We start from the raw sequence: 55,470 nt of genomic DNA, 5'->3' as shown, positions 1-55,470 counted from the left end.
GCGCGACAGCACGTCCTCGGCGACGTACGTGCCGCCCTTGTAGCCGCGCCGCGTCTCGACCAGGCCCTCCTCACGCAGGACGGCCATGGAGTGGCGCACCGTCATCGGCGCGACGCCGAACATCTCCGCCAGGGCCTTCTCGGAGGGAAAGCGGTCCCCCGCGACCAGCATCCGCGCACCGATCAGCTCGCTCAGGCGCCGCGCGATCGCCTCCGCGGCGCCGCCCGAGCGGACCGGACGGACGTGCCGGCTCCAGACGTCCTCAGTCATCAGATATCGATTCCCTCGCGGTGACCCTTGTTTTTCATGAACTCTAACCTCTAGGTTTCAGTGCGCCGCGTACTTCCCTGTACCTCCCGGCACGTCTCGAACCTGCGGAGAGCTTATGAGCAGCACCCCTGCGCCCGTCATCGGCATACCGGTCCGGCTGAGCGCGTCGAACGCCCCGGGCACCGACCCGCGGGTCGCCGGGGCGAACCGGATCTTCGACGACATCGTGACGCTCGTACGGGAATCGGGGGCGACGCCCCTGCTTCTCACCCCCGGCGCGGACCTGGACGCCCGGCTCGCCCGCTGCCACGGCTTCGTGGCGCCCGGCGGCGGCGACGTCGACCCGGCGCTGTACGGCGGGCCCGCCGATCACCCGGCCCTGTACGACGTCAACCACGAGCAGGACGGCCTCGACCTGGCCGTCATCCGGCACGCGCTCGCCGCCGAGCTGCCGCTGCTCGGCATCTGCCGCGGGCTCCAACTGCTGAACGTCGCCCGTGGCGGCACCCTCCACCTCGACCTGGCCCCGAGTGCCGTGGTGCACGACCCGCCCGCCGAGACGGGCGAGGAGTGGGCGCTGCACGACGTGCGCCTGGAGCCGGACAGCCGCTGCGCGCGGGCCTTCGGCGCCGACCGGCTGCCCATCGCCTCCGGCCACCACCAGGCCGTCGACCGGGTCGGGCAAGGGCTGCGGGTCACGGCGCGGGCCGCCGACGGCTGCGTGGAAGGGCTGGAGCCGGTGGCGGACGGCGGGGCCTGGGTGGTCGCCGTGCAATGGCATCCGGAGGCCGAGGTGCCCGAACCGGCGTTGCGCGCGCCGCTGTTCCGGGCCCTGTGCTGCGCCGCGACCCCCGCGGAACTGGCGTGCTGACCGACGGGCGCCCCGGGCTCGACAGCTCGGCACCGCCCCGCTCCCCCGGCCTCGCCCAAGGGCTGCACGGCCGGCACATGACGATGATCAGCATCGGCGGCGCGGTCGGGGCCGGCCTCTTCGTGGGGTCGGGCTCCGGGATCCGGCAGGCCGGGCCCGGCATCCTCCTCTCGTACGCGCTGACGTCCGTGATCGTCGTGCTCGTCATGCGGATGCTCGCGGAGATGTCGGTCGCCCGTCCCGACACGGGGGCGTTCGCGGTGTACGCGCGGCTCGCGTTCGGACGCTGGGCCGGGTTCGCCAGCGGCTGGATGTACTGGGTGGGGTGGCCGCTCGGACTCGCCATCGACGCGATCGCCTCCGGCACGATCCTGCACGGCTGGATTCCGTCGGTTCCCGTGTGGGTGGCGGCGCTGGTGCTCGTGGCCGTGGTGACCGCCGTCAATCTGACGTCCGTGCGGGCGTACGGGGAGATGGAGTTCTGGGTGGTCTGGCTGAAGGTCGCGGTGATCGTGGCCTTCATCGGGATCGGGCTCGTCGCGGTGGGCGGGCTGCTGCCGGGCACGGACGCGCCCGGTACGTCGAATCTGCTCGGGCACGGCGGGTTCCTGCCGCACGGGATGTCCGGGGTGCTGCTCGCGACGACCGGGGCGATGTTCTCGTTCTCCGGGTCCGAGATCGTGACGATCGCGGCCGGCGAGACGAAGGATCCGGCGCGGGCGATCCGCGGCTGCACCCGTTCCATCCTGTGGCGGGTCAGCGTGTTCTACCTCGGGTCGCTGGCCGTCGTGGTGCTGTTGCTGCCGTGGAACGCGGGGGCCGTGGGCGAGAGCCCGTTCGCGGCGACGCTCACGCATCTCGGGCTCGACAACGCCTCCGCCGTGCTGCAGATCGTGCTCTTCGCCGCGATGGTGTCCACCATGAACTCGCAGGTGTACGCGAGTTCGCGGATGCTGTTCGCGCTGGCGCGGGACGGGGACGCGCCGGCCCTGTTCGGGCGGGTGTCACGGACGTCCGCGCCGCGCGGCGCGATCCTGTTCACGGTGGCGCTCGCCGTGTGCTGCGTCATGCTCCAACTCGTCCATCCCACCTCGGCGTTCGACCGCCTGGTGAACATGGCGGGGGACACGATGTTCGTGACCTGGCTGAGTGTGGCCGGGGCGCAGATCGTGCTCGGGCGGCGGGACCGGCGGGCCGGGCGTCCGCCGGTACCGGGGACCGGGATGTGGCTGTTCCCGTGGCTGAGCTGGGCCGTGCTCGTGGTGGTCGGCGCGATGTTCGTGTCGTTGGTGGTGATGCCGGACTCGCGGGTGGACGCCGTGGGGTCGCTGGTGCTCACCGCCGCGTTGTGCGGGGTCTCGTTCCTCTTCCCCGGGCCCGCCCCTTCCCGGAAGTAGCGCCCCGCACCTCAGTCTCCGGAGGGGCTTAATCTGGGCCCCATGTCACGCACCGTCCCCACCTGCCCCTGCGGCCTCCCTCAGTCCTACGAGAGCTGCTGCGGCCGGTACCACTCCGGCACGGCGAACGCCCCCACCGCCGAAGCCCTCATGCGTTCCCGCTACGCCGCCTTCGTCCGCCGGGACGGGCCGTACCTGCTGCGCACCTGGCACCCAAAGACCCGGCCGTCCGGCATCGACTTCGGCGACGCGCCGCGGTGGACCGGTCTGGAGATCGTGGAGACGGGTGACGGCTCCGCGTTCCATCAGCGCGGCACCGTCACCTTCCGCGCCCGCTTCCAGGGCGGCGTGCTGCACGAGCGCAGCCGGTTCGAGCGGGTCGACGGTGCGTGGGTGTACGTCGACGGGGACTTCATCGAGTAACCGCCGCCCCCGGTCGGGGACTTCAGGGGGCCAGGATGTCCAGCTCCTGCAGCGCGCCCTCCGCGATCTCCCGCGTGAGCTCCTCCGCGCGCCGCGCGTCGCCCTCCCGGACCGCCTCCGCGACCCGTACGTGCAGGGTGACGGCCGCCGGGTCCGGGTCCTCGAACATGACCTGGTGGTGGGTGCGGCCCGAGAGGACCTCGGCGACCAGGTCGCCGAGGTGGGCGAACATCTCGTTGCCCGAGGCGCTGAGCACCGTCCGGTGGAACTCGATGTCGTGGATCAGGTACTTCTCCAGCTGCTGGCCGCGCGAGGTGGCCACCATGCCGAGCGCGCACTCGGTGAGCGTCGCGCACTGCTCGGCCGTCGCGTACCGCGCCGCCAGGCCCGCGGCGACGGGCTCCACCGCCGAGCGCAGCACGGTGAGTGAGCGCAGCTGGCGCGGCCGGTCGCGCCCTGCCAGGCGCCAGCGGATGACGCGCGGGTCGTAGACGTTCCACTCCGGCGCGGGTCGCACCGTCACGCCGACCCTGCGCCGTGACGCCACCAGGTTCATCGACTCCAGGACCCGCACCGCCTCGCGCATCACCGAGCGCGACACCTCGAACCGCTGCGCCAGCTCGTCCGTGCGCAACACGCTGCCCGCCGGATACTCCCCGGCGGTGATCTCGGGACCGAGGGTGTCGAGTACGCGGGCGTGCAGGCCTTTGTCGGAAGCAAGGCCCGAAGCACCGTCCGCGGCACGGTCCTGAGTAGTCATGGGAAAAGACTAACCGGGACCCCAAAGGTCTGACTTATAAATCACACCCTCTTGAATTTGTCAGACGTATTGGGTTCAGTGACGTGACACAGCGATGTCGATGAAGACAGCGAGGCAGCACAGCGATGAGCACCCCCCATGTCGTCGTGGTCATGGGCGTGGCAGGCACCGGCAAGACGACGATCGGTCCCCTGCTCGCCGAACGGCTCGGCGTCCCCTACGCCGAGGGCGACGACTTCCACCCCGAGGCCAACATCGCCAAGATGTCGGCCGGCACGCCCCTGACGGACGAGGACCGCTGGCCGTGGCTGGACGCCATCGGCGAGTGGGCGCACGGCCGGGCGGGCCTGGGCGGAGTGGTCTCCAGCTCCGCGCTCAAGCGCAGCTACCGCGACCGGCTGCGGGCCGCCGCCCCGGGCGTCGTCTTCGTCCACCTCACCGGTGACCGGCAGCTCATCGAGGACCGGATGTCGCACCGGCAGGGCCACTTCATGCCGACCGCGCTGCTCGACTCGCAGTTCGCCACGCTCCAGCCGCTCGCGGCGGACGAGGCGGGTGTCGACGTCGACGTGGCGGGCTCCCCCGAAGAGATCGCGGACCGGGCCGTGGCCGCCCTGGCCGCCACCTACGAGTAATCCCTCCCCCACACAGGCACACCCCCCACTCACGTACAAGGGATCAAGACCGTGACCAGTCTCAGCGTCGAGATGCTGGCAGCGGACGCCGTCGAGCCGATCACCTCCGCGGGCCATGCCCAGCTCGGGATCGCCGTCCTCGCGGGCATCGCCGTCATCGTCCTGCTCATCACCAAGTTCAAGCTGCACGCCTTCCTGGCGCTCACCATCGGCTCGCTCGCGCTCGGCGCGTTCGCCGGGGCCCCGCTCGACAAGGTGATCACCAGCTTCAGCAGTGGGCTCGGCTCCACCGTCGCCGGTGTCGGTGTGCTCATCGCGCTCGGCGCGATCCTGGGCAAGCTGCTCGCCGACTCCGGCGGCGCCGACCAGATCGTCGACACGATCCTCGCGAAGGCCGGCAAGTCCGGCGGCAAGGCCATGCCGTGGGCGATGGTCCTGATCGCGGCCGTGATCGGTCTGCCGCTGTTCTTCGAGGTCGGCATCGTGCTGCTGATCCCGGTCGTGCTGATGGTCGCCAAGCGCGGCAACTACTCGCTGATGCGCATCGGCATCCCGGCGCTCGCCGGTCTGTCGGTCATGCACGGGCTGATCCCGCCGCACCCCGGCCCGCTCGTGGCGATCGACGCGGTCGGCGCCAACCTCGGCATCACGCTCGCGCTCGGCATCCTCGTCGCCGTCCCGACGGTGATCATCGCCGGTCCGGTGTTCTCGAAGTACGCCGCCAAGTGGGTCGACGTCCCGGCCCCGGACAAGATGATCCCGGCCCGCGCCACCGACGACCTGGAGAAGCGCCCGAGCTTCGGCGCCGCCGTCGCGACCATCCTGCTGCCGGTCGTCATGATGCTCGCCAAGGCCCTCGTCGACATCATCGTGGACAACCCCGAGCACACCGTCCAGCGCACCTTCGACGTGATCGGCAACCCGCTGACCGCGCTCCTCGTGGCCGTCATCGTCGGCATGTTCACCCTCGGCCGCCCGGCCGGCTTCACCAAGGGCAGGCTCCAGGAGACCACCGAGAAGTCCCTCGCCCCGATCGCGGGCGTGCTGCTGATCGTCGGCGCGGGCGGCGGCTTCAAGCAGACCCTCATCGACTCCGGCGTCGGCCAGATGGTCCTGGACATCTCCAAGGACTGGAACATCTCCGCGCTGCTGCTCGCCTGGCTGATCGCCGTCGTGATCCGCCTCGCCACCGGCTCGGCGACCGTCGCGACCGTCTCGGCCGCCGGTCTGGTGGCCCCGCTCGCCGCCGGGATGACCGACACCCACGTGGCGCTGCTCGTCCTCGCGATCGGCGCGGGCTCGCTCTTCTTCAGCCATGTCAACGACGCCGGGTTCTGGCTCGTCAAGGAGTACTTCGGGCTCAGCGTCGGGCAGACCGTGAAGACCTGGTCGATCATGGAGACGATCATCTCCGTGGTCGCGGGAGGTCTGGTGCTGCTGCTGTCGCTGGTCATCTAGCGCCGTCGCCGAACACACCTGTCAGGCCCGGGAGTCGACCGACTCCCGGGCCTGACCCTTGACTTGGAGCGCACTTCAAGAGGTTGAGTACGGCCATGCGCTACACACAGCTCGGACGCACCGGTCTCAAGGTCGGCAGGCTCGTGCTCGGCACGATGAACTTCGGCGGGCAGACCGACGAAAGCGACTCCCACGCCCTCATGGACGCGGCCCTCGACGCCGGCGTCAACTTCTTCGACACCGCGAACATCTACGGTACGGCCGAGGAGCGCGGCGCCACCGAGCGCATCCTCGGATCCTGGTTCGAGCGCGGCGGCGACCGCCGCGACAAGGTCATCCTGGCCACCAAGCTGTACGGGAACATGGAGAACGGCACGGCCCCGGGCTCGACCGGCTGGCCCAACCACACGCGGCTCAGCGCCGTCAACATCCGCCGCTCCGTGGACGCCTCCCTGAAGCGGCTGCGCACGGACCACATCGACGTCTACCAGTTCCACCACGTCGACCGGGACACCCCGTTCGACGAGATCTGGCAGGCGATGGACGTCCTGATCCAGCAGGGCAAGATCCTCTACGCCGGTTCGTCGAACTTCCCCGGCTACAAGATCGCCCAGGCCAACGAGCAGGCCAGGGCGCACGGCCGGGTCGGGCTCGTCAGCGAGCAGTGCCTGTACAACCTGTTCGAGCGGCGCGCCGAGATGGAGGTCATCCCGGCGGCGCAGGAGTACGGCGTCGGCGTCATCCCCTGGTCGCCGCTGCACCAGGGCCTGCTCGGCGGCGCCCTGCGCAAGCAGCGCGAGGGCATCGGTTCACGCACCCTCATGGGCCGCGCCGCCGACGGCACGGCGAAGCCGGAGGTACGGGCGCAGATCGAGGCCTACGAGAACGTGGTCGCCGAGCACGGTCTGGAGCCCGGCGAGGTGGCCCTGGCCTGGCTGCTGACCCGGCCCGGCGTCACCGGCCCCATCGTCGGCCCGCGCACCCGGGAACAGCTCGACTCGGCGCTGCGCGCGGTCGAACTCACGCTGCCCGAGAAGCTGTTGACCTCCCTCGACGAGATCTTCCCGGGGCCCGGCCCGTCCCCGGAGGCGTTCGCCTGGTGATGCGCGGGTGGGCGGGCGCGGGTCAGGGCAGCCACTCCCCGTGTTCCCGCTGCGCCCAGTCGCGGCGTACGAATCCGGTACGCATCCCCTTGCGGGCCTCCGGGTCGCCGACGGCCATCCCGACGTGCCCGGCGATGACGATGCCGAGCGCGAGGGCCAGCCAGTCGTGCACGAAGGTGCTGCCGGTGCGCCAGGCCAGGGGCGTGAGGTGGGTGAACCACATGAGCAGGCCGGTGCCGAGCATCACCAGGACGGCACCGGCCAGCCAGGCCGCCCACACCTTCTGTCCGGCGTTGAACTTCCCCGCCCTGCGGCCCTGTTGACGCCGGATCGCCGCGCGCAGCCATTCCTTGTCGTGCGCGCCGAACCGGTTGAGGCGGCCCAGGTCCGCGCGGAAGGCGCGGGAGACGAGGCCCAGCAGGAAGGGGACGGGCAGCAGCAGCCCCGACCACTCGTGGACGGTGACGACGAGGAAGCGGCGGCCGACCAGCTCCGCGAGCTGGGGAACGTACAGGCAGGCCGCGCTGGCCACGCACACGCCCATGAGGGTGGCGGTCACCCGGTGGACCCAGCGTTCGGCCGGCGTGAACCGGCGTACACGGTCGGCGAGTTGAGCTTCACGTGGTGGGTGCATCGTCCCGCCCGTTCGACCGGCCGACCCAGGCGTCGACGTCATAGCCGCGTTCCTCCCAGTAGCCGGGCCGCACGTCGTCGGTGACGGTGATGCCGGAGAGCCACTTCGCCGATTTGTAGAAGTACATGGGCGCCACGTAGAGGCGGACGGGCCCGCCGTGGCTGTGGCCGAGGTCCTTGTCCTGCATGCGCAGGGCCACCAGCACGTCGGCGCGACGGGCCTGCTGGAGGGTGAGGCTCTCCGTGTACGCGCCGTCGAAGCAGGTGAGGCGTACGGCTCTGGCGGTCGGGCGCACTCCCGCGGCGTCCAGGATCCGCGAGAGCCGTACGCCTTCGAAGGGCGTGCCCGGCACCCGCCAGCCCGTGACGCACTGGACGTCGCGGACGAGGCGGGTCTGGGGCAGCGCCCTCAGTTCGGGGAGCGTGTAGCTGGTGGGGTGGTCGACGAGGCCGTCGACCGTGAGGCGGTAACTCCGCTCGTCCTTGTGCGGGACGGAGGCGGTGACCGAGTAGTACCGGAAGCCGCCGCCGGCCGGGAGGAGGCCGGTGACGCCGGTGGGGTCCTTGGAGGTGAAGCTCTCCACGGCGCGCTGGAGTTGTGGCGCGGCCACGACGCCGAGCGCGCCCGCGCCCACCATGCCGAGGATGAGGCGCCGGCCTACCGGGGCGCCTCGTTCGTCGCTGCTGCCCGGGGTCCTGCCCGGGTCGTCGTACGGGTCCACGTCGTGATTCGAGCACGTCGGGCCCGGCCGGGGCCAGGGCTCGGGCCGGGCCGTCAGGGTTCCGTCACTTCTGCCGCGCCCCTTACGGGGCGCTTCGCTTCTCCAGCTGGAAGGCCTCGTTGCCCAGGCCGATGCGGGCGTACGCCTGCGGGTTGCGGCGGCGCAGGACCAGGCTGTACGCGACGCCGGCCAGCGCGGCCAGGGCGATCAGGCCGGGGAGCACCCAGTTCAGGGCGGAGTCGGGGCCCGAGCCGACCAGGAGGTCGAAGTCCTTGATCGTGTAGCCCGCGATGACCAGGAGCGCCGCGCCGGAGATCGCGGAGGCGGTCAGGCGCCAGGCCTGGGCGCCCGCCGCGCCGCGCCGGGCGAAGAAGACGATGACGGCGACGGAGGCCGTGGCCATCAGGAGGATGACGCCGAGCGCGCCGATGTTGCCGCCCCACGTGAAGAGGTGCAGGACGGGGGCGGTCGGGTCGCCCGCGGGGCCGGAGTCGGTCACCGCGAAGGCGATGACGACGACCGCCGCGATCACCGTCTGGAGCACGGAGCCCGCGCCGGGCGCGCCGCTCGCGCTGCTGGTGCGGCCGAAGGCGGCCGGCAGGAGGCCCTCGCGGCCCATGGCGAACGCGTACCGCGCGACGACGTTGTGGAAGCTGAGCATCGCCGCGAACATGCCGGTGATGAACAGGACGTGCACGATGTCCGTGAAGGTGGTGCCGAGCCGGTCCTCCGTCAGGGAGAAGAGCAGGGCCGCCGACTGCTTCTGGGACTCGCCGACGATCCCGGAGGGGCCGGTGGCGACGGTCAGCGCCCAGGAACTGATCGCGAAGAACACGGCGACGCCGCCCACCGCGAGGTACATGACGCGCGGCACGAGGATGTGCGGGCGGCTGGTCTCCTCCGCGTAGACCGGCGCCTGCTCGAAGCCCGCGAACGCGGAGATGCAGAAGCAGAGCGCGGTGCCGATGCCGACGCCGGAGAGCGTGTCCGGGTTGAAGGCGTGCAGCGAGACGCCCTCCTTGCCCGGGTCGCCGAGCGCCGCGATGTCGAAGACGACGACGAGGGCGATCTCGATGAGCAGGAGCACACCCAGCACCCGCGCGTTGATGTCGATCTTCAGCAGACCGCACACCGCCACCACGGCGACGGCCACCAGCGCCGGTATCCACCAGGCGACGGTGAGGTCGAGGTGCTCCTGTGCGAGCGCGGACACCTCGAAGCCGAACATGCCGAAGATGCCGACCTGGAACGAGCTGTAGGCGACGAGCGCGACCAGCGCGGCCGCGGATCCGGCGCTCGGGCCGAGACCCCGGGTGATGTACGCGTAGAACGCCCCGGCGTTGTGCACGTGCCGGCTCATCTCCGCGTACCCGACACTGAACAGCGCGAGGACGACGCCGAGGACGAGGAAGAGCAGCGGCTGGCCCACGGCGCCGACGACGGCGAACGTGGTGGGCATGACGCCGGCCACCACCATCAGCGGCGCCGTCGCGGCGAGCACGGACAGGAGCAGCCCGGCGGTGCCGAGGCGGCCGGCCCGCAGCGCGCTCTCCTCGCCCTTGAACGTACTGATGCCCGGCGCGCCCGCTCTTTCGGGCGCTCTCGAACTGTCCGTCGTCATCGCGGGGTCGTTCCTTCCGATGGGATGGTGGCCATGAGTCACACCGCGCCGAGCGCGGCGTCGCGCGCGGTGCGGAACGCTTCGTAGGGGTCCCGGTCGCCGTACGACCAGGGTGCTGCGGTGATGTGCGCGCCGATGCGGTGGAACAGGGCGGCCGCCTCGGCAGGCCGGCCCTCGCAGTACTTGGCGTGGGCGAGGAAGTTGAGGTCGACGCGGCCGCGCGGATGCACGACACCGGCCCGGTCGTACGGGTCGCCCCACTCCAGCCACCAGTCGAACGCCGACTTCATGACGAGGCGGGCGCGCCGACCGCTCCAGTGCCCGGACCGCTTGGGGTCGCCGGGCACCATGCCGGCCTTCGCGAGCGCCCGGAACCGTTCGGCGTGGGCGACGACCGGGAGCACCGCCAACGGCGAGCCCGGCGGGGCCTGTTCGGCCGCCCAGGCGGCGAAGTCGTACACCTCGTGGAGCGGGTCCTGCCCCGCCACGGGGCGTCGCTCGGCGAGCCGGGCCACCATCAGGTGGTGCGCGTGGTGGTGCACGGGGTGCCGCAGCCGCACTTCGTCGAAGAGCCGTACGACATCCTCCTCGCGGCCCAACTCCCTTTCCAGAGCGAGGAGTCCGAGCCACGGAGTGGGATCGTCCGGTACCAGTTCCGCGGCGTCCACGCAGGCGGCGCGGGCCTTGTCGGGGCGGGCCTTCCCGATGACGGCGCGGTGCACGGCGGCGCAGGCGAGCAGCACGGGCGCGTCCGTGGACTCGGGTTCGACGAGCCGCCAGTCGCCGGCCCAGGCGCTCGCCGTGGGCTCCTGCGCGAGGACCGTCACGCGGTGTCCGCGGCGGTCCCAGTCGTCCCCGGTGGCGGCGAGCAGTTCCCTGGCCTCGGTCCAGCGGCCCTGCGCGAGCGCGGCGCGGGCGGCCACGAGGTCGGCGTCGTCGAGTGCGGGGTCACCGAAACCCGCGGGGTACGCGGGCTTCTTGCGGGCGCGCCCGAGCGGAGGCGGGGGTGGGGACACCGCGACGGTTCCTCTACGGCTCTGCGGATCTCGGCAGATCTCGTCGGCTCCGCGCGACGCTGCGCGGCCAGGTCAATGATCACGGACAGCAAAGCGGTACGGAGGGCTCCGCGTCAAGAGTGATCCAGTGACGGACTTCACCAACTCGCCGCACAATCAACCGAGTTACCTCGCGCGATCTTTTAACGTCCTTCGTCAGCACGGGAGTTGCGGTGGTGACACGAGTACGCGCCGACGGGGGCCGGGCGGGGAACCCGCGGGGCATCGACCGCGGAAGGGCGGGCACTCGTGGCGCGAAGGGCGCCGGGGAGCGCTATCGTCAGCGCATACCCACCCCTGCCCGTCCAGTTGCCGTAGAGGTGCGCAGCGTGTCGGTTCTCGTACTCGTCCTCGCCGTGAGCGCGGCGTTCTGCCTGGGTGTCGGCTTCGTGCTGCAGCAGAACGCGGCGGCGCGGGCTCCGCTCGGCGACTTCCTCTCCCCGCGCCTGCTGCTCGACCTGGTGCGGGTGCCGCGCTGGCTCGGCGGGATAGGGCTGATGGTGTGCGGGATGGTGCTCGGCGCGATCGCGCTGGGCCGGGGCGAGGTCACCCTGGTCGAACCGCTCCTCGCCACCAATCTCCTCTTCGCGCTGATGCTCTCGCGCCGCCAGACCAGACAGCCGCTCGGCCGGCAGGGCTGGGCCGGGCTCCTGCTGCTCGCGGGCGGGGTCACCGCGTTCATCGTGGCCGGGCAGCCGCGCGGCGGCACCGCGGTCACGGATCCGCTGCGGCACTGGCTGATCATCGGCGTGATGGTCGGCACGGCCCTGTTCCTCGCCGGTCTCGCCAGGCGGGCCCGGCTGAGCGCGGGCCCGGCGCTGCTCGCGGTGGCGGCCGGGCTGCTGTACGGGGTGCAGGACGCGCTGACCCGGGTGAGCGGGCAGCGGTTCGCGGCCGGCGGCTGGGCCGAGCTCTTCAGCGGCTGGCAGCCGTACGCGGTGGTCGCCCTCGGTGTGACGGGGCTCGTCCTCGTCCAGAGCGCGTTCGAGACGGCGCCGCTGCGGATGTCGCTGCCCGCGCTGACCGCGGCGCAGCCGCTGGCCGGGATCGCGTGCGGGGTGGGGTTCCTCGGGGACCGGCTGCGGGCCGACACGGGGGCGCTGGCCTGGGAGGCGGTGGGGTTGGCCGGGATCGTGGCGGGCGTGGTGCTGCTCGGGCTGCACCCCGCGATGCCGGGCGCAGCCGCGCGGGGGCGGGAGCGGGTGGGGGCCGGGGTTTAGCGCGTCTGCGTCTGCGTCTGCGGGGCGCGGTTTCGTGGGCGGGTGCGGGTGCGGGAGCGGGTGCGGGAGCGGGTGCGGGTGCGGGAGCGTGGTGGCTGGTCGCGCAGTTCCCCGCGCCCCCGAGGCAGCGGCTTCGCCGCGCCTCCCCTGGGCGAGCGGAGCTCGCTTCCAGGGGCGCGGAGCGTAGCCTCGCCGGCATGAGCTCCGCTGAAGAGATCCTGGACATCGTCGACGAGGACGACAACGTCGTCGGACAGGCCCCGCGCGGCGAGGCCTACGCGCGGGGTCTGCGGCACCGGTGCGCGTTCATCCTGGCCCGGAACCCCACCGGCGAGGTGTTCGTGCATCGCCGCACCACCACCAAGCTCGTCTTCCCCGGTCTGTACGACATGTTCGTCGGCGGCGTCGTCGGCGCGGGCGAGAGCTACGACGAGGCCGCGCTGCGCGAGGCCCAGGAGGAGCTGGGCGTCGCAGGTCTGCCGCGGCCGACCCCGCTGTTCAAGTTCCTGTACGAGGGCGGACCGCGGGGTTCCTGGTGGTCGTACGTGTACGAGGTCACCTTCGATCTGCCGGTGCGACCGCAGGCCGAGGAGGTCGACTGGCACACCTTCCTCGCCCCGGAGGAACTGGAGCGGCGGATCGGCGAGTGGACGTGGACGCCGGACAGCCTCGCCGCCTACCACCGATGGAAGGCTCACAGGTGACCCGAAGGTAGTGTCCTGCGGGTGATCGATTTCGTACGCAACATCCGTCTCTGGTTCGCGCCGGAGCGGATCAGGGACGACGGCGATACGCCCGACTACCGCTTCTCGCTCGCCAACGAGCGGACCTTCCTCGCCTGGGTGCGGACGGCGCTCGCGCTGATCGGCGGAGGTTTCGCGGTGGACCAGTTCCTGCCGGATCTGCGCTGGGGCTGGCGGGTGGGCCTCGCGCTCGCCCTGCTCGCCTCGGGCGTGCTGTGCTCGCTGCGGGCCGTGAGCCACTGGGTGCGGTGCGAGCGGGCGATGCGGCGCGGTGAGGACCTGCCCGTGTCCCGGTTCCCGGCGCTGCTCAGCGTGGTCGTGGCGCTGGTCGCCGTGGCCATGGTCGTGGTGGTGCTCGTGGGCTGGGAGGGGTGAGCGGGGGCGTGCGCGATCCGGGGCTGCAGCCGGCGCGGACGCGGCTCGCGTGGCGGCGTACGACGCTCTCGTGCACCGTGGCGGCGGTGCTGTCCGTGAAGACGGTGCTGCACGGTTCCGGCGGGGCGCTGGGGTGGGTGTCCGCGGCGTCGATCCTGCTGGTGTGGCTGGGGTTCCTGGGCGTCGCGCACCGCCGGATCACGGACCTCGCGCTGAACGAGGCGGCGCCACCGGTCATGTCGGTGCGGGGGGCCGTGACGGCGGCGCTGTGCACGGTGGCGTTGGCGGTGTTCGCGGTGGCGTTGGTGGTGTGAGCGACTGCGCTGCCGGGCGCGGGTGCGTGGGGCTTCTCGCGCAGTTCCCCGCGCCCCTGAAGGCATGCGCTACACGGAGCCTCCCCCGGGCGAGCGAAGCTCGCTCCCAGGGGAGCGGGGAACTGCGCGAGCAACCCACCACCGGGCCCGGACCCGACAACGAGACAGCCCCCGCCACGGCGAGTGGTCGGCCTTTAGGGGCGCGGGGAACTGCGCGACCAGCCACGACGAAAGCCGCACCCGAGAACGCGACCAGCCCCACCGGGCCCTAGTCGGACCACGGCACCGTCACCACCACCTTGCCCCGGACCCGGCCCTCCGCGCTGAGTCGGTGGGCCTGCGCCGCCTGGTCCAGGGGAAACGTCCGCTCCACGTTCACCGTCACCACGTCCTGCTCCGCGAGATCCGCGAGCCGGGCCAGATCCACGGCGTCCGGGCGCACGAAGCAGTACCGGCCACCGAGCGCGAGCACCTCCCCGTCCGCGATGGAGGCGAGCCGCCCGCCGGGAGCCAGGAGTTCGGCCGACACGCGCAACGTGTCACCGCCGACCGTGTCGAACGCCGCGTCGACACCCTCGGGGGCCAGCGCGCGGACGCGGTCCGCGAGCCCGTCGCCGTAGCTGACCGGCTCACCGCCGAGTTCACGGACGTAGGCGTGATTGCGTTCGCTGGCCGTGCCGATGACCCGCGCGCCCAGATGGCGGGCGATCTGCACGGCGAGGGAGCCGACACCGCCCGCCGCCGCGTGCACCAGCACCACGTCCCCCTCGGTCACCTCCAGCGCGCGCGTCAGCACCTGGAGCGCCGTCAGCCCGGCCAGGGGCAGCCCCGCCGCCTCCTCGAAGGTCAGGTTGCGCGGCTTGCGGGCCAGGGTGCGCACGGGCGCCGCGACGTACTCGGCGAGGGTGCCGCGGGAGAGGAAGTCCTCCCGTACGTAGCCGATGACCTCGTCGCCGGTCGCGAACTCCGTGACGGCGGCGCCCGGTTGCACCACGACGCCGGAGACGTCCCAGCCCGGGATCACCGGGAAGACCGGGTCGAGGGCGCCGTCGAGATACCCCTCGCGGCACTTCCAGTCGACGGGGTTGACCGAGGACGCCCTGACCTTGACCAGGACGGAGTCGGGGCCGACCTTCGGGTCGGGGACCTCGCCGTAGGAGAGAGCCTCCGGGCCGCCATATGCGCGGTAAGTAATCGCCTTCATGCGCTGGAGGGTCCCACAACGCAATCTTTCCGGCATTACGGACTAGCCTGACGAGGGTAAGCCCCGACGTTCGTCACCGAAGGTGAGCACCATGACCGTCCTCCATCAGGAGCACCCCGTTCACGAGCACGCCCACGGCCCGTCCTGCGGCCACCGTGCGGTACCGCACGGCGACCACGTCGACTACGCGCACGACGGCCACCTGCACGCCGAGCACGAGGGCCACTGGGACGAGTGCGAGCCCGGCACACATGTCGCGCACGCGGGTCACGAGCACCGGCACGGCGAGGGCTGCGGGCACGAGTCGGTCGCGCACGGCGACCACGTCGACTACGTCCACGACGGTCACCGGCACGCGGAGCACGACGGGCACTGGGACGATCACTGACCCTCCCCCTCCCCCCTGAGCGACTGAGCGACCCGTGAAAGGGCCCGGCATGCGATGCCGGGCCCTTTCGCTCGCCCGGGGCGACAGGGCACCGTAGGCGGCGTGCGAACGATCACGTTTCCGTCAGCCACTGGACGGCATACCGACTGGTCGGCATGATGAGACGCACCGTGTTCGCTGTCGGCCAGACATTGCCCGGATTCTCGGAGGACCACGATGAGTCACCCCCCAGGTCTCGACCTCGACCAGTTGCGCGCCCACCTCGATCGTGAGCGGCCCGGTCTGGTCGGCGGACCGCTGTCCGGGCGGCTCATCGAGGGCGGGCGCTCCAATCTGACGTACGAGGTGAGCGACGGGACGTCGAAGTGGGTGGTGCGGCGGCCGCCGCTCGGCCATGTGCTGGCCACCGCGCACGACATGAAGCGCGAGCACCGGGTGATCGCCGCCCTGCACGACACGCCCGTGCCGGTGCCCGAGGCGCTGCTGCTCTGCGAGGACGACAGCGTCGTCGGGGCGCCGTTCTACGTCATGGAGTTCGTGGACGGCACGCCGTACCGGACCTCCGACCAGCTCGCCCCGCTCGGGGCCGAGCGGACCCGGGCCGCCGTTCTCGGGCTCGTGGACACGCTGGTCGATCTGCACGCCGTGGATCCGGCCGCGGTGGGGCTGGGCGACTTCGGCCGCCCCGAGGGCTTCCTCGACCGTCAACTGCGGCGCTGGGGAAAGCAGTTGGACGCCTCCCGCAACCGTGAACTGGCCGGTGTCGACGAGCTGCACGCCGCCCTCGGGCGTTCGCTGCCCGACTCCCCCGCCCCGACGATCGTGCACGGTGACTACCGGCTCGACAACGTGCTGGTCCGCCAGGACGCCGACGGTGTCGACCGGATCAAGGCGGTGCTCGACTGGGAGATGTCGACGCTCGGCGATCCGCTGACCGACCTGGGTCTGCTCGTGATGTACAGCGCCCGCCTCGAACTCCCCGACTCCCCCATTTCCACGACCGCTTCGGCCGCCGGGCACCCGACGCCGGACGAGCTCGTCGAACGGTACGCCGCGCGCTCGGGGCGCGACGTCTCCGCGGTGTCCTGGTACACGGCGTTCGCCTGGTTCAAGCTCGCCGTGATCCTCGAGGGCATCCACTACCGCTACACGCTCGGCCAGACGGTCGGCGCCGGGTTCGACCGGATCGGCGAACTCGTCCCGGTCTTCATCGAGCGCGGCCTCAGCACGCTCCAGGACACTCAGGAAGGCTGATCGCACCCATGGACTTCGCATTCGACGCCCGCACCCAAGAGCTGCGGGACAAGCTCCTCACCTTCATGGACGAGCACGTCCATCCGGCGGAGGCCGTCGCCGCCGAGCAGCGCGCCGCCCTCGACTCGCCGTGGGAGACCCCCGCCGTGGTCGAGGAGCTGAAGGCCGAGGCGCGCCGGCAGGGGCTGTGGAACCTGTTCCTGCCGGACGCCGAGCACGGGGCCGGGCTCACCAACCTCCAGTACGCGCCGCTGGCCGAGATCACCGGCCGCAGCCCGCAGTTGGCGCCGACCGCGCTGAACTGCGCGGCGCCCGACACCGGGAACATGGAGGTGCTCGCCCAGTTCGGTGACGACGCGCAGAAGAAGCAGTGGCTGGAGCCGCTGCTCGCCGGGGAGATCCGCTCGGCGTTCGCGATGACCGAGCCCGAGGTCGCCTCGTCGGACGCCACGAACATCACGACGCTCATCGAGCGTGACGGCGACGACTACGTCATCACCGGCAAGAAGTTCTACATCTCCGGCGCGATGAACCCGAACTGCAAGATCTTCATCGTGATGGGCAAGACCGACCCGGACGGGCCCGACCTCCGCCGGCAGCAGTCGATGGTGCTCGTTCCGCGCGACACCCCCGGCCTGGAAGTGCGGCGGGCGATGACCGTGTACGGGTTCGAGGACCACTGGCACGGCGGGCACGCCGAGGTCGTCTTCGACCACGTCCGGGTCCCGGCCGGCAACCTGATCGGCGAGGCGGGCGGCGGCTTCGGGATCGCCCAGGCGCGGCTCGGCCCCGGCCGCATCCACCACTGCATGCGACTCATCGGCATGGCCGAGCGGGCCATCGACCTGATGTGCCAACGCGCCGTCTCCCGCACGGCGTTCGGCAAGCCGCTGGCCCAGCAGGGGGTCGTCCAGGAGTGGATCGCCGACGCGCGGGTGGCCGTCGAGCAGCTGCGGCTGCTCGTCCTCAAGACCGCGTGGCTGATGGACACCGTCGGCAACCGGGGCGCGCACACCGAGATCCAGGCCATCAAGATCGCGACGCCGCGGACCGTCGTCGACATCATCGACAAGGCGGTGCAGCTGCACGGGGCCGGCGGGGTGTCGCAGGACTACCCGCTGGCGGAGCTGTGGGCAGGCGCGCGGACGCTGCGTCTGGCCGACGGGCCCGACGAGGTGCACCAGCGGTCGCTGGCTCGGCGGGAGTTGAAGCGGTTCGCGTAGGTACGTCGCCGGGTGCGGGTGATCTGCGGCTGGTCGCGCCCCGCGGCGGAGCCGCTGATCGACACAGCCCCGCGCCCCTGAAGGCGTGCGCTGCGCGCAGCCTTCCCCATCTCCTCACCGCCTCGTCGATTCCCGCACCCTGAAAAGGGACTTGGTCACGCGCGGGGCCTCGGGGCGCTCCCCCGCGATCAGCCCCTGCAGGATGTCCAGCAGTGCCGCCGCACTGTCCACCGGGTTCAACACCACGGCGGAGATGGCCGGTTGGGCGCCGCGGGCGTGTTCGGAGTCGGAGGCCGTGGCCACGAGCGTGCGGCCGGGGACGTCGACTCCGCAGGCCCGAAGGCCTCGCTGCACGCCCGCCGCGTGCCGGCCGGTGAGGCAGAACACCGCGTCCGGTACGCCGTCGGCGGCGATCCGGGCCGCCAGCTCCACCCCGCCCTCCACGCCCGCGCCCTCGGCCAGTTCGTAGAGGCGCGGGGTGGTGGCGCGTCGGGCGCACCAGGCCCGGTAGACGTCCTCGTGGACGAGGTTCCAGGAGTTCGGGTCCGTGCCCTGTACGAGGACGATCTCGCGGGCACCCGCGGTCTCCAGGTGGGCGAGGACCTGTTGGGCGGAGGCCGTGTCGTCCTCGCAGGCCCAGTACGGGAAGTCCGGGCGGCCCGGTGCGCGACCGTAGGTGACGTACGGGATGGAGCGCTTCTCCAGGAGGGCCACCACCGGATCGTCGACGTGCGGGTTCGTCACGATGTACCCGTCCATGGAGAACGCCGGCGGCGGCACCGGCGCGCGGGTCAGATCGGGGACCAGCATCAGGCTCAGGCCGCGGGCCAGGGCCTGCGAGGCGGCCGCGCCGACGAACTTCTCGAAGACGTCCACGCCCGCCGGGGTGTAGTCGCCGAGCGCGTCGAGCGAGCGCAGCAGCAGGCCCACCGCGCCCATCGTGGAGCGGCGCAGGCCCCGGGCGAGCGCGTCGGCCTCGTACCCCATCGCGTCGGCGACGGCCCGGATGTGCTCACGGGTCGCGGCACTCAGCGTGCCCTTGCCGTTCAGCGCGTGCGAGACGGCCGTGATCGAGACGCCGGCCCTGCGCGCCACGTCCTTGACGGTCACGCCCCGGTCCCGTGCCGCCCGCCCTGTTCCTGAACTCCGCTCCATGACGGGGATTGCATAGAACGTTGTACCTTCCTAGCGTGATCGAGCAGTTCCCGGCGGCCGCGGCCTGCGCCGTCCTCGCCCTGTGCGCCTGGGGTCTGCGCGAGACGTCCAGGGTGCCGACGGCGCGGCTCGGCGGGAGCCCGGCTCAGTAACCGCCGCCGCCCACGTGGTCCATCAGCGCCACCCTGCGCAAGAAGCAGCGCACGCGCAGGAGTTGACGGGACAGGGCGCGGACGGCGGCCGGGACGCGCGGGGCGTAGGAAGTGGTCCAAAGGACGGGTACGTGGTCCATGTCCACCACACTCCCGGGGTCCGACTCCCCCGTCCAACAGATCGTTTCGCTCGGTCCCATCCATAGAATCGATGGGTGGAGATACGTCAGCTGCGCCACTTCGTGGCGGTCGTGAACGAGGGCGGTTTCACCGCGGCGGCCCGCGCCGAACTCATCGTGCAGTCCGCGCTCAGCACCTCCGTCAGGAACCTGGAGCGGGAGCTGGGCGCGGAGCTGTTCGACCGGACGGGCCGCCGGGTCGTGCTCACCGAGGCGGGCCGGGCCCTGCTGCCGCAGGCGCGGCAGCTGCTCGCCGGGGCCGCCGCGGCGAAGGAGGCCGTGGCGCGGGTGTCCGGGCTGGGCACGGGACGCGTGGCCATCGGCACCATCCAGACGCTGACCTGTGTGGACCTGGCGGCCGAACTCGCCGCGTTCCACCGGGAGCTGCCCGGTATCCAGGTGTCGGTGCGGGAGGCGCCGGTGGCCGAGCTGATCGAGGGGCTGCGGGCGGGCGAGCTGGATCTCGCGTTCCTCGCGCCCGACGCACGGCAACTCCCGGACGGGCTGGCCGTGTTCGGTACCTGGCGGGAGGAGCTCGTGCTGGTCACCGCGCCCGGGCATCCGCTGGCCACGGCGGGACGCACGCTCATCAAGGATCTCGCGGACGAGCCGTTCGTCGACTTCCGGGCCGGTACGGGCCTGGAGACCGCCGTGCGCAGGCTGGCCGCGCACTGCGGGCTCGAACGCCGCATCACCTGCGACGTGACGCAGATCGGGCTGCTCGTGGATCTCGTGCGGGCCGGGATCGGCGTGGCGATCGTGCCGCGGCGGATCGGTGAGGCGGCCGGGCTGCCGTGCGTGCGCATCCGGCAGCCGGAGCCGGGGCGGGCCGTGGTGCTCGCGGGGCGGGCACCCCGGCCGCGCAATCCGGCGGCCGAGGCGCTGCTGGACCGGCTCGGCAGGCTCGGCAGGTCTACGGACGCAGCGCCCGCAGCAGCAGGTCCGCGAGCTGGTCGGCGAGTTGCTGCGGGGTGAGCGGGCCGTCGGGCCGGTACCAGGTCGAGAGGTGGTGGATCGAGCCGAAGTGGTAGTCCACGACCAGGTCGGCGGAGGTCACCGTGGAGAAGACCCCGGCCTTCTGGCCCTCCTCGATCAGCGCCCGGAACCGCTCGTGGTAGCGGCGCCGCTCGGCCCGTACCTGCTTGTTCTTCTCGGGGCTGAGGTGGTGCATGGAGCGGAAGAAGATCGCCGCGTCGTCGAGGTTGTCGATCGTCGTGACGACCACGTCCGCCGCCGCCTCGCGCAGCCGCTGCTCGATCGGCTCGTCCCGGTCCGCGTACGCGTCGAGCCGCTCCTGCTGGAGGCGGAGCAGTCGCGCGTACACCTCGTGCAGCAGATCGTCCTTGGAGCCGAAGTAGTGGTAGAGGGCGCCCTTGGTGACGCCCGCAGCCTCCACGATCTCCTGCACCGACGTACGGTCGTAGCCCCGCTCGGCGAACAGCCGGGTGGCGGCCGCGAGGAGGCGCTGCGGAACGGGCGTGCTGTCGCCGTCCGTCGTCGTCCTGGGCACTGCCGCCACCTGCCTTTCCTTGTCCCTGTCGCTCATACCTGAGGGGAACGCAGTTCCCGCCGGAGGATCTTCCCACTCGCCGTCTTGGGCAGCTCGCCCAGGACCTCCACCTCGCGCGGATACTTGTACGCGGCCAGGCGTTCCTTGCAGTGGGCGGCCAGCTCGCTGGGGGTCGCGTCGGCGCCCGGCCGCAGGCTGACGTACGCCTTCACGCTCTCGCCGCGGTACGGGTCGGGGATGCCGACGACGGCCGCCTCGCGCACCGCGGGGTGCGTGTAGAGGACGTCCTCGACCTCGCGCGGCCAGACCTTGAAGCCGGACGCGTTGATCATGTCCTTCTTGCGGTCGACGACGTACAGCCAGCCGTTCGCGTCCATGAAGCCGATGTCGCCGGTGCGCAACTCCCCGTCGGGGAAGGCCTCCTCGGTCGCCTCGGGGCGGCGCCAGTACCCGGTCACGACCTGCGGGCCGCGCACCGCGATCTCGCCCTGCTCCCCGAAGGGCACCTCGGCGCCGAGGTCGTCGACGATCCGGACGACCGAGTCGGGCCCCGGCACGCCGACCGCGAGGGTGCCCGACACCGGGTCCACCGGCGCCTCGATGCCCGGCGGCACGGAGGCGCAGGGCGCGGTGCACTCGGTGAGGCCGTAGCCGTTGTGGATGTACGGGCCGAACGCGTCCCGGAACTTCTCCACGAGCGCGGGCGGCACCGGCGCGCCGCCCGAGGAGATCGAGACGAAGGAGGCGAAGTGCTCGCGGGTCGCCTGCGGCTGCGCGCCGAGCGCCATGAAGGCCGTGGAGGGGCCGACGGTGTACGCGGGCCGGTGCTCGGCGAACGCGTCGAGGACGACGCCCGGCTCGAAGCGGTAGGCAAGGGCGAGGGTGCCGGCGTTGGTGAAGGACGCCACCAGCTCGCACACCATGCCGGTGATGTGGAAGAGCGGCGCGAGCGCGAAGTACGTGGCGCCCTCGGGGAGCCCGAGGCCGGTGCGCTGGCGCTCGGCGTTGTACGTGATGTTGCGGTGCAGGTTCGTGGCGCCCTTGGGCGTGCCGCTGGTGCCGGAGGTGTAGCTGATCAGCGCGATGTCGTCGCCGGTCAGGTCCCGGTCGGCGGGCGCCTTGTGTCCCGCGCGGGCCACGGTGACGAGGTCGTCGGCGTCCGTCGCGGCCGGGGTGACGCGCGCGAAGTTCAGGACCCGCTCGTCGTTCCGCGTCTGGAGGTCGAGTTCGCAGGCGGTGAGCACGATGCGTACGGGTGAGTCGGCGGCGGTCTCGCGCAGGTACGCCTCCCAGGCCCGGTCGGTGCAGACGAGCCCGGTGACCTCGGCGTCGTGCAGGACGTGCCCGACCTCGCCCGACTTGTACATCGGGTTGACCGGGACCACGACCGCGCCCGCCTTGAACGCGCCGAGCAGGGCGAGCACGAAGTGCGGCGAGTTCTGCAGCATGATCGCGACGCGGTCGCCGCGGGCCAGGCCGCGGTCGGCGAGGTGCCCGGCCACCGAGTCGGACAGGGCGTCCACCTCGGCGTAGGTCAGGCGGCCGTCGAAGTAGGCGAGGGCCGTGGTGTCGGGGGCGCGGCGCACCGCGTCGGCGAAGGCGTGGACGACGGAGGCGGCCGGGGTGACGGGGGCCTTCTGTACGTCGTTGAGGACGCCGAGCCAGGGCTGCGCCGCGTAGATCGATCCCTCGACGGTGTCGCTCACTGGGCGGCCTCCCACTTCTGCTGGATGTGGTTCATGTTCGTCAGCCAGGCGTCGGGGGCGGTGGCGCGGGCCGCGTAGTACTTGGCGACCTCGGGGTGCGGCAGGATCAGGAAGCGATCCTCGGCGATCCCCGCGAAGAGCGCCTCCGCGACGTCCTCCGGCTCGATGGCGGTCGGGGCGAGCACGACCTGGCCGGCCGAGCCGGACGCCGTGAGCATGTCGGTGCGCACGCCCTGCGGGCAGATCGCGTGAACCTTGAGGCCCCGGTGCCGGTACGTGAGCGAGAGCCATTCGGCGAAGGCGTACGCACCGTGCTTGGTGACGCTGTACGGGGCCGCTCCGACCATGCTGAGCAGGCCGGCCGCGGAGACGGTGGAGACGAAGCGGCCGGTGCCGCGCTCCAGCCAGTCGGGCAGCAGGGCGTGGGCCGCGCGGACGTGCGCCATCACGTTCACGTCCCAGGCCCGCGCCCACACCTCCTCGTCGGCGGCCTCGGTGCCGCCGGAGGCCAGGCCCGCGTTGGCGCAGTAGACGTCGACGGTGCCGCCGAGCGCGTCGCGGGCGTCGGCCACGACGGTGGAGGCGTCGCCGGGCACGGCCACGGCTCCGATCTCGTCGGCGACGGCCTTGGCCTTGGCCGCGTCCAGGTCGTTGACGACGACCCGGGCCCCCTTGGCGGCGAAACGGCGGGCGATCGCCGCCCCGATGCCGCCGCCCGCGCCCGTGACGACGACTGACTGGCCCTGCAGACTCTCCACCATCGGTCTCCTTCGACACGACGCGATCGGCTCGTTGCCCCAGCAGACTAACCAGTCGGTATGGACCCGTGGAAGGGGTTCCGCGCGCCGATCCGCGCGGAGGTCGTTCCGTGGCGCCGGTCCACGGACTAGCGTGCATGACCATGCCAGTTCCGATGATCACGGAGGTTCCTGCATGAACGTGTCGAGACGGGTGCTGCTGGCGGCGGGCGCGGGAGCGGCGGGCGCCGTGGGTGTCGCGGGCACCGCCTCCGCGAGCGGTGCCGGAGCCGGCGGCGGACCGCGGCTGCGCACCGGCTTCGAGCGCCTGGCGGGCGACGGCTACGCGCTGCTCGACGGCCAGAAGGTCGGCATCGTCACCAATCCGACCGGCGTCACCCGCGACGTCCGGCACATCGTGGACGTCATGCACGGCGACGAACGCGTCGACCTGAAGGCGGTGTTCGGACCCGAGCACGGCTTCCGCGGCACCGCGCAGGCGGGCGGCTCGGAGGGCCGCTACGACGACCCGGCGACCGGACTCCCGGTCTACGACACGTACTTGAAGAGCGGTCAGGCGCTCGCCGACATCTTCACGGCGTCCGGCGTCGACACGGTCGTCTTCGACATCCAGGACGCGGGCGCGCGCTTCTACACGTACATCTGGACGCTGTACGACTGCATGGAGGCGGCGCAGCTCGCGGGCAAGAAGTTCGTCGTCCTGGACCGCCCGAACCCGGTGACCGGCCGCAACGCCTACGGACCCGTCCTGCACAAGGAGTTCGCGACGTTCGTCGGCCGCCGCGAGATCGCTCAGGCGCACGGCATGACGGTCACGGAGCTGGCCCGCCTCTTCAACGGCGAGTACCTCACGCACCCGGTGGAGCTCGCCACGGTCACGATGTCCGGCTGGAAGCGCCGCGACTTCTACGACGCGTCGGGCCTGCCGTGGGTCCCGCCGAGCCCCAACATGCCCACCCCCGACACCGCGTTGGTGTACTCGGGGACCTGCCTGTTCGAAGGCACGAACCTGTCGGAGGGGCGCGGCACCACCCGCCCCTTCGAACTCCTCGGCGCCGAGGGCATCGACCGGAAGTGGGCCGCGGCGGCGAACGAACTCGCCCTGCCCGGTGTGCACTTCAGGGAGGCGTACTTCGCGCCGACCTTCTCCAAGTTCCAGGGCAAGACCATCGGCGGGGTCCAACTCCACGTCGACGACCGGGACTCCTTCGACCCGGTGCGCACCGGCATCGCGCTCCTGGTCACGGCCAAGCAGGTCTGGAGCGGCTTCGCCTGGCGCTCGGACAACTGGATCGACAAGCTCACCGGGTCCACCCAGGTCCGCACGATGATCGACGCGGGGGCCTCGACGGACGAGGTGGTCGCGGCGTGGCAGAAGGAGCTCGCGGCATTCAGGGACGTACGGCGCAAGTACCTCATGTACAAGTGACGGCATCTCGGCATCCGGGACGCCCGTCCCAGAATATTGACTGAGCCGTACACGGACAATCAGAGTCGGTCCGTGCTCAAAGACGACTCAACCAGGGAAGACGCCGCGGTGGACACCGCCCCGGCACAGGCCTCCGAAGCGTCACAGCCGGAGAGCCTGCGCCGGGTCGCGGTAGCCAGTTTCATCGGCACGGCCATCGAGTTCTACGACTTCTACGTCTACGGAACGGCCGCCGCGCTCGTCCTCAACGACGCGTTCTTCCCGAACCTCTCCGACCTCAACGGCACCCTCGCCTCCTTCTCCACGTACGCGGTGGCGTTCGCGGCCCGCCCGATCGGCTCGCTGGTCTTCGGCCACTTCGGCGACCGGGTCGGGCGCAAGTCGGTGCTCGTGGCGTCCCTGCTCCTGATGGGCCTGTCCACGGCGTTCGTCGGACTGCTGCCCGGCTACGGCACGCTCGGCGTATGGGCACCGATCCTGCTCGTCCTGCTGCGCTTCCTCCAGGGTGTCGGGCTCGGCGGCGAGTGGGGCGGGGCGGCGCTGCTCGCGGTGGAGCACGCGCCGCGCGGCAAACGCGGGCTGTTCGCCGCGTTCCCCCAACTCGGCCCTTCTGTCGGCTTCTTCGCGGCCACCGGCATCTTCTGGCTGCTGTCGGAGACCTTGTCCGACGACGCGTTCAAGTCGTGGGGCTGGCGCGTACCGTTCCTGCTCTCCTTCCTCCTTGTCGCGGTCGGCCTGTTCGTCCGCCTGAAGATCAGCGAGACGCCGGTATTCAAGAAGGTGATGGACAATCAGGAGGCCGCGAAGGCACCGGCGTTGGAGGTGTTCAAGCGGCACCCGAAGGAGATCCTGCTCGGCGCGGGTGGCATGATCATCGCGTACGGGCTCTTCTACACGGCCACGACGTACTGCCTCGCCTACGGCACCAAGACCCTCGGTGTCCCGCGCGGCACGATGCTCACCACGCAGCTCGTGGCGTGCCTGTTCCTGGCCGCCGGCACCTGGCTGGCGGCGACCCGCTCGGACGCGGGCGGACGGCGCAGGACGGTGCTGATCGGCTCGGGCATCGCGATCGTCTGGGGCCTGGCCCTGTTCCCCCTGATGGACTCCGAGCAGCCGGTGCTCATCGCGCTCGCGCTCGGCGGCGCCCTGTTCTGCATGGGTGTGGTGTACGGCCCGATGGGCGCGTACCTGCCGGAGCTGTTCGCGGTGCGCGTGCGCTACTCCGGGGCGTCCTTCGCGTACAACCTGGGCGGTGTGCTCGGTGGCGCGGTGGCCCCGCTGGTGGCGACGCGGCTGCAGAGCTCGTTCGGCTCGGCGTCGGTGGGCTGGTACGTGAGCGCGATGGCGGTCGTCTCGCTGCTGTGCGTGCTGGCGCTGCCGGAGACGCGGGAGCGTGAACTGGCCTGACTCGCCCGGTTCGGGCGGACTTTGACCCACTCTCTGGCCAACCCCCGGGCACAGCGGGACGATGCGGCACACCGCACGGACGACTTGCCACGGGGGTTTCGCCATGGCCGCTGTACCGGAAGTTCACGTACGTCCCTACTGGGAGCTGACGTTCGACGCCGACGGGGATCCCGACACCGGGCAGCGCGACCGCCTGGTGCGCGAGGTGCGCGAGCGCGGGGTGCGGGACCTGGTCGTCTTCGCGCACGGCTGGAACAACGACCGCTCCCTCGCGACCCGCCTCTACGGCCGCTTCTTCGCCCCGTTCCCGTCCCTCGCGCCCGACGCGCGCCTCGGGTACGTGGGAGTCCTGTGGCCCTCGATGCGGTTCTCGGACGAGCCGATCCCCGACTTCGACCCGCAGGCCGCGGGGGCCACCGCGGCCCCGCCGCGCACGGCGCTCGACAACGGGACCCGGCGGGCGCTCGGCACGGTGTTCGCGGGGAGCGGCGCCGTCGTCGACCGGCTGGCCGGGCTCCTCGGCGAGCAGCCGGAGGGGGCGTTCGACGAGTTCGGCGGTCTGGTGCGGCAGTTGACCGGGGTGCGGACGGACGGGATCGCGGCCGACACCGTGGCGGAGCTGTCCGCGCACAGCGCGCTCGCGATGTTCCAGAAGGACACCCACCGCGTCTGCCTGGAGTTCGCCGACGCCCTGGAGGAGACGGCGCGAGGCGTCACCTCGTTCGCGCTGCCGAGCGGGCTGACCAAGGCGTGGAAGGGCGCGCACGAACTCCTGCGCCAGGCGACCTACTACGCCATGAAGAAGCGTGCCGGGAGCGTCGGGCAGAAGGGCCTCGGCCCGGCGCTCGGGCGGCTCGCGGCCGAGGCGCCGGACGTGCGGGTGCACCTGGTGGGGCACAGTTTCGGGGCGCGGCTCGTGTCGTTCGCGCTGGCCGGACTGCCGGCGAAGGCGTCGAACGTGAAGTCGGTGACGCTCCTTCAGGGCGCCTTCTCGCACTACGCGTTCGCGCGGCGTGGCGCCCTGAACGGCCAGCAGTCGCGGATCGACGGCCCGTTGGTGGGCTGCTACTCCGGTTTCGACACGGCGCTGAGCGTGATGTACCCGCTGGCGTCGCGCCTGGCCGGCGACGACCGCGGAGCCGTCGATCTCGGACTGCGCTGGGGCGCCCTGGGCCACGACGGCATCCTGGACGTGGCCGGCACGGTACGGAAGTCGCTGGCCGAGGTGGTGCGGGGCGGCGTTCCGGGCGCGGGATGCGTGAGCGTGGACGCGTCACAGGTGGTGCGCAACGGGCCGCCCCCTTCGGGCGCCCACAGTGACATCTGCCACGAGGAGCTGGCGCGGGTCGTCCTGTCCGCGGGAAAAGTGATCTAGGGCCTGCCCGGCGGATCAGGTCGCGTTCCGGGTGGCCCGCGACAAGATCCGCCGGACACGATCCAGGGACGCGGAGCCGCAATTGACACGGCCCCGCGTCCCTCGCAGGGCTATCGGTGCGCCGGGAACTCGACGACCTGCTGGTACGTCGGCCGGTTCTGCCACTGCATCGAGCGGTGCGTGATCCCGCCGAGCGCCCGGTGGACGATGGTGTCCGCACACCACTGGTCCCCGGCCTTGCAGGTGTCGTCCCCGGGATAGACCTCGGTGGCCGGCTTGGCCACCGCCGTCGCCAGGGACTTCAGGAGCACGTCACGGCACGCCGACAGGTCCCCGGCCCCGCAGTACGTGTCCCCCAGCTTCCCCCGTACCGGCGCTCCGAGCACCGTCCGGAGGTCCTTGTCGACGTAGCCCCACCAGCCGTACTGGAACGAGGACCCGGCGTGCGCCCCGGTCGGCCCGTGCCCGGCGTTCGGTGCCTCGTCGACACTGAGTTCACCGGTCAGCGCCTTGTACAGGTCGTCGCCGAGCCCCGGCTTGAACTCGGCCTCGACCAGCAGTGGCCACCAGGCGTCCATGATGCGGACGGCGTCGGGGTGCGCGTACGTCTTGGACCCGGCGGACGTCTGGTTGCGCTGGGCGCCCGCCTTCTGCCACGCCTCCAACTGCTGGACGGCCTTGTTCAGTTGCGGGTCGTCCACCGCCTTGCTGCGGATCACCTTCAGGATCTCCGGCAGCACCTGCTCGCCGCGCAGGTCGGTGACGGCCGCCTCCTCCATGGCCCGGGTGAGCGAGGCGCGGGTGACACCGCCCGCGGCGGTGAGCTGCTTCACGCGGCCGTCGAGCAGGTCGCCGCGGTGCACGGCGCCGTAGCTGAAGTTGGCGCCGCTGAAGTCCTTGGCCTGCCTGTTGTTCCAGGAGATGTAGTAGTCCTGGTTCAGCGAGTTCGGGTGCTGGGACGGCGGCGTGTACGCGGCCGTGTTGTCCGCCGGGTCGAAGTCCCGCCATTCATAGGCCGGTTCGGCCTTCACCGGCATCGACGTGTCGATGCCGTCCGCGCGCACCGGGTTGCTGCCGCTGTTGTAGTACGCGATGTCGCGCGAGTCCGCGTAGAACCAGTTGAAGGCGTAGCTGATGTGCTGCGCCGCCTTCTCGAAGGTCTTGGCGTCCGTGACGTACGACGGGTCGTTCAGCATCTGGAAGCCGATGATGGAGTCGGCCTCGTGGCGGTACGTGGAGCGCAGCGAGGTGTACGCGACCGGTTTGCCGTCGACCGTCGCGCGGTGCGTGACGATGCCGTACTTGGTTCGGAAGACCTGCATCCGGTAGGAGCCCGCGGCCGTGGAGTCGGCGACGGTCGGCTTCCAGGAGTTCTTCTTCTCCAGCTTCTCCATCGGCGTGCAGGCGCCGCGGTACAGGTACGACGTGGAGTCCTTGGTGGGCGCACCGCCGCCCGGCTCGCACAGCTGGACCGCGTACGTGTCCGTGATGTCCTGGCTCGCCGAGGTGGCCGACCAGGCGTAGTCCTGGCCGCGGCCGAGCTGGATGTACATGCCGACACCCGCGAAGGAGACGCCGCGCGCGCTGATGCCGGGGCCCTGGAGCTCCTGCATCATCAGCAGTTGCGGCGCGAAGTAGCCGGTCTGCGGGCCGAACACGGCGACCGGGTGACCGGAGGCGGTGTGCGCGCCGGAGACGAGCAACGCGTTCGACATGCCCTTCTTGGAGGCCGAGTCGGCGCCCTTGAACAGGTCGGCGGGGAGCACCCCGTCGTCGAACATGCCCTGCAGCGGCTTCAGCTTCTTCGGCGCCTTCACCGGGTCGGTGGGCACGGCCTTGGTGGACGCGGTCGCGGCCGAGCCGGTGCGGTCGTAGACCAGCGGTTCGGAGCTGACCGAGCCCCTGTCGGGGAGGGCCTGCCCGCGCGGGTTCGCCGGCTTCTGCCCGTACGGGAAGCTGGTGCCGTCGTGGATGGTGGTGACGGCCTCGGGGTCGTCGCGGCCGCGGAACGACTCCCAGACCTGCGTCCCCTTCTCGACGCCGTACTTCTCCTGCGTCTGCATCAGGGAGAGGGCCTGGCCGACCTCTCCCCCGCCGCCGTTGCCGAAGAGACCGCCGACCACCGAGGCGAGCGCGATCATGTCGGTCACCTTGAACGGCTGGATCTCGCCGATGTTCGTGATCGCGTCGACCTTGCCGGTCAGCACGTACTCGCCGGGGAAGTAGCGGCCGTTCTTCGACTTCACGCGGTAGGCGTTGAGGCCGTCGATGTAGGCCTGCGCGTCCTCCATGGCCTGCTCGCCGCGCGCGCCGCCCTTGGTCTTGATGAAGTCGACCTGCTGCTGCAGATCCGCCTCGGTGTACGGCGCCTGCGGCCAGAACTCCTGCTCGAGTCCCTGGTTCGCGAGGGCGCCTCCCGCGAAGGACGTCAGCTCGCCACGGCCGATGTGCCGGAACAGGTCGATCAGCCACATACGGTCCTGACCTGCGGCGAAGCCGGCGCCGAACTCGGTTCCGTAGCGCGTGGAACCTTTGATGTGGGGTACGCCGTTCTTCTTGTCACGGGTGATTGTCACGTCGTCGCGGGGGCGCGTGACGGACGCGACCTGATCGTCCGGTACGCCGAAGGAGGAGTCGTTGAAAAAGTTCGAGAGTGTGTCGTCCGTGAGCGACGGGTAGCCGGACGACAGAGCGTCATAGGGGCCGAGCTGATCGTCCGCGTGCTGCGGTTGCGTGCCGAACAGCTTGTTCCCGAGGATCTCGGCGAGCGTGGCACTGCCGTTGGCACCGGGCGGCAGGATGTCCGCGCACTGCCCTTCGCAGTAGTCGGTGACCGGTACGGGTTCGTCGGCGGCAGCGGCCGTCGTCGGTGTCGTCAGTGGGGAAAGCAGTCCCGCGGTGAGCACGAGGGCCGCGGTGGCCGTAAGTCTCCGCAGAGGGCCTCGTGACCGTCCGGCCGCTCTGTGCAGGGTGGTTCGTGGAATGCGTCGTCGCATGCCTGGTCCTCCCGACGATGGATGTGCCGGACGTTACCGGCGGTTAGCCAACGACAGAAGATGAACATGCGTCACGTTTTCGGAATCATCACAGGGATCACTCAGCTAGTCCCCGGCCTCAGAGGGTTCCGCTGATGGACCCCATCGGAAATCGGATGGGATTCATCGGCCCTCGGAGGGATCCGAATCGCGTGTCGATACGTCTACTCGGCGACGTCGCTTCATGGCTGCGGCGACGCCGACGTACGTGTGACGGAGGTGCAGGGCGATGGCTGGATTCCGGAGTCTGGCAAGACAGGTGCGCGATCCGCGCAACGATCTGGCACTGCGGCGCTACTCACTGCGCAAGTGCCTCGAGAGATTCGCCCCCTACGGGCACCGGGCGACCTGGGACCATCTGTGCTCCCGGGCCGGCTTCGGCCCCGAGGACCGCTCCCCCGACCCGGCCCGACTGGTCGCGGCACTGGAGGAGCTGGAAGAGGCGCGGGCCGTCTGGCTCGCGTACGAAGTCGCCTTCGCCGAGCGCAGGCGCAAGGAGAAGCACGACGGGCTGCGCCGCCCGGGCACGGTGGACGACTGGCACCGGCTGACCTGGGGCGGCTTCGGAGTCGCCTGGTGCGACGACCCGTCGGTGCACCCCGGTGGGCCGCTCGCCGATGTTCTCCGTCGGCTGATCGCGGCTCTGGAGCGCGACCCGGGCGACAGCTGCCCGGTCTGCGCCGGCAGCGGGCTCGTCTGGAAACACGACCTGGCGCACGAACCGTCGTCGGGTCCCGTCTGCACCCACTGCGGCATCGTCGTGCCGCGGCCCGTCCTCACACCCGTGGCCCTGGCGGAGGCCAGGCGGGCACGGCTGTTGGTCTCGGCATAGCCGACGTACAGCGCGACGGGGGTGCGGATCGCGCACCCCCGATTCTTCTCACGCGTCGGCGAGCGAGCCCGGAATCTCTTCGAGCCGCGCGCGGTCGAGCAGGTGCCGCGGCAGGTACGGGTGGTCCGTGCCGACGGGGAAGTCCATGTCGTACGCGAGGCAGGCCAGGGCGAGCGGTCCGAGTGCCACGCGGGCGCGCGGCGCCGCGCTGTCGCCCCAGTAACCGCCGTGCTGGGCCAGGGCTTCGGCGAGCGCTTCGGTGAACTTGTCGTGCTCCTGGGTGAGCACCCGGTGGAAGAGCGCGATCGGCTGATAGTCGACGGAGTTGAGGAAGTCCTTCGGCGCGAGCGTGGCGACCTCGGGGTACGAGGCGTCCATCGCGGCGGACAGGCTGCCCACGACGTCGTCGATGGGCCGGTGCTGCCAGAAAGCCCGCAGCGTCTCGACGAAGTGCAGGACGTACTCGTCGACGGGCGTCTCCCCGCCGCGCAGCGCGTCGAGCGGAACCTGGCACAGCCGGTCCGTGCGTGCGCGTTCACGGGTGATGAGGGTGAGGTAGAACGCGTCGAGCCAGGCGCGGGCGTCGCCGTGCGCCTCGGGCCCGGCGGCGGGCACCGTCAGCTGCCGCTCCCCCAGCCGCGTCGTGACCTCCTCGGTCTCGGCGAACAGGGCCGTGCCGAGGTGCAGCGCCGTCACCCAGGCGTCCCAGGTGTCCAGCTCGCTCGCGGGCGGGTCGGTGACGGCGTGCGCGTGGGCGAGGGAGACGGCGGACGCGAAGGCGGCGGGCAGCCCGTCCTCGGCTCCGATCGACTCGGCGGTGGTGGCGGTGAGTTCGGCGATCTCCGCGGCCGGGGCCGAGGTGACGAGCCGCCCGGCCCGGTCGAGGCCCCGCAACGCCCTCAGCACCGCGACGAGTTCGTCGGGCGGCCGCTGCGTGAAGGTGCGGGTCTCGTGGTCGATGACGGTGAGCGAGGTGAGGCGCCCCTCGTGCCACCAGTAGACGCGCGGTGACAGCGAGCCCGGCCCGTCCTCGTGGGCCTTGAAGGCGTACGTGGCGAGGTCGTTGACGGCGTCGACCGCGCTGCCGTCGACGATCGGGTGGAACGCGAGCAGGTGCCGGGTCGGCACGACGACCAGCGCGCCCGCCTCGGGCATCCGCTTCCCGGTGGCCTCGGCGACCAGTTCGGGCAGGATCAGCGCCTTCGTGGAGACGAACGGCGAGTCCCCGTACACCGAGTACAGGACGGGATGTCCGTCGAGCCGCACCTCTTCGCACCGCACGGGTTCCCGTACGAGGTTGCGCTCGGCCGCGGCCCAGAGCGCGTCGGCGCCGGCCCGTTCCACGTCGGCGTCGGTGAGCAGGCGCACGGAGGTGGGGGCGTCGAGGGCGAGGGCGAGGTTCAGCCCGTCGGCGACACCCCGCAGGTATCCGAACCCGTCGGCCATGTCGGCGGGCACGGCGCCGGGCGCCACGAGCCGCAGGCATGTCCGCTCCAGCAACTCCTCGGCGCTCTCCCCGCCTTGGGACGCCTCGGCCAGGTGCGTGAAGAACGCCTCGACCGTCGCGGGCCACTCCTCCTCGGGCGCGACCCGGCAGCGCTGCGCCAGATTCGTGAGCGGGTGGCGGTGTCCCTCGGACTCCGCCGTGTCACCGGCCACGGCGGGGTGGGCGCCGGTGCGGGCGCGCAGATCGGCGGCGACGAGGTCGCGCAGGCGGTCGGCCTGCGCGGTGGTGAGCGGGGGCAGGTGCGGGTCAGGCGTGTCGTGTGCTGTCACGGTCCGACTCTACGAGGCGTTCCTCGAGCGCGTCGGCGTCGGGCAGGAACCACAGTTGCCGCCCGCGGTTGCTCTCCCGCACGAAGTCGGCGAGCGCCGCGCTGGCCTCGACGTATCCGGATACGTCGCCCAACACCGCGAGCCCCATGCGGTAGTTGGCGAACTTCTGCACGATGTCGCCCGCCACGCGCGTGCGCAGCCGGAAGAAGTCGTCACCGCACCGCTCGACGGGGACCGCGACCCACCGCGCTCCCCGGTATCCGGCGTCGCCGATCAGGTCGAGGGCGGCGCGCTCGTCGCCGAGCGGCGGCCCGTCGGGACCACAGACGAGGACGGGGACGCCCGCCAACTCCCGGACGGTGAAAGCCTGTTCTGTCATCGCGAGTCCTCCACCAGCGTGTCGACGATCTTCAGCAGTTCGGCGGCGTCGGCGAGGCCACCGAGGACGACGAGCTTCAGGGCGGCGCGCTCATCGTCGTACACGGTCTCGACGCGCAGCCGCCCGCCGTCCCTGCGGCTGTTGGCGCTCGCGACGACGGTGTTGGACAGGCGCATCGCCTGCTGCGGGCCGACCCCGTCGACCTGGACGATGACGGAGGCCTCGGCGTGCGGCGCTCCGGCCGGGCGCGCGGGCGCCGCCGGAGCGCCGGTGAAGGCTTCGAGGTCCTCACGGGTGACGCGGTACCGGCGGCCGACCTGGGTGGCTTTCAGCCGCCCGTCGCGGACGTAGCCGCGCACGGTCCGGACGTGGAGACCGAGGAGCTCCGCGACCTGATCGAGGGAGTAATACTGTCGCTGCACTCCCCGAAATTACCTCACCGCGGAGGCATGAGGGAATTTTGAGGTAGTTGAGGTAGGTGAGGTGGTTCTACGGCGTGATGACGTCCGTCTGGATCGCCAGCTTGAACTCGGCCAGCGTGATCGGCACCGCGAGGGGCGTGTCCCCCCGGCGGGCCGAGACCTTCAGGCCGACCGGGGTGCCCGGGTGCACGAACATCTGCCAGGTGTAGGAGCGGTACTGGCCGCCGCCGGTGGCCGAGATGTCGGTGGTGGCGGTCGAGTCGTAGCGGGTGGAGAGGTTCAGCGGGTCGCGCACGAAGCGGGCGCGGTACTCGGTGGCCCTCTCGTCCGCCGCCCAGAAGACGAGCGCGGACAGGGTGGCCCAGCCGTCGTGGCTCGGCCAGATCAGGCCGGAGCGGGCGTCCGGGTACTTCGAGGTGCCTCCGCCGCCGGCCGGGTCGTGCATGTTCCACGGGTCGTACGACTCCTCGCCCTTCTCGTACGGGAACCGCACGAGGTGGTAGCCGTCGCCGTCGTACGTGATCTTCTGCGCGCCCGAGCGGGCGGCCTCGTACTTCAGTGAACTGATCGCGACTGTCATGCCTTTGAACTCCCCGTTGTCAGTGCTCGATGGCACCATCGCTCGCATGGTGTTCGTACAGGTTTGCCCGAACGGCGCTCGGGGCGCGGAGGACGGGGCGGTGGTCCCGCTGTCGCCGGGCGCGCTGGCCGAGGCCGCGGAGGCGGCGGTCGCCGCCGGGGCGTCGGATGTGCATGTTCACCCCAAGTCCCCTTGTGGGCAAGACACGTTGTCGCCACGTTCGGTTGCGGCGACGCTGGACGCGATCCGGGCGCGGGTGGCGGTTCCGGTCGGGGTGACGACGGGCGCGTGGGCGGAGCCGGACCCGGTGGCGCGGGTGGCGCGGATCCGTTCCTGGACGGCGCTGCCGGACCACGCGTCGGTGAACTGGCACGAGGAGGGCGCGGAGGAGGTGGCCGCGGCACTCCTCGATCGCGGGGTGGGCGTGGAGGCGGGGCTGTGGTCGGGCACGGACGGCGCGGAGCGGTTCGCCGCGTCGCCGCTCGCGGGGAAGGTGCTGCGGGTCCTGGCCGAGGTCACGGACCCGGATCCGGACACGGCCGAGGCGTCCGCCCGTACGTTGCTGAGATCGATCGGCGACGCGCGGGGCAGACCTGTGCTGCTGCACGGCGAGGAGGGCGGCAGCTGGCCGGCGCTGCGGCTGGCCGCACGGCTGGGCCTCGCGACCCGGATCGGCCTTGAGGACACCCTGCTGCTTCCGGGCGGTGAACGGGCGGGTGGGAACGGTCAGTTGGTGGCGGCCGCGTTCTCCCAGTACGTGTCGGCCCAGCGCTCGTCGTAGGGCAGCGCGAGCAGCCCGATCCGGGCGACGAGGCCCGGGTCGGCGCCGACGGCGCGCAGCCGGTCCGGGGCGTGCTCGACGAGCCACGCCTGGAACTCGGCGACCGGCTCGGGCCGGTCGAACCACTGCCACCAGAAGAAGACGCTCTGGCCGTAGTCGTCCTCCAGCAGGTCGAAGTCCCAGGCCGCGCAGGCGGACGCGAGCGCGGCATCGGCGGGTCCGCCCAGCGGGTCCCTGGCCCAGCGCTCCAGGAGCGGCGTGATGGTGCCGCCCATGCAGGCGGCGTAGGAGAAGGCGTCGTCGATGCCGTACGGCGCGGCGGGCCCCGCGCTCAGCAGGTCGTCCCACCAGGCGTCGATGAACTCGCGTACGGCGTCGGCCTGTCGGCGGGGCCAGGTCTCCGGCCAGTAGGTGCGGCCCAGGCCGCAGGACGCGTAGCCTATGGACCCGCCGTCGCCCCCGTAGGCGAGGTGCTGCGTGAACTGGGGCAGCAGGCGGCGGATCACGGCCGGGTGGTCGGTGAAGTGGTCGGGGACCTTGTGGAAGAGGCTCCACAGCAGGTCCTCGGGCAGGGGCGCGTCCGGTACGTGCAGCAGCGCGATGTCCGACTCGCCGTAGCAGTACAGGCAGCCGGTCTCGTCGGCGGGCACGGTGGCGCCGCCGAACACCTCGCGGACGCGGGCGAGGGCGGCGGTCAGGCGGGGGCCGAGAGGCCGGGGAGTTGTCATGGCCGGGCGACGGTAGCAGCCGTAAATCGGCTCGTTCCAGCCGTTTCTCGTCCGGACAGTGGGCGGCGACGAGTGCCCACCGGGCACCGGAGAGCACGGAGGAGAGTCCGCCGCCATGTCGACACTGCGCGTCACCGCCGAGACCCTGACCATCCACCCGCACCCGAACGCCGACGCCCTGGAGCTCGCGCAGGTCGGCCTGTACCGGGCCGTCGTCGCCAAGGGCGCCTACCGCACCGGGGACACCGCCGTGTACATCCCGGAGCAGTCGGTCCTCCCGGCCGCGCTGATCGAGGAGTTGGGTCTGACCGGGCGGCTCGCGGGCGGCAACGCCGACCGGGTGAAGGCGGTGCGGCTGCGCGGGGAGCTGTCGCAGGGGATCGTGTGCCGGCCCGGGGCGCTGGCCGCGGTCGACCTCTCCGTGGCCGCCGCCGACGGGACGGACTTCGCGCAGGCGCTGGGCATCACCAAATGGGTGCCGCCGATCCCGCCGACCATGAACGGGGACGTCGAGGCCGCGCCGGACCTGCTGCCCTGGGTCGACATCGAGAACATCCAGCGCTTCCCCGACGTGTTCGCGCCCGGTGAGCCCGTGGCCGTGACCGAGAAGCTGCACGGTTCCGCGTGCCTGGTCACCTATGTGGCCGCCGAGGAGCGGGTGTACGTGTCCTCGAAGGGGTTCGGCGCCAAGTCCCTCGCCCTGAAGGAGGATCCACGGAATCTGTACTGGCGGGCGGTGCGCGGGCACGGCGTCCCGGAGGTCGCGGCCCGGCTCGCCGAGCGGCTCGGCGCGGCCCGCGTCGGGATCTTCGGCGAGGTGTACGGGGCCGGGGTGCAGGACCTGGCGTACGGCGCGGACGGCCGCGGCCGGACGCTCGGGTACGCGGCCTTCGACGTGTCGGTGGAGATCGGCGGGGCAGTGCGCTGGCTGGACGCGGCCGAGGCCGCCGGGCTGCTCGACGGTGAACTGCCGTTCGTGCCCGTGCTGTTCACCGGCCCGTACGACACCGCTCGCGTCCTGGAGCTGGCCTCCGGGCGGGAGACCGTGTCGGGCCGCGGACTGCATCTGCGGGAGGGCGTCGTGATCCGGGCCGCCGCCGAGCGGTACAGCCCGGTCACCGGCGGGCGGGCCGTCGCGAAGGCGGTCAGCCCGGCGTACCTGACCCGCAAGGGAGGCACCGAGTACGAGTGACCCGACTCCCGGACCTCTGGCGCCCGGGGATCAGCGGCCGCCGTCGCCCATGACCTGGACGTGGTCCGCTATGCCGACGACCAGGACGCGGGTGTCGGGCTCCAACGGGCGCCAGCGGTGCGGGAGTTCGGCGGCGCAGTACAACGTGTCGCCGCGCTCCAGGACATAGTGCGCGCCGTCCACCTCGACCTCGGCCGAGCCGTCGGCGACGTACAGGATCTCGTCGCCCCGGTGCTTGAACTGGCGGTCCCAGTCGTGGGTGCCGGTGAACTCCAGGGCGTGCAGCCGCTGGTGGCCGCGGACCAGGGGGCGCATGCCGTCCTCCGTCGCGGAGCGGGCGTCGGCCCGTACGACGTCGACGGGCCGCGGCGCCTCCGCCGAGGCGAGCAGTTCCACGGCCGTGGTCTCCAGGGCGTCGGCGATGCGCTGGAGGGAGGCCATGCTCGGGCGCGAGCGCCCGTTCTCCACCTGGCTGAGGAACGGGACCGAGACGGCGGCCCGGCGCGCCACCTCGGCGAGCGTCAGCTCCAGGGAGCGCCGCCTGCGCCGGATGCCGGGCCCCACGCGCGGGGCTTCGTCGCCGCCGCTTCCCTTGCCGTCGTTCATGAACTTGTAACGCCCTCTCGTCCGGTCCTGGTTCCCGAGCACCCTACCGCCGTGGTTAACTCCTTCACTGTCACTTAAAAAAGTTAACCGCACTCGGGAGGCCCCCATGGCTCGTGTGGACCAGAACCAGCGCCGCCGCCGCGGCACCGGCCTGATCGCCCTGGACGAGGACGCCGCGTACGGCGGCTACACGCTCTTCGCGCCGCTGACCGGCACCGGCGAGGTGTACCTCATCGACCTGCACGGCGAGGTCGTGCACCGGTGGAACCTGCCGAACCGGCCCGGACGGCACGCCCGGATCCTCCCGAACGGGAACCTCGCCTACAACGGCGTACTCCCGGACGAGCCCGCGCTCTTCCCCATGTGGCACAAGTACCGCGGCGGCCTGATGCAGGAGATCACCCCCGACGGCACCGTCGTCCGCGAGTACCGCGACCCGCTCCAGCACCACGACGCGCACCACTACGGCGACGGCCGGATCCTCTACACGGCCCTGGAGCCGCTGACCGGTGACGCCGCCGCCGCGGTGCGCGGCGGCGTGCCCGGCTCCGAGGCCGGCGGCACCACCGTGTGGGCCGACACGATCGTCGAGGTCGACGCCGAGGGGAACCGCACCTGGGAGTGGAAGGTCTCCGAGCACCTCGACCGCGAGGGCTTCCCGCTCCACCCGGACTACGCCCGCGAGCACTACCCGCTGATCAACAGCGTGCTGCCGCTCGCCGACGGCACCGTCCTCGCGAGCTTCCGCTCGGTCTCCGCCGTGGTCGTCATCGACCGCGCCACGGGTGACATCGTCTGGCGCTCGGAGCCGGGCGTCGTCTCGCAGCAGCACTGCCCGACCGAGCTGGAGAACGGCAACGTCCTCGTCTTCGACAACGGCGTCTTCCGGCCGCACTGGGACGTGCCGTTCAGCCGCGTCATCGAGATCGAGCGGTCCAGCGGCAAGATCGTCTGGGAGTACCACGACCCGGCCCGCGAGTCGTTCTTCGCGCCGTTCATGGGCAGCGCCCAGCGCCTGCCGAACGGCAACACCCTGGTCACCGACTCCCCCGCGGGCCGCCTCTTCGAGGTCACCGCGGACGGCTATCTGTGCTGGGAGTACATCGTCCCGTTCTTCGGCGGCTACTCCGAGGAAGAGGTCCGCCGGCTCTTCCCGTCCGAGCCGAACGCCGTGTTCCGCTCGTACCGCTACTCGGCCGCCGAGCTGCCCTGGCTGAACCGGTGACCGCCACGACGGCGCCTCCCGTCGAGCCCGTCGACGAGGTGCTGCCGCTGCGCCGCCTCGTCCCCCTCGCCTGCCAGCACGTGCTGGCGGGCGTGGCCGCGCCCGTCTCCTCCGTCATCCTCATCGCGACGACGCTGAAGCTGTCGACCGGCGAGACGGCGTCCTTGCTGAGCGCGACCCTCGTGCTGTGCGGGGTGGGCGCGCTGCTGCAGTCGCTCGGTGTGCGCGCGCTGCGGGTCGGGGCCAGGCTCCCGTTCCTCATGCTGCCGGGCGGCGCCGCCGTGGCGATCTTCCTGCAGATCGCGCAGGAGTACGGCCCGGCGACGGCCTCCGGCTCCGTCCTCGTCGCCGCCGCGTTCCTGCTCTGCGTCCTGCCCTTCTACGGGCGTCTGGTGCGGCTCTTCCCGCCGCTGGTGATGGGCACGACGGTCGTCCTCATCGGCATCAACATGATCAAGGTGACCGCCCCGATGGTCGCCTCGGGCCCGGGCCTCGGCTTCGCCACGCTCGGCGTCATCGGACTGTTCTTCCTGGTCCTGCGGGGCGTGTGGCGACAGATGGCGGTGCTGCTCGGCCTGGCCGGCGGGACGCTCCTCGCGGTCCTCACCGGCACCGAGCTCCAGGTCGCGCACGGCGGCACGTTCGCGCTGCCGGAGCTCTTCCCGTACGGGACCCCGCACTTCGACCTGCTCGCGGCCGTTCCGCTGCTCGTCTTCGCGCTCGCCTCGCTCGCCGAGGCCACCGGGCAGACCGTCCTCAACAGCGAGGCCGTGGGCCGCGCCCCCGACCCGGGCCGCGACGTGCCGCGCATCGCCCGCGCCGACGCACTGGTCTCGCTCGCCTCCGGCGTCTTCGGTACGTCGCTGATGGTGACCAGCGCCGAGAACATCGGCATCGTCCAGCTCACGCGCGTACGCAGCCGGTTCGTGACGGCGGCGGCCGGCGTGCTGCTCATCGTGTGCGGGCTGCTGACACCGCTCACCCGGGTGCTGGCCGCCATCCCCGCGCCGGTGGTGGGCGCGGCGGGCCTCGTCATCTACGCCGTCATCGCCGTGATGGGCTTCGGCATGCTCTCCCGTACCGATCTCTCGCACGGCACGGACAGCGTCGTCATCGCCCTCGCGCTGGTGATCGGCATGCTCCCGATCGTGGAGCCGACGATGTACGCGGACCTGCCCTCCTGGGCGCGCACGCTGTTCGGCAGCGGGGTCGCGGCCGGGGCGATCGCGGCGGTGGTGCTCAGCGCCGTCTTCCGCGCGCTGGGCCCCAAGGTCACGACGCCGCGGGACGCTCCCGGCGCTCCCCCATCAGACGCGAGCCCGTGAGTCGCTCGCCGAAGACGTCGTCCGGATTGGACAGCACACAGGTGTCCAGGGAGAGGCAGCCGCAGCCGATGCAATCGGTGAGGTGGTCCCGCAGCCGCCCCAGCTGCCTGATGCGCTCGTCCAGTTCGGACCGCCAGGTCCGCGAGAGGCGCGCCCAGTCCTCCTCGTTCGGGGTGCGCTCCTCGGGGAGTTCGGCGAGCGCCTCGCGGATCGTGGCGAGGGGGATGCCGACGCGCTGAGCGGCCCGGATGAAGGCGACGCGGCGCAGGGTGTCGCGGCAGTAGCGGCGCTGGTTGCCGGCGGTGCGACGGCTGGTGATCAGGCCCTTGGCCTCGTAGAAGTGCAGCGCCGAGACGGCCGCGCCGCTGCGCGCCGCCACCTGGCCGACGGTGAGCTCGTGGAACTTCTCCGGGATCTGTGGCACCCGGTCGAGCCTAGTGGTCGGGCCGCTCCGTTGTTAGCATGCTGAGCAAGCGCTTAGACATTCCAATGGTGGAGGTTGTGAAGATGGCGGAGCCGCGGGTTTTCAAGAACGTCGACGAACTGAAGGCAGCCGCCGGCGAGCAGCTCGGCCACAGCGACTGGGTCGAGATCGAGCAGAGCCGGATCGACCGGTTCGCCGAGGCCACCGGCGACCACCAGTGGATCCACGTGGACCCCGAGCGGGCCAAGGAAGGGCCGTTCGGCACAACCATCGCGCACGGTTACCTGACGCTGTCGCTGCTGCCGCTGTTCGGCCCGCAGCTGCTCGCGGTCGAGGGTGTGAAGATGGGCGTCAACTACGGGACGAACAAGGTGCGTTTCCCCGCGCCCGTCCCGGTCGGCTCCCGGCTGCGCGCCACCGCGAAGATCACGTCCGTGGACGACGTGGCGGGTGGCGTACAGGTCACCGTGGCGTTCACGGTCGAGCGGGACGGCGGCGACAAGCCGGTCTGCGTCGCCGAGTCGGTGTCGCGCTACTACCTCTGACGGGCCCTGAAGGACCCTGACGGGTCTCAGCCCCGGGAGTCCGCTCCCACCATCCTGAGCACGAGGTCGGCGTAGAGCGCGCCGACCTCGTCGGGCGTGCGGCGGCCCTCCGCGTTGAACCAGCGGGCCACGTCGATGCAGAGGGAGAGCACCGCGACGGTCGTGCCCGGCACGTCGTCGACGCTGAACTCCCCCGCCTTCACGCCGTCGTTGATGATCTCGCGCACGGCGGCGTCGCTCTGCCGCCGCAGCGCCAGGATCTCGGGGCGGTGCTCGTCGCCGAGCGACTCCAGCTCGTACTGGACGACGCGCGCGGTGGTGTGGTGGCCCGCGTGCCAGCGGACGAAGGAGCGCACGGCCTCCGCGAGGCGCTCGGCGGCCGTGCCCTCGCCGTCGACCGCGCGACGCAGGATCGTCAGCGCCTTCTCGTGGCCGATGCGGCTGATGCGGAGGAGAAGCTCCTCCTTGGTCTTGTAGTGGATGTAGAGCGCGGCCGGGCTCATGCCGGCGCGGCTCGCGATGTCCCGGGTCGTGGTGGCGTGGTAGCCGCGCGCGGCGAACGCCTCCACCGCGGCCACGAGCAGGCGCCGGGCCGCGTCGGGGGTGACCTCGGCCCAGGGCATCTCGTCGATGTCTTCGGCCTGCTGGTCCTCGACCCGTTCGTCGTGCGTCATCGCTCCGCTCGCATCCTGTCGGTGGGGCTGGGCCTCACCATACCTCTCGGGGTGAGCGAGCGCTTAGGTCACGTCCGCATCCCGCTTGCAGCGCCTAGACCACCGGCTTGAACGGGTCGTGTTCCGCGAGGATCTTGTCGATGCGGGCCTTGTCGACGCGGCTGACGATCTGGTCCGCCTCCTGGCGGTCGCGGATCACCTTGGCGAGGGTGAACGCCGACGTCGTCAGGTAGAGGACGGAGATGGCCATGAAGGCCCTGATCCAGCCGCTCGCGTCGAGGCTGTAGATCCCGATGGCGACGGCGGAGAGCGCGACGGCGAAGGACGCGATGGCCTGTGCGTAGTAGGCCGCGGTGTTCTGCTGCTTGACCGGTGTCTCACTCATGCCGCACAGCATGGAGCGGACAGAGCCCGCGCTCTATCCGCTCCGGTACTCATCTACGTACTCAGAAGGCCGAGACCCCCGTGAGCGCGCGGCCGATGATGAGCTTCTGGATCTGGCTGGTGCCCTCGTAGAGGGTCATGACGCGGGCGTCGCGCAGCAGCTTGCCGACCGGGTACTCGTCGATGTAGCCGTAGCCGCCGAAGACCTGGAGGGCGTTGTTGGCGCAGCGCACGGCGGCCTCGGAGGCGAACAGCTTGGCCTTGGAGGCGGCGACCGTGAAGTCCTCGCCGCGCTCGATCAGGTCGGCGACGCGCCAGGTCAGCAGGCGGGCGGCGTCCACGTCGAGCGCGATGTCGGAGATCATCTCCTGCACCAGCTGGTACGAGGCGATGGGCTTGCCGAACTGCTCGCGCTCCTTGGCGTAGCCGACAGCGGCGTCGAGCGCGGCCTGGGCGATGCCGACGCAGCCCGCGGCGACCGACATGCGGCCCTTGGCGAGGGCGGACATGGCGACGGAGAAGCCCTTGCCCTCGGGGCCCATCATCGCGGAGGCCGGGACGCGGACGTCCTCGAAGACCAGCTCGGCGGTGGCCTGGCCGCGCAGGCCGAGCTTGCCGTGGATGGTGTTGCGGGTCAGGCCCGGGGTGTCGGCGGGGACCAGGAAGGCGGAGATGCCCTTGTGGCCCGGGGCGTCGTTGGTGCGGGCGAAGAGCAGGACGACGTCGGCCCAGGTGCCGTTGGTGATGAAGACCTTGGTGCCGTTGACGACGTAGTCGCCGGTGGCGTCGTCGCGCACGGCCCGCGTCTGGAGCTCGGCGGGGTTGGAGCCGTGTCCCGGCTCGGTGAGGGCGAAGCAGCCGAGGGCCTCGCCGGCGGTCAGCCTCGGCAGCCAGTACCGCTTCTGCTCCTCGTTCGCCCACTGCTGGATCGGCTTGGTGACCAGGCCGAGGGAGACGGAGACGATGCCGCGCACGGAGGAGTCGCCCCGGCCCAGCTCCTCCGTCACCAGGCAGTACGCGAGGTGGTCGCCGCCGGATCCGCCGTACCGCTCGTCGATCGTCAGCCCCAGGAAGCCGACCTCGCCGAGCTTCTTCACGATCGAGCGGTCCACTTCCTCCGCGCGGTCCCACGCCACCACGTGCGGCGCGATCTCGCGGTCCACGAAGTCCTTGGCGAGCTGACGGACGGCCGTCTGCTCCTCGTTCAGCTCCAGGTTCATGGACGACTCTCCCAGGGACGTGCCGCAGGCTTCTTCTTTAAATTAGCACTGCTAGTTTATGGCTGACAGCCCTACTATGTGCGCCATGGCCCGACCGCGCAAGCCCCTCCTCAGCAGAGACCGCATCGTCGACGCGGCACGCACCCTCGTCGACGCGGAGGGCCTCGCCGCCGTCTCGACGCGGCGGCTCGCGGCCGAGCTCGGGGTGAGCGGTCCGTCCCTCTACAACCACTTCAGGACCAAGGACCAGATCCTGGAGGCCGTCGCCGACTCGGTGAGCGCGCAGGTGGACCTCTCGATGTTCGACGCCCCTCAGGACGGCGCCGAGTGGGACTGGCGGGCGGCGCTGCACGACTGGGCCGTCTCCTACCGGGCGGCGCTGCGCGAGCACCCGAACATCGTTCCCGTGCTGGCCCGGGGGCCCGGCCGCCGGCCCGCGGGTCTGCGCCTGGCCGACGCCGTGTTCGGGGCGATGGTGGACGCCGGGTGGCCGCCGGCGCAGGCCACGTCCATCGGCGCGCTCATGCGGTACTTCGTGATGGGGTCGGCGCTCGGGTCGTTCGCCGGCGGCTTCGTGGACGACCAGGACGCGTACGACCCCGCCGACTATCCGCACCTCGGGCAGGCGCACCTCCTCGCCGACCGGCAGGAACTGATCGACGACCGGGCCTTCGAGACCGGGCTCACGGCGCTGCTCGACGGCCTCTCGACGCAGTACGAGCACGTGGTGGCGGCCACCCGCTGACGCTTCGGCGCCCGCCGAAGCGTGCCGGGCGCATGCTGGTGCCATGGCCGCTTCCAGAGATCCCCGCGCCCGGCGTCTGGCCGGGCTTGCCTCACTGGTGTCCGACGAGACCCGTGCCGCCTGCCTGCTCGCGCTGCTCGACGGGCGGGCCTGGACGGCGGGCGAGCTGGCCCGGCACGCCGGTGTCGCCGCGTCCACCGCCAGCGAGCATCTCGGGAAGCTGGTCGCGGGCGGGCTGCTCGCACAGGAGCGGCAGGGGCGGCACCGGTACGTCCGGCTCGCCGACGCGCAGGTGGCGCAGCTCGTGGAGGACCTCGCCGCGTACGTCACGCCGGACGACGCGGCCCCGCCCCGGACGCTGCGGGCCGTGTCGGCGCGGGACGCGATGGCGCGCGGGCGCACCTGTTACGACCATCTCGCGGGGCGGCTCGGGATCGCGGTGACCGACGGGATGGCGGCGCGCGGGCTGTTGCGGGTCGACACCGGGTTCGCGCTGACCGAGGCGGGGGTGGCGTGGTTCCGCGCCGTCGGGGTGGAGCTCGACACCAAGGGGCGGCGGCCGCTGGTGCGGGGGTGCCTGGACTGGACGGAGCGGCGCCAGCACCTGGCCGGGGTGGCCGGTGCGGCGCTGTGCCACCACGCGCTGGCCTCCGGCTGGGTCGAGCGAATCGGGTCCGAGCGGGCGGTTCGGGTGACCGGGGCCGGGGCGGCGTTCCTGGAGGCCGAGTTGGGGGTGCGGGTCGCCTCTTGAACGGGCCGCCCGCTCGTCTGCCGGGTGTCGGTCGGGTGGGCGGGTGCGGCTTTCGTCGCGGCCGATCGCGCAGTTCCCCGCGCCCCTGAAGCATGCGCTGCGCGCAGCTTCCTCCCGGGCGAGCGCAGCTCGCCTCAGCGCTCGCCTCAGGAGCGCGGGGAACCGCGCGACCAGCCTCAACCGGCCGGTACCCGACGCCGCGCCCGACTAGTACCTGTACAGTCCATCTACCGGGTTGGGAAACATCCTCGTAACGCGGGAGCGGCGGATGGCGCAGATGGCAGGTACCTCAATTGCCCCCGAAATAGGGCATGGTTGGGCAGCGGATTGCAGACAGTTCGGATTGCGCGTCCTCCGCGGCATGGGGCAGGTGACCTTCCTGCCCCGCGCGCTGACGGGCCTGCTGTTCTCCGCCGCGCTGTTCGCCGCCGGATGGAGTTACGGGCTCTACGGCATCGGCGGCGCCGCCCTCGGTACGGCGGGCGCGTGGCTGCTCGGCGTGGAGAAGGAGCGGCTCGCCCAGGGCATGGAGGGCTTCAACTCCTGCCTCGTCGGCGTGAGTTGCGCGGTGCTGCTGGGTGGCACCCGGGTGTCGACGATGCTCGTCGCGCTGCTCGGCTGCGGCGCGGCGACCGTGGTGACCGCGGCGGCGGGGCGGGCGTTCGGGACATGGGGGCTGCCCGCGCTGACGCTGCCGTTCTGCGCCGTGGCGAGCGCGATCACGCTGGCGAGGCCCGCGGGGCCGACCGCACGGCAGGTGACGGACGCGACGGCGGCGCTTCAACTCGGTGACGCAGCGCGGGGGTTCCTCGCCGGGTTCGGGCAGATCTTCCTGTTGCCGCAGTGGTACGTGGGCGCGCTCGTGCTCGCCGGACTGCTGGTGGCGGGGGTCCGCGTGGCCGGGGTGGCCTGCCTCGGGAACGCCGCGGCGATGGCAACGGCGTGGGCGCTCGGGATGCCCGCGGCCCGCCTCGCCGACGGCATCGCCGGCTACAACGGCGTCCTCGTCGCCCTCGCGCTGTGCGGGGTGTTCCTGCCGGCCGGCCGACGGACCCTGCCGTACGCGCTGGCCGGGGCGGTGGTGGCGGCGGCCGTGGCACCGGCGTTCGGGGCGACGACCTTCACCTGGCCGTTCGTGCTGACGACGCTGGTGTTCCTGGCGGCGGCGCGGTCGTTTCCGCGGCTGACGGCGTCGGCCGCGGGCGACCTGTAACGCCTCAGTAATTGGGCCTGCCTAGCGTCCGAGTTGCTCGCTGATCGAGGTCAACAGCCCTTCTTCCAGCGGGATTCGGTCTGCCACGGCCACGAGCCGTGCCCAACTACGCAGGGGATCAACCATGTTGCGACACCACGCTATGCGCGCAGTTCTGGTCGGCGCCACCATGACCGCGATGGCCGCGTTCGGTACGGGTGCGGCCGGCGCCAGCGACGCCGACAGCATCAGCTGCCACATCACCGGTTCCGTCTGCATCTACACGAACGACATCTACAACCAGGAGGTGGAGGTCGTCGAGGGGCAGGACTACACCTTCGCCCGCGCCACCGAGGTCGTGAGCATCAACAACGACACGACCCTGACGTACTGCGCCAAGACGGGCGGCCACTCGCTGTCGTCGGTCACGGTGCCTCCGGGGCAGATCGTCGAAGGGCCGTTCACGGTGTCCTCCGTCACCGTGCTGGTCGGCAGCGGCACCTGCCCCGTCTGACCGGTCCGGCACCGGCGGCCCGCTCTCCGTCCCCTCGGAGGCGGGCCGCCGCAGCAGCTAGAACACCACCAGCGCCCGGCCGCCCTTGCCCGCGACCATGTTGTCGAACGCGGCCGGGATGCCGTCCAGGGAGATGTGCTCCGTGACCAGCGCACTCAGGTCCAGGCGGCCCGCGCGGACGTGCTCGGCGAGGACCGGCAGGTCCTGCTCCGGGTTGGAGTTGCCGTAGACGCAGCCGGACAGGGTGCGGCCCCAGTGGAAGATCTCCAGGGCGTTGAAGGTGACCTGCTGGTCCTTGCCGCCGATGCCGACGACCGTGGTGCGGCCGCCGCGGCGGGTGGACTCCCAGGCGGTGCGGATGGTGACCGCGCGGCCGACGCACTCCACGGCCACGTCGACGCCCTGCTTGCCGGTCAGGCCCCGGATCTCGCGGGCCGTGGTCTCGGAGGCGACCACGTAGTCCGTGGCACCCGCCCGGCGGGCCAGTTCCTCCTTCTCGGGCGAGACGTCCACCGCGATGATCTTCGAGGCGCCCGCGATGCGCGCCGCCTGGATCGTGGCGAGGCCGACGCCGCCGACGCCGTACACCGCGACCGTCTCCCCCTCCTTGACCTGCGCCGAGTGGTGGATCGCGCCGTATCCGGTGAGGACGGCGCAGCCGAGCAGGGCCGCGTCCGTGAGCGGGACGCCGTCCGGCACGGGCAGGACCGTGTTCGCGGCGACGACGGTCTCCTCGGCGAACGCGGCGACGTTCAGGCCGGGGTGCAGGTCGGAGCGGTCGGACGACCGCTTCGCGTGGACGTTGCCCGCGCCGGCCAGCGCGTTCGCGCACAGCCACACCTCGCCGAGCGAGCAGGCGTGGCAACTGCCGCACGAGGGAGCCCAGTTGAGGACGACTCCGTCGCCCGGCGCGACGTGGGTGACGCCCTCACCGACGGAGACGACGGTGCCCGCGCCCTCGTGGCCGAGGACGGCGGGGAGCGGCAGGCGCATGGTGCCGTTGGTCAGGGACAGGTCGGAGTGGCAGACCCCGGCGGCGACGAGCTTGACGCGGACCTGGCCGGCACCGGGCTCGGGCAGGTCGATGTCGGTGATCTCCAGCGGGGAGCCGACGGCGGTGCATACAGCGGCGCGGACCATGGTGATCGGAACTCCCTTAGAACTGGAGGGACTTGGTCTGGAGGTACTCGGTCAGGCCGTGCGAGCCGAGCTCGCGGCCGACGCCCGACTGCTTGTAGCCGCCGAACGGGGCGAGGGGGTTGAAGCGGCCGCCGTTGATGTCGACCTGCCCGGTGTCCATGCGGCGCGCGAACGCCACGGCCTCCGCCTCCTCGCCGGCCCAGACCGCGCCCGCGAGCCCGTACACGGTGCCGTTGGCGATGCGCAGGGCGTCGTCCTCGTCCTCGTAGCGGATGATCGAGACGACCGGGCCGAAGATCTCCTCCTGGGCGATGGTCATCTCGGGCGTGACGTCCGCGAAGACCGTCGGGGCGACGAAGTATCCCTTCTCGTGCGGGGTCTCGGTGCCGCCGGTGACGATCCGGGCGCCCTCCTCGACGCCCTTGGCGATGTAACCGCGCACGCGCTCCTGCTGCTTGGCGTTGACGAGCGGGCCGATGCGGTCGCCGTACTTGGCGGCCGCCGCGCCCGCGAGCTCCACGGCCTCGTCGTACTGGTCGGTGTGCACGAGCATGCGGGTCCAGGCGCTGCAGGTCTGGCCGGAGTTGCCCATGACGTTGGCGACGCCGACGTTCACGGCCTTGGCCAGGTCGGCGGACGGAAGGATCACGTTCGCGGACTTGCCGCCCAGTTCCAGGGCGACGCGCTTGACGGCCGCGCCCGCCGTCGCGCCGATCCGGCGGCCGACCGCCGTGGAGCCCGTGAAGGAGACCAGGTCCACGTCCGCGTGCTCGGCGAGGGCCTGGCCCGCGACCGGGCCGAGGCCCGTGACGAGGTTGAAGACGCCCGCCGGGATGCCCGCCTCGTCGACCGCCTCCGCGAACAGCTGCGCGGTCAGCGGGGTGTCCTCGGCCGGCTTGAGCACGACGGTGCAGCCGGCGGCGAGGGCCGGGGCGACCTTGCAGACGATCTGGTGGAGGGGGTAGTTCCAGGGCGTGATCGCGCCGACGACGCCGATCGGCTCGGCGTAGACGGTCGAGTTGCCGACCTTCTCCTCGAAGGGGTACGAGGCGGCCAGTTCGGCGTACGAGCCCGAGACCAGGACGGGTACGCCCGCGTGCACCGTCTGCGAGAACTTCAGCGGGGCGCCCAGCTCGGCCGTGACCGTCTCGGCGATCTCCGCGTTACGGGCCACCAGCACGTCGCGGAGCGCGGCGATCTTCGCCGCTCGCTCGGCGGGGGCCGTGGCGGCCCAGCCGGGGAAGGCGGCGCGGGCGGCGCGCACGGCGGCGTCCACGTCCTCGGCGTTGCCCGCGGGGACATGGCCGATCACCGACTCGTCGGCCGGGTTGACGACGGCGATCGTCTCGCTGGTCGCGGCGGCTCGCCACTCGCCGCCGATGAACATCCCCTCGTGGGCCTTCATGGCTCTCCTCCTGATACCGCACGTGTGTCGCTGATCGTCCTGCGACCCAAACTAGCGGTGTTAGTTTTCGGGCGCCAGAGACGCCCGTCACGCCGCCAGTAATTCCTCAGTAACGGCACCTTTCTAGCGTGCGAACTCCCCCGTACCGTTCCCGGAGGAGCACCCCCGATGCACCTGCCCCGACCGCCCCGGCGCAGATCCGCCGCTTGGGCGGCGGCCGCGTTCACCGCGACCGCCCTGGTTTCCGGCGCCATGCCGGCCGTCGCCGCCGACAGCCCGTCGGCGTCGGCCACCGCCAAGATCGACTCTTCGCTGAGCAGCGCCGTCGCCAAGGGTGGCGACGCCAAGTTCTTCGTCGTCCTCAAGGACCAGGCCGACCTGACGACCGCCAAGAAGCAGCGCACGCACGCGAAGGCCGCCACGGCCGCGTACAAGGCGCTCAAGACGCACGCCGAGGACAGCCAGAAGTCGCTCACCGCGTTCCTCGACAAGAAGAAGGTCGGGCACAAGGACTACTGGATCGCCAACGCAGTCCAGGTCACCGGCGACGAGAACCTCGTCGAGCAGCTCGCGAAGCGCTCGGACGTCAAGGAGATCGTCAAGTCGCAGACGTACAAGCTCGACGACATCGAGACGTCCGACGCCAAGGTCACCGGGTCGCGCACGACCGCCGCGGGCGACGCCGTCAGCGACACCACCCCCGACTGGGGCATCTCCGACATCAAGGCCGACCAGGTCTGGGACCAGTACAAGGACCGCGGCGAGGGCATCGTCGTCGCCACCGTCGACTCCGGTGCCCAGTACGATCACCCGGACCTCGTCGCCAACTACCGTGGCAACAACGGCGACGGCACGTTCACGAACGACTACAACTTCTACGACGCGACGGGTACCTGCGCCACCAGCAGCACGCCGTGCGACGACAACGGTCACGGCACCCACACCATGGGCACGATCGCCGGCAAGAACGGCATCGGTGTCGCGCCGAACACGAAGTGGATGGCCGCCAAGGCCTGCGCGGGGTCGAGGGGCGAGTGCCTCGACGAGGACACGCTCGCCGCCGGCCAGTGGATCCTCGCGCCGACGGACCACAACGGGGAGAACCCGCGCCCGGACCTCGCCCCGAACATCGTCAACAACTCGTGGGGCGGCGGCGTCACGACGTTCTACCAGGACATCGTCAAGGCGTGGAACTCCGCGGGCATCTTCGAGGCGTTCGCCGCCGGCAACGACGGTGACGGCACGACCTGCTCCACCACTCGCGCGCCCGGTGCGCAGGACACGTCCTACGGCGTCGGCGCGTACGACTCCACCGGCACCATCGCCGACTTCTCCGGCTTCGGCCCCTCCCCCGTGGACGGCTCGGCCAAGCCGAACATCTCGGCGCCGGGCGTCGACATCACCTCGGCATGGCCCGGTTCCTCGTACAACACCATCGACGGTACGTCGATGGCGACGCCGCACGTCGCCGGCGCGGCGGCTCTGCTGTGGTCGGCCGCCCCTGAGCTCATCGGCAACATCGACGAGACGCGCAGGCTCCTCAACGAGGGCGCGCGCGACGTCGACGACACGCACTGCGGCGGCACCGCCGGCATGAACAACGTCTGGGGTGAGGGCAAGCTCGACATCCTCGCCTCCATCGACGCCGCCCCGCGCACCGCCGTTCACGTGTCCGGCAACGTCACCGACAAGGCCACCGGCAAGGCGCTGCCCAACGTCACCGTCAAGGTCGCGAACGCCACCACCGGCACCCGTATCGTCACCACCGGCACCGACGGCTCCTACCGTCTGACGCTGCCCCCGGGCACGTACGACTTCACGCTCTCCGGCTACGGCTACCAGCCGCAGACCCTCTCGGGCGTGGAGCTGAACACCGGTTCGCCGCTCGCCCAGGACGTCGCGCTCACCGCCGCCGCGTCGCACGCCGTCACCGGCACTGTCCTCGACGTCACCGGCAAGCCCCTCAAGGGCGCGACCGTCGAGCTCAACGGTTCGCCGCTCGCCCCGGTCACCTCCGGCACCGACGGCACGTTCACGCTGCCGAAGGTCGCCGAAGGCACGTACTCGCTGTTCGTGAAGCCCGCCGCGCCGATCGTGTGCAACGGCACCTCCACCACCTCGCTGACCGTCGACGGTGACGAGAACCGCACGCTCCGGCTCCCGGCCCGTGCCGACCACTCGGGCAACTCCTGCACCCCGGCCACCTACTCCTGGATCTCCGGCTCCAGCAAGGTCACGCTGAGCGGTGACGAGGACGCCAAGACGGTCTCGCTGCCCTTCCCGGTCTCCTTCTACGGCGTGAAGTACTCCAGCGCCGCGGTCACCACGAACGGTCTGATCAACTTCCTCTCGCCGCGCATCGGTGACTACGCCAACGAGCCGCTGCCGACGGAGACCGAGCCGAGCGGAATCGTCGCCCCGCTGTGGGACGACTTCACCCTCGACAAGAAGTCCAGCGTGCAGACGGCCACCACCGGCAAGACCGGCAGCCGCAAGTTCGCGGTCGTCTGGAACAACGTCCTGTTCGCCGACGGCGGCAGCACCCGCGCCACCTTCGAGGCCGTCTTCGACGAGGCCACCGGCGCGATCACGTTCCAGTACCAGTCCGTCCCGGGCAAGGGCTCGTCGGCCACCGTCGGCATCGAGAACCAGGCCGGCACCGACGCCCTCCAGTACTCGTACAACCAGGCCGTTCTGACGAACGGTTCGGCGATCCGCATCGCGCAGGGAGCCAAGTAATGAGAACCACCACCTCCCGGCGGGCCCTGACGCTCGCCTCCGCCCTGGTCGCGGCGGGCCTGACGCTGACGGCCGCGCCGCACGCGCTGGCCGACGGCTTCTCGACCGAGGCGTCGACGCTCAGCACCTCCGAGGCCAAGACCCTCGCCGACAACATGAACGTCGACGTGTACGGGGACCGGTACGCGGCGAAGGACGACACCTCCGCCGACACCTCGGCCAACGGCTCGGCCACGGACGGTTCCTCCACCGAGGCCACCACCGACGCCAGCACCCCGGTCACCTTCACCAACAAGTCCGCGCTGGAGGGCGCCCGCGGCATCGCCGCGACCGTTCCGGCCGGCTCCGACGGCAGCTACTTCACCGTGCACAGCCTGGGCAACGTCCAGCTGCACAAGGCCGACGGCTCCACCGCCTGGGCGCGCACCAACGCCTCGTACTACACGGACTGGCAGGTCAAGCCGCTGCAGGTCTGGCGGGCCGAGCCGTACCCGGCCAGCATCGTGATGGGCTACAACGCCGTCAACCCGTACTCGGCCTACTCGGACCAGGGCTACGACACCGCCGACCTGACCGGCGACGGTACGAAGGACATCGTCTTCTCGGCGGCCGTCGGCATGACGCCCACGCCCCGGCCGTTCACCTCGCCCGGCTCCTCGCTGTCCACCGGCACCTTCGTGACGGTCCTCGACGGCAAGACCGGCAAGACGGTCTGGTCGAAGCTGTACTCGTACGCCACCAACGTCAAGGTGGTCGACGGCACGCTGCTCATCGGCAACTCGCCCCGCCTGAACTCGAACGCGCCCGCGACGGAGACGGCCACCCTCACGGGGATCCGCTTCTCGTACGCCGACGGGAAGCTGACCCCGTCGTCGACGTGGACGTACGACACCAAGTCGACCGCGTCCGTGAACTGGGGCGCCCTGGAGTCCGTCGGCGGCGGAAAGGTCGCCGCGGTCTGGGACCTGCGCAAGACCGCCACGAACACCGCGAGCGGACGCACCCTCGTCCTCGACGCTGCCGACGGTTCGGTCACGTGGGAGACGGAGAGCGCTCTTTACGGCCGTCAGCTGCGCCTCGACGCCTCCCGCAACCGGGTCGTCGCCCTGGAGCAGGCGGACATCAGCGACGCGGTGCAGTACGAGATCGCCGCGTACGACCTGGCCGACGGCAAGCGCACCACGCTCGACACCCGCGTCAACGCCCTGCCCACCGCCCTGACGGTCGGTGACGCGGCTTCGGGCGGCGGCGACGAGATCGCGGTCAGCGAGTCGACGTACACGTCCACGTACAACGTCAACGCCAGCACGATCCGTGTCCTGGACGGTGCGGACGGCGCGACGGTCAAGTGGACCTACACGACCAAGCGCTCCGCCGGCAACGGCGCCGACGGCGCCAGCACCTGGAACCTCGCCACCAAGAACGGTCTGCTCTACGCGGCCGCGCAGGACGACCAGGACCAGGGCACCGCGACCAACGTCGGCGGTCTGCGTTACGGCTCGCTGACCGCGTTCACCAGCACCGGCAAGGTCAAGTGGCGCCAGCACGGCACCAACGCCTCGCCGATGTACCAGCAGCTGTACTCCTCCGGCGGCGGCGACTACGTCCGCGTCGTCGACCAGCAGCAGAACATCCACGACTACAAGCTGGGCAACGGCAGCCAGAAGAACCTGACGCCGCTGCAGGGCGACCTCAACTACGGCCAGGCTGCCGACTTCGACGGCGACGGCAAGAAGGACGTCGTGGTCGGCGGCTCCTCGGACGGCGTGTGGGCGTACTCCGGTACGTCGCTGGTCAACGGCGCGCCGAAGAAGCTGTGGCAGGCCACCGTCCCCGGCGAGGTGCACAACATCGCGACCGGTGACGTGAACGGCGACGGCACGCCCGACGTCGCCGTGGCCGCCGACACCGCCACCGCCGTCATCGACGGGAAGACCGGCAAGGTCCTGACGACGATCGACGGCAAGGGCGCGTACGTCCGCTCGGTCACCCTCGCCGACCTGAACGATGACGGCAAGGACGAGGTCATCGTCCCGACCGACGCACTGCGCGTGTACAGCGCGAGCGGCAAGCAGCTGTGGTCGTACTCCGCGCCGTCGAGCGCGGGCGACGTGATCTTCTCCGACACGGTGGTTTCCGGCGGGCAGATCTACTCGCAGTACACCAGCCCGAACGCGCTCGACATCTCGGACGCGGTCGTCAACGGCGTCGCCCTCGACGGCAAGGGCAACCTGAAGTGGACCGCCGACCCGAAGGCTCCGGACCGCGCGGCCGACGGCAAGCTGCACGGCGCGGTCCTCGACCACGGCGTCTTCGCCTCGCCGAAGATCCCGTACGCGGACGGCCACGCGGTCGTCTACACCTGGATCGTCAAGGCCGACCCGACGGTGGCCGGTGACCTGAGCACGGCCTCGCCGCGCGTCGTGGTCGAGATCCGGGACGGGCGCACCGGTGAGCTGGTCCATCAGTCCCTCAACGGAAGCCCGTGGTCGCACGGCAACTACTTCATCGACGGCCAGGGCGACCCGCTCTACCAGATGAGCTTCGGCACGTTCAGGGGCTACGCCGGCGACGGCAAGGAGGACACGAGCTCGTCGGTGGTCGCGCCGCTGCGCACGGTCGGGTTCATCAACGGCCCCGGCGGCCGGCGCCTGCTCGCCGGTGGCCTCGAGGGCGGTCTGGCGGCCTTCGACCCGTCGGTCCTGACCTCGGGCGATTCGTTCCAGTCCAGCATCGGCGGCGCCACGCTCATCGGCGCCCGCAACTACCTCGCCGCCGACCTCGACGGCGACGGCACCGACGAGATGGTCTCGCTCAACTTCGACCACCTCGGCATCAACCGGATGGCGGAGCAGCTGGGCGGCGGTGTCCTCTCCATCGACCGGGGCATCCACCAGATGACGACGTTCAAGCTCTCCTGACCTCCGCACCGCGGTAGTCAGCGGTAGTCACGACAAACCCCTGGGCGGCCTCGCCCAGGGGTTTCTCACGTTGCTCGGTTAGAGTTGCGCCCTCATGAACGAGCAGCAGCCAAACAGCACGATTCCAGCCACTCCGCTGCTACGTCTGCACCTTTTCGGCGGTTTCGCAGCGACTCGTGACAACGGGCTCGCGCCCGCCGAGCGTTGGACCCGGCCGAGCGCCCAGACCCTGGTGAAGCTGCTCGCCGTCGTGCCCGACCACCAGCTCCACCGCGAGCAGGCCATGGACATCTGCTGGCCCGACGCCGACCAGCACTCCGCGACCGGCAGCCTCCGGGTCGCCCTGCACGCCGCGCGCCGCGCCCTGGAACCCGAACTCGCACCCCGCGCCACCTCCTCGTACCTGATATCCGACGGCGCCCTGCTGCGACTGGATCCGGCCACGGTACGGATCGACGCCGACGAGGCGGAGACGGCTGCCCGGGCCGCGCTCGCCTCCCGCTCCCCCGGGCAACTCGCCGCCGCCCTGGACCTGTTCACCGGGGAGCTGCTGCCCGAGGACCGGTACGCGAGCTGGGCGCAGGCCCGCCGC

Annotated in this window: 55 protein-coding genes (1 of these 55 only partly in view); 30 read left to right on the top strand and 25 right to left on the bottom strand. The window is 71.5% G+C overall.

Annotation, left to right across the window (positions count from 1 at the left end; all coding sequences use genetic code 11):
* Positions 1–270, bottom strand: the start of a protein-coding gene (locus B072_RS44085) for a FadR/GntR family transcriptional regulator (RefSeq protein ID WP_018532859.1). 468 nt of this gene lie to the left of the window's left edge; 270 of the gene's 738 nt are visible here — the first part of the coding sequence; the start codon lies at positions 268–270; the stop codon falls past the left edge of the window.
* A 115-nt stretch (positions 271–385) separates the two neighbouring features.
* Here B072_RS44085 and B072_RS0125880 point away from each other — a divergent pair, with 115 nt between their 5' ends.
* The 3 genes from B072_RS0125880 to B072_RS0125870 are packed head-to-tail and all read left to right on the top strand — an operon-like array spanning position 386 to position 2,961.
* On the top strand, positions 386–1,141 hold the full coding sequence (locus tag B072_RS0125880; protein WP_018532858.1) for a gamma-glutamyl-gamma-aminobutyrate hydrolase family protein: 756 nt from the start codon (positions 386–388) through the stop codon (positions 1,139–1,141).
* On the top strand, positions 1,135–2,538 hold the full coding sequence (locus tag B072_RS44080) for an amino acid permease (RefSeq protein WP_018532857.1): 1,404 nt from the start codon (positions 1,135–1,137) through the stop codon (positions 2,536–2,538). The genes B072_RS0125880 and B072_RS44080 overlap by 7 nt, the downstream gene beginning before the upstream one ends.
* 42 nt (positions 2,539–2,580) lie before the next feature.
* The gene (locus B072_RS0125870) at positions 2,581–2,961 is read left to right on the top strand and encodes a YchJ family protein (protein WP_018532856.1); all 381 of its coding nucleotides are present in this window, start codon (positions 2,581–2,583) and stop codon (positions 2,959–2,961) included.
* A gap of 22 nt (positions 2,962–2,983) precedes the next feature.
* Here B072_RS0125870 and B072_RS0125865 read toward each other — a convergent pair whose 3' ends face one another.
* On the bottom strand, positions 2,984–3,721 hold the full coding sequence (locus B072_RS0125865; RefSeq protein WP_018532855.1) for a FadR/GntR family transcriptional regulator: 738 nt from the start codon (positions 3,719–3,721) through the stop codon (positions 2,984–2,986).
* 125 nt (positions 3,722–3,846) lie between these two features.
* Here B072_RS0125865 and B072_RS0125860 point away from each other — a divergent pair, with 125 nt between their 5' ends.
* The 3 genes from B072_RS0125860 to B072_RS0125850 all read left to right on the top strand — a co-directional run bounded on the left by B072_RS0125860 (position 3,847) and on the right by B072_RS0125850 (position 6,917).
* Positions 3,847–4,356 (top strand): gluconokinase, encoded by a 510-nt coding sequence (locus B072_RS0125860; protein WP_018532854.1) that lies wholly within the window; start codon positions 3,847–3,849, stop codon positions 4,354–4,356.
* Between the two features lie 51 nt (positions 4,357–4,407).
* Entirely contained in the window at positions 4,408–5,814 is a 1,407-nt protein-coding gene (locus tag B072_RS0125855; RefSeq protein ID WP_018532853.1) for a gluconate:H+ symporter, read from the top strand.
* A gap of 95 nt (positions 5,815–5,909) precedes the next feature.
* Complete coding sequence (locus tag B072_RS0125850) at positions 5,910–6,917, top strand: aldo/keto reductase (protein WP_018532852.1); 1,008 nt, start codon at positions 5,910–5,912, stop codon at positions 6,915–6,917.
* A gap of 22 nt (positions 6,918–6,939) precedes the next feature.
* On the opposite strand, the gene B072_RS0125845 is transcribed toward B072_RS0125850, so the two are convergent.
* From B072_RS0125845 to B072_RS0125830, 4 genes are all read right to left on the bottom strand, one after another.
* Positions 6,940–7,551, bottom strand: coding sequence for a cytochrome b/b6 domain-containing protein (locus B072_RS0125845; protein WP_026246304.1), 612 nt, complete (start codon positions 7,549–7,551; stop codon positions 6,940–6,942).
* Positions 7,535–8,188, bottom strand: a complete 654-nt coding sequence (locus B072_RS0125840; RefSeq protein ID WP_086020402.1) for a molybdopterin-dependent oxidoreductase — start codon at positions 8,186–8,188, stop codon at positions 7,535–7,537. Before B072_RS0125840 ends, B072_RS0125845 begins: the two co-directional genes overlap by 17 nt.
* 166 nt (positions 8,189–8,354) lie before the next feature.
* Positions 8,355–9,893, bottom strand: coding sequence for an APC family permease (locus B072_RS0125835; RefSeq protein WP_018532849.1), 1,539 nt, complete (start codon positions 9,891–9,893; stop codon positions 8,355–8,357).
* Positions 9,894–9,931: 38 nt separating this feature from the next.
* Positions 9,932–10,909, bottom strand: coding sequence for a hypothetical protein (locus B072_RS0125830; protein WP_018532848.1), 978 nt, complete (start codon positions 10,907–10,909; stop codon positions 9,932–9,934).
* Positions 10,910–11,277: 368 nt separating this feature from the next.
* Between B072_RS0125830 and B072_RS0125825 the strand changes: the two genes are divergently transcribed.
* From B072_RS0125825 to B072_RS0125810, 4 genes are all read left to right on the top strand, one after another.
* The gene (locus B072_RS0125825; RefSeq protein ID WP_018532847.1) at positions 11,278–12,168 is read left to right on the top strand and encodes a DMT family transporter; all 891 of its coding nucleotides are present in this window, start codon (positions 11,278–11,280) and stop codon (positions 12,166–12,168) included.
* Between the two features lie 197 nt (positions 12,169–12,365).
* A complete protein-coding gene (locus tag B072_RS0125820; protein WP_018532846.1) occupies positions 12,366–12,872 on the top strand; it encodes an NUDIX hydrolase in 507 nt (168 codons plus the stop codon).
* Positions 12,873–12,893: 21 nt separating this feature from the next.
* Positions 12,894–13,286: a YidH family protein gene (locus B072_RS0125815; protein WP_018532845.1), complete on the top strand. Its 393-nt coding sequence runs from the start codon at positions 12,894–12,896 to the stop codon at positions 13,284–13,286.
* An 8-nt stretch (positions 13,287–13,294) separates the two neighbouring features.
* Positions 13,295–13,600 carry a DUF202 domain-containing protein gene (locus B072_RS0125810; RefSeq protein WP_018532844.1) on the top strand — a complete coding sequence of 102 codons (306 nt, stop codon included), beginning with the start codon at positions 13,295–13,297 and terminating at the stop codon, positions 13,598–13,600.
* Positions 13,601–13,868: 268 nt separating this feature from the next.
* On the opposite strand, the gene B072_RS0125805 is transcribed toward B072_RS0125810, so the two are convergent.
* On the bottom strand, positions 13,869–14,804 hold the full coding sequence (locus B072_RS0125805; protein WP_018532843.1) for an NADP-dependent oxidoreductase: 936 nt from the start codon (positions 14,802–14,804) through the stop codon (positions 13,869–13,871).
* A gap of 91 nt (positions 14,805–14,895) precedes the next feature.
* Between B072_RS0125805 and B072_RS0125800 the strand changes: the two genes are divergently transcribed.
* The 3 genes from B072_RS0125800 to B072_RS0125790 all read left to right on the top strand — a co-directional run bounded on the left by B072_RS0125800 (position 14,896) and on the right by B072_RS0125790 (position 17,669).
* Positions 14,896–15,192: a hypothetical protein gene (locus tag B072_RS0125800; protein ID WP_018532842.1), complete on the top strand. Its 297-nt coding sequence runs from the start codon at positions 14,896–14,898 to the stop codon at positions 15,190–15,192.
* A 216-nt stretch (positions 15,193–15,408) separates the two neighbouring features.
* Entirely contained in the window at positions 15,409–16,446 is a 1,038-nt protein-coding gene (locus B072_RS0125795; protein ID WP_018532841.1) for a phosphotransferase family protein, read from the top strand.
* A gap of 8 nt (positions 16,447–16,454) precedes the next feature.
* On the top strand, positions 16,455–17,669 hold the full coding sequence (locus B072_RS0125790) for an acyl-CoA dehydrogenase family protein (RefSeq protein WP_018532840.1): 1,215 nt from the start codon (positions 16,455–16,457) through the stop codon (positions 17,667–17,669).
* 114 nt (positions 17,670–17,783) lie between these two features.
* On the opposite strand, the gene B072_RS0125785 is transcribed toward B072_RS0125790, so the two are convergent.
* Complete coding sequence (locus B072_RS0125785) at positions 17,784–18,779, bottom strand: LacI family DNA-binding transcriptional regulator (RefSeq protein WP_018532839.1); 996 nt, start codon at positions 18,777–18,779, stop codon at positions 17,784–17,786.
* A gap of 190 nt (positions 18,780–18,969) precedes the next feature.
* Complete coding sequence (locus tag B072_RS48780; RefSeq protein ID WP_199791099.1) at positions 18,970–19,116, bottom strand: hypothetical protein; 147 nt, start codon at positions 19,114–19,116, stop codon at positions 18,970–18,972.
* Between the two features lie 75 nt (positions 19,117–19,191).
* Between B072_RS48780 and B072_RS0125770 the strand changes: the two genes are divergently transcribed.
* Positions 19,192–20,130, top strand: a complete 939-nt coding sequence (locus B072_RS0125770) for a LysR family transcriptional regulator (RefSeq protein WP_018532836.1) — start codon at positions 19,192–19,194, stop codon at positions 20,128–20,130.
* On the opposite strand, the gene B072_RS0125765 is transcribed toward B072_RS0125770, so the two are convergent.
* Genes B072_RS0125765 through B072_RS0125755 form a run of 3 tightly spaced genes read right to left on the bottom strand, consistent with a single transcriptional unit; the run spans position 20,069 to position 23,132 of the window.
* Positions 20,069–20,665, bottom strand: coding sequence for a TetR/AcrR family transcriptional regulator (locus B072_RS0125765; RefSeq protein ID WP_026246302.1), 597 nt, complete (start codon positions 20,663–20,665; stop codon positions 20,069–20,071). The genes B072_RS0125770 and B072_RS0125765 overlap by 62 nt on opposite strands.
* A 32-nt stretch (positions 20,666–20,697) precedes the next feature.
* Positions 20,698–22,371, bottom strand: a complete 1,674-nt coding sequence (locus B072_RS0125760) for a class I adenylate-forming enzyme family protein (RefSeq protein ID WP_018532834.1) — start codon at positions 22,369–22,371, stop codon at positions 20,698–20,700.
* Positions 22,368–23,132: an SDR family oxidoreductase gene (locus tag B072_RS0125755; protein WP_018532833.1), complete on the bottom strand. Its 765-nt coding sequence runs from the start codon at positions 23,130–23,132 to the stop codon at positions 22,368–22,370. Before B072_RS0125755 ends, B072_RS0125760 begins: the two co-directional genes overlap by 4 nt.
* A gap of 172 nt (positions 23,133–23,304) precedes the next feature.
* Between B072_RS0125755 and B072_RS0125750 the strand changes: the two genes are divergently transcribed.
* From B072_RS0125750 to B072_RS0125740, 3 genes are all read left to right on the top strand, one after another.
* A complete protein-coding gene (locus B072_RS0125750; RefSeq protein WP_018532832.1) occupies positions 23,305–24,558 on the top strand; it encodes an exo-beta-N-acetylmuramidase NamZ domain-containing protein in 1,254 nt (417 codons plus the stop codon).
* 108 nt (positions 24,559–24,666) lie between these two features.
* Entirely contained in the window at positions 24,667–25,968 is a 1,302-nt protein-coding gene (locus tag B072_RS0125745) for an MFS transporter (RefSeq protein WP_018532831.1), read from the top strand.
* 103 nt (positions 25,969–26,071) lie between these two features.
* Positions 26,072–27,343, top strand: a complete 1,272-nt coding sequence (locus B072_RS0125740; RefSeq protein ID WP_018532830.1) for a hypothetical protein — start codon at positions 26,072–26,074, stop codon at positions 27,341–27,343.
* A 110-nt stretch (positions 27,344–27,453) separates the two neighbouring features.
* Here B072_RS0125740 and B072_RS0125735 read toward each other — a convergent pair whose 3' ends face one another.
* On the bottom strand, positions 27,454–30,339 hold the full coding sequence (locus B072_RS0125735) for a penicillin acylase family protein (RefSeq protein WP_026246301.1): 2,886 nt from the start codon (positions 30,337–30,339) through the stop codon (positions 27,454–27,456).
* A gap of 268 nt (positions 30,340–30,607) precedes the next feature.
* On the opposite strand from B072_RS0125735, the gene B072_RS0125730 reads away from it, so the two are divergent.
* The gene (locus B072_RS0125730) at positions 30,608–31,210 is read left to right on the top strand and encodes a hypothetical protein (protein ID WP_026246300.1); all 603 of its coding nucleotides are present in this window, start codon (positions 30,608–30,610) and stop codon (positions 31,208–31,210) included.
* Positions 31,211–31,258: 48 nt separating this feature from the next.
* Here the strand turns inward: B072_RS0125730 and B072_RS0125725 are convergent, their stop codons facing one another.
* The 4 genes from B072_RS0125725 to B072_RS0125710 all read right to left on the bottom strand — a co-directional run bounded on the left by B072_RS0125725 (position 31,259) and on the right by B072_RS0125710 (position 34,367).
* A complete protein-coding gene (locus B072_RS0125725; protein ID WP_018532827.1) occupies positions 31,259–32,986 on the bottom strand; it encodes an immunity 49 family protein in 1,728 nt (575 codons plus the stop codon).
* Positions 32,964–33,365, bottom strand: a complete 402-nt coding sequence (locus B072_RS0125720; protein ID WP_018532826.1) for a DUF4180 domain-containing protein — start codon at positions 33,363–33,365, stop codon at positions 32,964–32,966. The genes B072_RS0125725 and B072_RS0125720 overlap by 23 nt, the downstream gene beginning before the upstream one ends.
* Positions 33,362–33,787: a helix-turn-helix domain-containing protein gene (locus B072_RS0125715; protein ID WP_018532825.1), complete on the bottom strand. Its 426-nt coding sequence runs from the start codon at positions 33,785–33,787 to the stop codon at positions 33,362–33,364. Before B072_RS0125715 ends, B072_RS0125720 begins: the two co-directional genes overlap by 4 nt.
* Positions 33,788–33,854: 67 nt before the next feature.
* Positions 33,855–34,367: a hypothetical protein gene (locus tag B072_RS0125710; protein ID WP_018532824.1), complete on the bottom strand. Its 513-nt coding sequence runs from the start codon at positions 34,365–34,367 to the stop codon at positions 33,855–33,857.
* Between the two features lie 46 nt (positions 34,368–34,413).
* Here B072_RS0125710 and B072_RS0125705 point away from each other — a divergent pair, with 46 nt between their 5' ends.
* Positions 34,414–35,148 (top strand): 3-keto-5-aminohexanoate cleavage protein, encoded by a 735-nt coding sequence (locus B072_RS0125705; protein ID WP_043244730.1) that lies wholly within the window; start codon positions 34,414–34,416, stop codon positions 35,146–35,148.
* Here B072_RS0125705 and B072_RS0125700 read toward each other — a convergent pair.
* Complete coding sequence (locus B072_RS0125700) at positions 35,094–35,876, bottom strand: hypothetical protein (protein ID WP_018532822.1); 783 nt, start codon at positions 35,874–35,876, stop codon at positions 35,094–35,096. The genes B072_RS0125705 and B072_RS0125700 overlap by 55 nt on opposite strands.
* Before the next feature lie 115 nt (positions 35,877–35,991).
* On the opposite strand from B072_RS0125700, the gene B072_RS0125695 reads away from it, so the two are divergent.
* Positions 35,992–37,068, top strand: a complete 1,077-nt coding sequence (locus B072_RS0125695) for an RNA ligase (ATP) (protein ID WP_018532821.1) — start codon at positions 35,992–35,994, stop codon at positions 37,066–37,068.
* A gap of 30 nt (positions 37,069–37,098) precedes the next feature.
* Here the strand turns inward: B072_RS0125695 and B072_RS0125690 are convergent, their stop codons facing one another.
* Entirely contained in the window at positions 37,099–37,674 is a 576-nt protein-coding gene (locus tag B072_RS0125690) for a helix-turn-helix domain-containing protein (protein ID WP_026246297.1), read from the bottom strand.
* Between the two features lie 106 nt (positions 37,675–37,780).
* On the opposite strand from B072_RS0125690, the gene B072_RS0125685 reads away from it, so the two are divergent.
* Together B072_RS0125685 and B072_RS0125680 are read left to right on the top strand one after the other, a co-directional pair.
* Entirely contained in the window at positions 37,781–38,899 is a 1,119-nt protein-coding gene (locus B072_RS0125685) for an aryl-sulfate sulfotransferase (RefSeq protein WP_026246296.1), read from the top strand.
* Positions 38,896–40,224, top strand: a complete 1,329-nt coding sequence (locus B072_RS0125680) for a uracil-xanthine permease family protein (protein ID WP_018532818.1) — start codon at positions 38,896–38,898, stop codon at positions 40,222–40,224. The genes B072_RS0125685 and B072_RS0125680 overlap by 4 nt, the downstream gene beginning before the upstream one ends.
* Here B072_RS0125680 and soxR read toward each other — a convergent pair.
* Positions 40,172–40,648 (bottom strand): redox-sensitive transcriptional activator SoxR, encoded by a 477-nt coding sequence (gene soxR / locus B072_RS0125675; protein WP_018532817.1) that lies wholly within the window; start codon positions 40,646–40,648, stop codon positions 40,172–40,174. The two genes, B072_RS0125680 and soxR, sit on opposite strands and share 53 nt — an antisense overlap.
* Positions 40,649–40,731: 83 nt before the next feature.
* Here soxR and B072_RS0125670 point away from each other — a divergent pair, with 83 nt between their 5' ends.
* Positions 40,732–41,193, top strand: coding sequence for a MaoC family dehydratase (locus tag B072_RS0125670; RefSeq protein ID WP_018532816.1), 462 nt, complete (start codon positions 40,732–40,734; stop codon positions 41,191–41,193).
* 26 nt (positions 41,194–41,219) lie between these two features.
* On the opposite strand, the gene B072_RS0125665 is transcribed toward B072_RS0125670, so the two are convergent.
* From B072_RS0125665 to B072_RS0125655, 3 genes are all read right to left on the bottom strand, one after another.
* On the bottom strand, positions 41,220–41,867 hold the full coding sequence (locus B072_RS0125665) for a TetR/AcrR family transcriptional regulator (RefSeq protein ID WP_018532815.1): 648 nt from the start codon (positions 41,865–41,867) through the stop codon (positions 41,220–41,222).
* A gap of 94 nt (positions 41,868–41,961) precedes the next feature.
* Positions 41,962–42,252 (bottom strand): YiaA/YiaB family inner membrane protein, encoded by a 291-nt coding sequence (locus tag B072_RS0125660; protein ID WP_086020401.1) that lies wholly within the window; start codon positions 42,250–42,252, stop codon positions 41,962–41,964.
* A 61-nt stretch (positions 42,253–42,313) separates the two neighbouring features.
* Positions 42,314–43,471, bottom strand: a complete 1,158-nt coding sequence (locus B072_RS0125655; protein ID WP_018532813.1) for an acyl-CoA dehydrogenase family protein — start codon at positions 43,469–43,471, stop codon at positions 42,314–42,316.
* An 85-nt stretch (positions 43,472–43,556) separates the two neighbouring features.
* Between B072_RS0125655 and B072_RS0125650 the strand changes: the two genes are divergently transcribed.
* The 4 genes from B072_RS0125650 (at position 43,557) to B072_RS44075 (ending at position 46,673) form a co-directional block, all read left to right on the top strand.
* Entirely contained in the window at positions 43,557–44,216 is a 660-nt protein-coding gene (locus tag B072_RS0125650; RefSeq protein ID WP_018532812.1) for a TetR/AcrR family transcriptional regulator, read from the top strand.
* Between the two features lie 43 nt (positions 44,217–44,259).
* Positions 44,260–44,967 (top strand): ArsR/SmtB family transcription factor, encoded by a 708-nt coding sequence (locus B072_RS0125645; RefSeq protein ID WP_018532811.1) that lies wholly within the window; start codon positions 44,260–44,262, stop codon positions 44,965–44,967.
* A 361-nt stretch (positions 44,968–45,328) separates the two neighbouring features.
* Positions 45,329–46,180, top strand: coding sequence for an urea transporter (locus B072_RS0125640; RefSeq protein ID WP_018532810.1), 852 nt, complete (start codon positions 45,329–45,331; stop codon positions 46,178–46,180).
* A gap of 142 nt (positions 46,181–46,322) precedes the next feature.
* Positions 46,323–46,673 (top strand): hypothetical protein, encoded by a 351-nt coding sequence (locus B072_RS44075; RefSeq protein WP_018532809.1) that lies wholly within the window; start codon positions 46,323–46,325, stop codon positions 46,671–46,673.
* Between the two features lie 57 nt (positions 46,674–46,730).
* On the opposite strand, the gene B072_RS0125630 is transcribed toward B072_RS44075, so the two are convergent.
* Both B072_RS0125630 and B072_RS0125625 read right to left on the bottom strand, forming a co-directional pair.
* Positions 46,731–47,813, bottom strand: a complete 1,083-nt coding sequence (locus B072_RS0125630; protein ID WP_018532808.1) for a Zn-dependent alcohol dehydrogenase — start codon at positions 47,811–47,813, stop codon at positions 46,731–46,733.
* 16 nt (positions 47,814–47,829) lie between these two features.
* A complete protein-coding gene (locus B072_RS0125625) occupies positions 47,830–49,218 on the bottom strand; it encodes an aldehyde dehydrogenase family protein (RefSeq protein ID WP_018532807.1) in 1,389 nt (462 codons plus the stop codon).
* 168 nt (positions 49,219–49,386) lie between these two features.
* On the opposite strand from B072_RS0125625, the gene B072_RS0125620 reads away from it, so the two are divergent.
* The 3 genes from B072_RS0125620 to B072_RS44070 form a co-directional block, all read left to right on the top strand.
* Positions 49,387–51,957, top strand: coding sequence for a S8 family serine peptidase (locus B072_RS0125620; protein ID WP_018532806.1), 2,571 nt, complete (start codon positions 49,387–49,389; stop codon positions 51,955–51,957).
* Complete coding sequence (locus B072_RS0125615; RefSeq protein ID WP_018532805.1) at positions 51,957–54,878, top strand: FG-GAP repeat domain-containing protein; 2,922 nt, start codon at positions 51,957–51,959, stop codon at positions 54,876–54,878. Before B072_RS0125620 ends, B072_RS0125615 begins: the two co-directional genes overlap by 1 nt.
* Positions 54,879–54,972: 94 nt before the next feature.
* Positions 54,973–55,470: AfsR/SARP family transcriptional regulator (locus B072_RS44070; RefSeq protein WP_420707570.1), on the top strand; the 498-nt coding region annotated here is incomplete at its 3' end.

Origin of the sequence: Streptomyces sp. HmicA12 (genome assembly GCF_000373565.1) — a bacterium.
Taxonomy (GTDB): Bacteria; Actinomycetota; Actinomycetes; order Streptomycetales; family Streptomycetaceae; genus Streptomyces.
This window is presented reverse-complemented; position numbering and strand designations above follow the sequence as displayed.

Excerpts from the sequence above, each read along its gene's own strand:
- B072_RS0125820 (WP_018532846.1), top strand. The coding sequence starts at position 12,366 with ATGAGCTCCGCTGAAGAGATCCTGGACATCGTCGACGAGGACGACAAC.
- B072_RS0125655 (WP_018532813.1), bottom strand. The coding sequence starts at position 43,471 with ATGAACCTGGAGCTGAACGAGGAGCAGACGGCCGTCCGTCAGCTCGCC.
- B072_RS0125695 (WP_018532821.1), top strand. The coding sequence starts at position 35,992 with ATGTCGACACTGCGCGTCACCGCCGAGACCCTGACCATCCACCCGCAC.
- B072_RS0125730 (WP_026246300.1), top strand. The coding sequence starts at position 30,608 with ATGGCTGGATTCCGGAGTCTGGCAAGACAGGTGCGCGATCCGCGCAAC.
- B072_RS0125620 (WP_018532806.1), top strand. The coding sequence starts at position 49,387 with ATGCACCTGCCCCGACCGCCCCGGCGCAGATCCGCCGCTTGGGCGGCG.
- B072_RS0125740 (WP_018532830.1), top strand. The coding sequence starts at position 26,072 with ATGGCCGCTGTACCGGAAGTTCACGTACGTCCCTACTGGGAGCTGACG.
- B072_RS0125845 (WP_026246304.1), bottom strand. The coding sequence starts at position 7,551 with ATGCACCCACCACGTGAAGCTCAACTCGCCGACCGTGTACGCCGGTTC.
- B072_RS0125625 (WP_018532807.1), bottom strand. The coding sequence starts at position 49,218 with ATGAAGGCCCACGAGGGGATGTTCATCGGCGGCGAGTGGCGAGCCGCC.
- B072_RS0125705 (WP_043244730.1), top strand. The coding sequence starts at position 34,414 with ATGGTGTTCGTACAGGTTTGCCCGAACGGCGCTCGGGGCGCGGAGGAC.
- B072_RS0125880 (WP_018532858.1), top strand. The coding sequence starts at position 386 with ATGAGCAGCACCCCTGCGCCCGTCATCGGCATACCGGTCCGGCTGAGC.
- B072_RS0125750 (WP_018532832.1), top strand. The coding sequence starts at position 23,305 with ATGAACGTGTCGAGACGGGTGCTGCTGGCGGCGGGCGCGGGAGCGGCG.
- B072_RS44075 (WP_018532809.1), top strand. The coding sequence starts at position 46,323 with ATGCGCGCAGTTCTGGTCGGCGCCACCATGACCGCGATGGCCGCGTTC.
- B072_RS0125720 (WP_018532826.1), bottom strand. The coding sequence starts at position 33,365 with ATGACAGAACAGGCTTTCACCGTCCGGGAGTTGGCGGGCGTCCCCGTC.
- B072_RS0125860 (WP_018532854.1), top strand. The coding sequence starts at position 3,847 with ATGAGCACCCCCCATGTCGTCGTGGTCATGGGCGTGGCAGGCACCGGC.
- B072_RS0125850 (WP_018532852.1), top strand. The coding sequence starts at position 5,910 with ATGCGCTACACACAGCTCGGACGCACCGGTCTCAAGGTCGGCAGGCTC.
- B072_RS0125630 (WP_018532808.1), bottom strand. The coding sequence starts at position 47,813 with ATGGTCCGCGCCGCTGTATGCACCGCCGTCGGCTCCCCGCTGGAGATC.
- B072_RS0125685 (WP_026246296.1), top strand. The coding sequence starts at position 37,781 with ATGGCTCGTGTGGACCAGAACCAGCGCCGCCGCCGCGGCACCGGCCTG.
- B072_RS0125670 (WP_018532816.1), top strand. The coding sequence starts at position 40,732 with ATGGCGGAGCCGCGGGTTTTCAAGAACGTCGACGAACTGAAGGCAGCC.
- B072_RS0125710 (WP_018532824.1), bottom strand. The coding sequence starts at position 34,367 with ATGACAGTCGCGATCAGTTCACTGAAGTACGAGGCCGCCCGCTCGGGC.
- B072_RS0125650 (WP_018532812.1), top strand. The coding sequence starts at position 43,557 with ATGGCCCGACCGCGCAAGCCCCTCCTCAGCAGAGACCGCATCGTCGAC.
- B072_RS48780 (WP_199791099.1), bottom strand. The coding sequence starts at position 19,116 with ATGGACCACGTACCCGTCCTTTGGACCACTTCCTACGCCCCGCGCGTC.
- B072_RS0125690 (WP_026246297.1), bottom strand. The coding sequence starts at position 37,674 with ATGAACGACGGCAAGGGAAGCGGCGGCGACGAAGCCCCGCGCGTGGGG.
- B072_RS0125865 (WP_018532855.1), bottom strand. The coding sequence starts at position 3,721 with ATGACTACTCAGGACCGTGCCGCGGACGGTGCTTCGGGCCTTGCTTCC.
- B072_RS0125870 (WP_018532856.1), top strand. The coding sequence starts at position 2,581 with ATGTCACGCACCGTCCCCACCTGCCCCTGCGGCCTCCCTCAGTCCTAC.
- B072_RS0125640 (WP_018532810.1), top strand. The coding sequence starts at position 45,329 with ATGGGGCAGGTGACCTTCCTGCCCCGCGCGCTGACGGGCCTGCTGTTC.
- B072_RS0125790 (WP_018532840.1), top strand. The coding sequence starts at position 16,455 with ATGGACTTCGCATTCGACGCCCGCACCCAAGAGCTGCGGGACAAGCTC.
- B072_RS0125735 (WP_026246301.1), bottom strand. The coding sequence starts at position 30,339 with ATGCGACGACGCATTCCACGAACCACCCTGCACAGAGCGGCCGGACGG.
- B072_RS0125660 (WP_086020401.1), bottom strand. The coding sequence starts at position 42,252 with ATGAGTGAGACACCGGTCAAGCAGCAGAACACCGCGGCCTACTACGCA.
- B072_RS0125645 (WP_018532811.1), top strand. The coding sequence starts at position 44,260 with ATGGCCGCTTCCAGAGATCCCCGCGCCCGGCGTCTGGCCGGGCTTGCC.
- B072_RS0125795 (WP_018532841.1), top strand. The coding sequence starts at position 15,409 with ATGAGTCACCCCCCAGGTCTCGACCTCGACCAGTTGCGCGCCCACCTC.
- B072_RS0125805 (WP_018532843.1), bottom strand. The coding sequence starts at position 14,804 with ATGAAGGCGATTACTTACCGCGCATATGGCGGCCCGGAGGCTCTCTCC.
- B072_RS0125700 (WP_018532822.1), bottom strand. The coding sequence starts at position 35,876 with ATGACAACTCCCCGGCCTCTCGGCCCCCGCCTGACCGCCGCCCTCGCC.
- B072_RS0125665 (WP_018532815.1), bottom strand. The coding sequence starts at position 41,867 with ATGACGCACGACGAACGGGTCGAGGACCAGCAGGCCGAAGACATCGAC.
- B072_RS0125615 (WP_018532805.1), top strand. The coding sequence starts at position 51,957 with ATGAGAACCACCACCTCCCGGCGGGCCCTGACGCTCGCCTCCGCCCTG.
- B072_RS0125835 (WP_018532849.1), bottom strand. The coding sequence starts at position 9,893 with ATGACGACGGACAGTTCGAGAGCGCCCGAAAGAGCGGGCGCGCCGGGC.
- B072_RS0125755 (WP_018532833.1), bottom strand. The coding sequence starts at position 23,132 with ATGGTGGAGAGTCTGCAGGGCCAGTCAGTCGTCGTCACGGGCGCGGGC.
- B072_RS0125800 (WP_018532842.1), top strand. The coding sequence starts at position 14,896 with ATGACCGTCCTCCATCAGGAGCACCCCGTTCACGAGCACGCCCACGGC.
- B072_RS0125840 (WP_086020402.1), bottom strand. The coding sequence starts at position 8,188 with ATGGTGGGCGCGGGCGCGCTCGGCGTCGTGGCCGCGCCACAACTCCAG.